51 protein-coding genes, 2 tRNA genes and 1 riboswitch (2 of these 54 only partly in view) are annotated in these 57,158 nt (G+C 57.4%); of the genes, 29 read left to right on the top strand and 24 right to left on the bottom strand.

The features are described from left to right. Positions 1-950, bottom strand: partial view of a pyridoxal phosphate-dependent aminotransferase gene (locus JM93_RS01650; RefSeq protein WP_145340328.1) — the 5' portion only. Its footprint begins 214 nt before the window's first position; only the first 950 of its 1,164 coding nucleotides appear in the window; its start codon is at positions 948-950; the stop codon falls past the left edge of the window. A 245-nt stretch (positions 951-1,195) separates the two neighbouring features. On the opposite strand from JM93_RS01650, the gene JM93_RS01645 reads away from it, so the two are divergent. The 5 genes from JM93_RS01645 to aat all read left to right on the top strand — a co-directional run bounded on the left by JM93_RS01645 (position 1,196) and on the right by aat (position 6,201). Further along, complete coding sequence (locus tag JM93_RS01645; RefSeq protein ID WP_244300737.1) at positions 1,196-2,548, top strand: M48 family metalloprotease; 1,353 nt, start codon at positions 1,196-1,198, stop codon at positions 2,546-2,548. Between the two features lie 29 nt (positions 2,549-2,577). Beyond that, positions 2,578-3,372 carry a DsbA family protein gene (locus JM93_RS01640; RefSeq protein ID WP_145340326.1) on the top strand — a complete coding sequence of 265 codons (795 nt, stop codon included), beginning with the start codon at positions 2,578-2,580 and terminating at the stop codon, positions 3,370-3,372. A 279-nt stretch (positions 3,373-3,651) separates the two neighbouring features. Beyond that, positions 3,652-4,125 (top strand): acetyl-CoA carboxylase biotin carboxyl carrier protein, encoded by a 474-nt coding sequence (gene accB / locus JM93_RS01635; protein ID WP_145340325.1) that lies wholly within the window; start codon positions 3,652-3,654, stop codon positions 4,123-4,125. An 11-nt stretch (positions 4,126-4,136) separates the two neighbouring features. Next, entirely contained in the window at positions 4,137-5,483 is a 1,347-nt protein-coding gene (gene accC / locus JM93_RS01630; RefSeq protein ID WP_145340324.1) for an acetyl-CoA carboxylase biotin carboxylase subunit, read from the top strand. 28 nt (positions 5,484-5,511) lie between these two features. Further along, positions 5,512-6,201, top strand: a complete 690-nt coding sequence (gene aat, locus JM93_RS01625; RefSeq protein ID WP_145340323.1) for a leucyl/phenylalanyl-tRNA--protein transferase — start codon at positions 5,512-5,514, stop codon at positions 6,199-6,201. A 53-nt stretch (positions 6,202-6,254) separates the two neighbouring features. Here aat and JM93_RS01620 read toward each other — a convergent pair whose 3' ends face one another. Together JM93_RS01620 and JM93_RS01615 are read right to left on the bottom strand one after the other, a co-directional pair. Continuing rightward, positions 6,255-6,827 carry a DUF2155 domain-containing protein gene (locus JM93_RS01620; protein WP_145340322.1) on the bottom strand — a complete coding sequence of 191 codons (573 nt, stop codon included), beginning with the start codon at positions 6,825-6,827 and terminating at the stop codon, positions 6,255-6,257. A gap of 139 nt (positions 6,828-6,966) precedes the next feature. Next, a complete protein-coding gene (locus JM93_RS01615) occupies positions 6,967-10,071 on the bottom strand; it encodes a valine--tRNA ligase (protein WP_145340321.1) in 3,105 nt (1,034 codons plus the stop codon). A gap of 154 nt (positions 10,072-10,225) precedes the next feature. On the opposite strand from JM93_RS01615, the gene JM93_RS01610 reads away from it, so the two are divergent. Beyond that, complete coding sequence (locus tag JM93_RS01610) at positions 10,226-10,672, top strand: DUF1284 domain-containing protein (protein WP_145340320.1); 447 nt, start codon at positions 10,226-10,228, stop codon at positions 10,670-10,672. 58 nt (positions 10,673-10,730) lie between these two features. On the opposite strand, the gene JM93_RS01605 is transcribed toward JM93_RS01610, so the two are convergent. The 3 genes from JM93_RS01605 to JM93_RS01595 all read right to left on the bottom strand — a co-directional run bounded on the left by JM93_RS01605 (position 10,731) and on the right by JM93_RS01595 (position 14,062). Further along, the gene (locus tag JM93_RS01605) at positions 10,731-11,501 is read right to left on the bottom strand and encodes a PopZ family protein (protein ID WP_145340319.1); all 771 of its coding nucleotides are present in this window, start codon (positions 11,499-11,501) and stop codon (positions 10,731-10,733) included. Between the two features lie 269 nt (positions 11,502-11,770). Beyond that, positions 11,771-13,159: a TolC family outer membrane protein gene (locus JM93_RS01600; protein ID WP_341873614.1), complete on the bottom strand. Its 1,389-nt coding sequence runs from the start codon at positions 13,157-13,159 to the stop codon at positions 11,771-11,773. A gap of 240 nt (positions 13,160-13,399) precedes the next feature. After that, the gene (locus JM93_RS01595; protein ID WP_145340318.1) at positions 13,400-14,062 is read right to left on the bottom strand and encodes a protein-L-isoaspartate O-methyltransferase family protein; all 663 of its coding nucleotides are present in this window, start codon (positions 14,060-14,062) and stop codon (positions 13,400-13,402) included. A gap of 398 nt (positions 14,063-14,460) precedes the next feature. Between JM93_RS01595 and JM93_RS01590 the strand changes: the two genes are divergently transcribed. Both JM93_RS01590 and JM93_RS01585 read left to right on the top strand, forming a co-directional pair. Then, positions 14,461-15,276, top strand: coding sequence for a hypothetical protein (locus JM93_RS01590; RefSeq protein WP_145340317.1), 816 nt, complete (start codon positions 14,461-14,463; stop codon positions 15,274-15,276). Between the two features lie 309 nt (positions 15,277-15,585). Next, positions 15,586-15,659: transfer RNA gene (locus tag JM93_RS01585), tRNA-Cys, on the top strand. A 117-nt stretch (positions 15,660-15,776) separates the two neighbouring features. On the opposite strand, the gene JM93_RS01580 is transcribed toward JM93_RS01585, so the two are convergent. Beyond that, the gene (locus JM93_RS01580; RefSeq protein ID WP_145340316.1) at positions 15,777-16,049 is read right to left on the bottom strand and encodes a hypothetical protein; all 273 of its coding nucleotides are present in this window, start codon (positions 16,047-16,049) and stop codon (positions 15,777-15,779) included. A 163-nt stretch (positions 16,050-16,212) separates the two neighbouring features. Then, the gene (locus JM93_RS01575) at positions 16,213-17,613 is read right to left on the bottom strand and encodes a M10 family metallopeptidase C-terminal domain-containing protein (protein WP_145340315.1); all 1,401 of its coding nucleotides are present in this window, start codon (positions 17,611-17,613) and stop codon (positions 16,213-16,215) included. A 252-nt stretch (positions 17,614-17,865) separates the two neighbouring features. Here JM93_RS01575 and cobD point away from each other — a divergent pair, with 252 nt between their 5' ends. From cobD to JM93_RS01560, 3 genes are read left to right on the top strand one after another with little or no spacing between them, the layout of a single operon-like run. Further along, positions 17,866-18,867 (top strand): threonine-phosphate decarboxylase CobD, encoded by a 1,002-nt coding sequence (cobD, locus tag JM93_RS01570; protein ID WP_145340314.1) that lies wholly within the window; start codon positions 17,866-17,868, stop codon positions 18,865-18,867. A 9-nt stretch (positions 18,868-18,876) separates the two neighbouring features. Beyond that, positions 18,877-19,857 carry an adenosylcobinamide-phosphate synthase CbiB gene (gene cbiB, locus JM93_RS01565; protein WP_145340313.1) on the top strand — a complete coding sequence of 327 codons (981 nt, stop codon included), beginning with the start codon at positions 18,877-18,879 and terminating at the stop codon, positions 19,855-19,857. Between the two features lie 24 nt (positions 19,858-19,881). Continuing rightward, a complete protein-coding gene (locus JM93_RS01560) occupies positions 19,882-20,496 on the top strand; it encodes a DUF938 domain-containing protein (RefSeq protein ID WP_145340312.1) in 615 nt (204 codons plus the stop codon). A gap of 17 nt (positions 20,497-20,513) precedes the next feature. Here JM93_RS01560 and JM93_RS01555 read toward each other — a convergent pair whose 3' ends face one another. The 8 genes from JM93_RS01555 to cobU form a co-directional block, all read right to left on the bottom strand. Next, positions 20,514-21,506, bottom strand: coding sequence for a DMT family transporter (locus JM93_RS01555; protein WP_145340311.1), 993 nt, complete (start codon positions 21,504-21,506; stop codon positions 20,514-20,516). A 61-nt stretch (positions 21,507-21,567) separates the two neighbouring features. Continuing rightward, positions 21,568-23,016, bottom strand: coding sequence for a cobyric acid synthase (locus JM93_RS01550; RefSeq protein ID WP_196220763.1), 1,449 nt, complete (start codon positions 23,014-23,016; stop codon positions 21,568-21,570). A 26-nt stretch (positions 23,017-23,042) separates the two neighbouring features. Next, the gene (locus tag JM93_RS01545; protein WP_145340309.1) at positions 23,043-23,351 is read right to left on the bottom strand and encodes a YrhK family protein; all 309 of its coding nucleotides are present in this window, start codon (positions 23,349-23,351) and stop codon (positions 23,043-23,045) included. Continuing rightward, the gene (locus tag JM93_RS01540) at positions 23,335-23,829 is read right to left on the bottom strand and encodes a GNAT family N-acetyltransferase (protein ID WP_145340308.1); all 495 of its coding nucleotides are present in this window, start codon (positions 23,827-23,829) and stop codon (positions 23,335-23,337) included. The genes JM93_RS01545 and JM93_RS01540 overlap by 17 nt, the downstream gene beginning before the upstream one ends. 53 nt (positions 23,830-23,882) lie before the next feature. Then, the gene (gene cobO / locus JM93_RS01535; protein WP_145340307.1) at positions 23,883-24,518 is read right to left on the bottom strand and encodes a cob(I)yrinic acid a,c-diamide adenosyltransferase; all 636 of its coding nucleotides are present in this window, start codon (positions 24,516-24,518) and stop codon (positions 23,883-23,885) included. Further along, a complete protein-coding gene (gene cobN, locus JM93_RS01530; RefSeq protein WP_145340306.1) occupies positions 24,515-28,270 on the bottom strand; it encodes a cobaltochelatase subunit CobN in 3,756 nt (1,251 codons plus the stop codon). Before cobN ends, cobO begins: the two co-directional genes overlap by 4 nt. A 71-nt stretch (positions 28,271-28,341) precedes the next feature. Further along, the gene (gene cobW, locus JM93_RS01525; RefSeq protein ID WP_145340305.1) at positions 28,342-29,436 is read right to left on the bottom strand and encodes a cobalamin biosynthesis protein CobW; all 1,095 of its coding nucleotides are present in this window, start codon (positions 29,434-29,436) and stop codon (positions 28,342-28,344) included. Beyond that, positions 29,433-29,975 carry a bifunctional adenosylcobinamide kinase/adenosylcobinamide-phosphate guanylyltransferase gene (gene cobU / locus JM93_RS01520; RefSeq protein WP_145340304.1) on the bottom strand — a complete coding sequence of 181 codons (543 nt, stop codon included), beginning with the start codon at positions 29,973-29,975 and terminating at the stop codon, positions 29,433-29,435. The genes cobW and cobU overlap by 4 nt, the downstream gene beginning before the upstream one ends. Positions 29,976-30,076: 101 nt before the next feature. Next, positions 30,077-30,290, bottom strand: a riboswitch (cobalamin riboswitch). 294 nt (positions 30,291-30,584) lie between these two features. Between cobU and JM93_RS01515 the strand changes: the two genes are divergently transcribed. Beyond that, a tRNA-Asn gene (locus JM93_RS01515) sits at positions 30,585-30,660 on the top strand. A 201-nt stretch (positions 30,661-30,861) separates the two neighbouring features. On the opposite strand, the gene JM93_RS01510 is transcribed toward JM93_RS01515, so the two are convergent. Continuing rightward, complete coding sequence (locus tag JM93_RS01510) at positions 30,862-32,613, bottom strand: M10 family metallopeptidase C-terminal domain-containing protein (protein WP_196220764.1); 1,752 nt, start codon at positions 32,611-32,613, stop codon at positions 30,862-30,864. A gap of 461 nt (positions 32,614-33,074) precedes the next feature. On the opposite strand from JM93_RS01510, the gene JM93_RS01505 reads away from it, so the two are divergent. Further along, positions 33,075-33,992, top strand: a complete 918-nt coding sequence (locus JM93_RS01505; protein ID WP_145340302.1) for a hypothetical protein — start codon at positions 33,075-33,077, stop codon at positions 33,990-33,992. Positions 33,993-34,067: 75 nt separating this feature from the next. Here the strand turns inward: JM93_RS01505 and JM93_RS01500 are convergent, their stop codons facing one another. Next, positions 34,068-34,832 (bottom strand): substrate-binding periplasmic protein, encoded by a 765-nt coding sequence (locus JM93_RS01500; RefSeq protein WP_170230469.1) that lies wholly within the window; start codon positions 34,830-34,832, stop codon positions 34,068-34,070. An 850-nt stretch (positions 34,833-35,682) separates the two neighbouring features. On the opposite strand from JM93_RS01500, the gene JM93_RS01495 reads away from it, so the two are divergent. The 10 genes from JM93_RS01495 (at position 35,683) to JM93_RS01450 (ending at position 46,559) form a co-directional block, all read left to right on the top strand. Continuing rightward, a complete protein-coding gene (locus JM93_RS01495) occupies positions 35,683-36,276 on the top strand; it encodes a hypothetical protein (protein ID WP_208994861.1) in 594 nt (197 codons plus the stop codon). Between the two features lie 211 nt (positions 36,277-36,487). After that, on the top strand, positions 36,488-37,783 hold the full coding sequence (locus JM93_RS01490) for an NAD(P)/FAD-dependent oxidoreductase (protein WP_145340300.1): 1,296 nt from the start codon (positions 36,488-36,490) through the stop codon (positions 37,781-37,783). Continuing rightward, positions 37,780-38,643: a DUF1365 domain-containing protein gene (locus JM93_RS01485; RefSeq protein ID WP_145340299.1), complete on the top strand. Its 864-nt coding sequence runs from the start codon at positions 37,780-37,782 to the stop codon at positions 38,641-38,643. Before JM93_RS01490 ends, JM93_RS01485 begins: the two co-directional genes overlap by 4 nt. Before the next feature lie 9 nt (positions 38,644-38,652). After that, positions 38,653-39,882 carry an SAM-dependent methyltransferase gene (locus tag JM93_RS01480; RefSeq protein WP_145340298.1) on the top strand — a complete coding sequence of 410 codons (1,230 nt, stop codon included), beginning with the start codon at positions 38,653-38,655 and terminating at the stop codon, positions 39,880-39,882. A 785-nt stretch (positions 39,883-40,667) separates the two neighbouring features. Then, positions 40,668-42,674, top strand: coding sequence for a CTQ-dependent glycine oxidase GoxA (gene goxA, locus JM93_RS01475; protein WP_145340297.1), 2,007 nt, complete (start codon positions 40,668-40,670; stop codon positions 42,672-42,674). Next, positions 42,674-43,771, top strand: a complete 1,098-nt coding sequence (goxB, locus tag JM93_RS01470) for a glycine oxidase maturase GoxB (RefSeq protein ID WP_145340296.1) — start codon at positions 42,674-42,676, stop codon at positions 43,769-43,771. Before goxA ends, goxB begins: the two co-directional genes overlap by 1 nt. Before the next feature lie 46 nt (positions 43,772-43,817). Next, positions 43,818-44,282, top strand: a complete 465-nt coding sequence (locus tag JM93_RS01465) for a RidA family protein (protein WP_145340295.1) — start codon at positions 43,818-43,820, stop codon at positions 44,280-44,282. 458 nt (positions 44,283-44,740) lie between these two features. Continuing rightward, on the top strand, positions 44,741-45,052 hold the full coding sequence (locus JM93_RS01460) for a hypothetical protein (protein ID WP_145340294.1): 312 nt from the start codon (positions 44,741-44,743) through the stop codon (positions 45,050-45,052). Between the two features lie 97 nt (positions 45,053-45,149). Next, positions 45,150-45,740, top strand: a complete 591-nt coding sequence (locus JM93_RS01455) for a BRCT domain-containing protein (RefSeq protein ID WP_145340293.1) — start codon at positions 45,150-45,152, stop codon at positions 45,738-45,740. Positions 45,741-45,974: 234 nt separating this feature from the next. After that, a complete protein-coding gene (locus JM93_RS01450; RefSeq protein ID WP_145340292.1) occupies positions 45,975-46,559 on the top strand; it encodes a hypothetical protein in 585 nt (194 codons plus the stop codon). Between the two features lie 101 nt (positions 46,560-46,660). Here JM93_RS01450 and JM93_RS01445 read toward each other — a convergent pair whose 3' ends face one another. Beyond that, positions 46,661-47,461, bottom strand: coding sequence for an SDR family NAD(P)-dependent oxidoreductase (locus tag JM93_RS01445; protein ID WP_145340291.1), 801 nt, complete (start codon positions 47,459-47,461; stop codon positions 46,661-46,663). A gap of 54 nt (positions 47,462-47,515) precedes the next feature. Continuing rightward, positions 47,516-48,166: a ChrR family anti-sigma-E factor gene (locus JM93_RS01440; protein ID WP_145340290.1), complete on the bottom strand. Its 651-nt coding sequence runs from the start codon at positions 48,164-48,166 to the stop codon at positions 47,516-47,518. Positions 48,167-48,415: 249 nt separating this feature from the next. On the opposite strand from JM93_RS01440, the gene JM93_RS01435 reads away from it, so the two are divergent. From JM93_RS01435 to sseA, 6 genes are all read left to right on the top strand, one after another. Next, positions 48,416-49,450, top strand: coding sequence for a cysteine synthase A (locus tag JM93_RS01435; protein WP_145340289.1), 1,035 nt, complete (start codon positions 48,416-48,418; stop codon positions 49,448-49,450). Between the two features lie 29 nt (positions 49,451-49,479). Continuing rightward, complete coding sequence (gene cls, locus JM93_RS01430; protein WP_145340288.1) at positions 49,480-50,991, top strand: cardiolipin synthase; 1,512 nt, start codon at positions 49,480-49,482, stop codon at positions 50,989-50,991. A gap of 73 nt (positions 50,992-51,064) precedes the next feature. Beyond that, the gene (locus tag JM93_RS01425) at positions 51,065-51,718 is read left to right on the top strand and encodes a LysE family translocator (RefSeq protein ID WP_145340287.1); all 654 of its coding nucleotides are present in this window, start codon (positions 51,065-51,067) and stop codon (positions 51,716-51,718) included. 133 nt (positions 51,719-51,851) lie between these two features. After that, complete coding sequence (locus tag JM93_RS01420) at positions 51,852-52,568, top strand: alanyl-tRNA editing protein (protein WP_145340286.1); 717 nt, start codon at positions 51,852-51,854, stop codon at positions 52,566-52,568. Positions 52,569-52,581: 13 nt separating this feature from the next. Then, entirely contained in the window at positions 52,582-53,061 is a 480-nt protein-coding gene (locus JM93_RS01415; RefSeq protein ID WP_145340285.1) for a GFA family protein, read from the top strand. A gap of 5 nt (positions 53,062-53,066) precedes the next feature. Then, positions 53,067-53,912, top strand: a complete 846-nt coding sequence (gene sseA / locus JM93_RS01410; protein WP_145340284.1) for a 3-mercaptopyruvate sulfurtransferase — start codon at positions 53,067-53,069, stop codon at positions 53,910-53,912. A 30-nt stretch (positions 53,913-53,942) separates the two neighbouring features. Here sseA and JM93_RS01405 read toward each other — a convergent pair whose 3' ends face one another. The 4 genes from JM93_RS01405 to JM93_RS01390 all read right to left on the bottom strand — a co-directional run. Then, positions 53,943-54,404: an META domain-containing protein gene (locus JM93_RS01405; protein ID WP_145340283.1), complete on the bottom strand. Its 462-nt coding sequence runs from the start codon at positions 54,402-54,404 to the stop codon at positions 53,943-53,945. Between the two features lie 210 nt (positions 54,405-54,614). Then, entirely contained in the window at positions 54,615-55,415 is an 801-nt protein-coding gene (locus JM93_RS01400; RefSeq protein ID WP_145340282.1) for an amino acid ABC transporter ATP-binding protein, read from the bottom strand. A 66-nt stretch (positions 55,416-55,481) separates the two neighbouring features. Beyond that, positions 55,482-56,633: an amino acid ABC transporter permease gene (locus tag JM93_RS01395; RefSeq protein WP_145340281.1), complete on the bottom strand. Its 1,152-nt coding sequence runs from the start codon at positions 56,631-56,633 to the stop codon at positions 55,482-55,484. Positions 56,634-56,646: 13 nt separating this feature from the next. Beyond that, positions 56,647-57,158, bottom strand: the 3' portion of a protein-coding gene (locus JM93_RS01390) for an amino acid ABC transporter permease (RefSeq protein WP_145340280.1). 706 nt of this gene lie beyond the right edge of the window; 512 of the gene's 1,218 nt are visible here — the last part of the coding sequence; the start codon falls outside the window, past its right edge; it ends in the stop codon at positions 56,647-56,649.

The following is a 57,158-nucleotide window of genomic DNA, read 5'->3' as shown; positions in this document are numbered from 1 at the left end:
ACCGGCAGAAGGTCATCAAAGCCGATCTGTGGCAAGGCCTCCAGCAAAAATGCCCGGTTTTCAGCATATCCCGCGCGCACCAGATCCAGTTCCTCATGGGCGTCGAGCGCCGCCGCCGCCGCAATCTGCGAGATTTCGGGCGGTGAAATATAGAGGCTTTGCGCTATGCGTTCCGCCGGGCGAACGAGGCACTCCGGCAGCACCATCCAGCCAATCCGCCATCCGGTCATACAATAGTATTTTGAAAAGCTGTTGATGATAATCGCGTTGTGCGACGTCGAAAGCGCCGTTGCCTGGGTCCCGGAAAACACCAGGCCGTGATAGATCTCGTCCGATATGAACCAGATGCCGTTGGATTCGCAGAAAGTGACCAGCTCCGCCAGCGCCTCAGGCGTCATCATGGTTCCGGTCGGATTGGCCGGACTTGCAACCAGCACACCCGCGACCGGCCCCTCCTTTTCGGCCTTCCGGATCAACTCCGGTGTCAGGCTCCACCGGGTCTCGGCGCTCACTTCGACCTCGACCGGAACAAGCCCGAGCGCCTTGATGATGTTGCGATACGCCGGGTAGCCGGGAGCAGTTAGAACGATCCGGTCGCCCGGATCGAACGCGGCCAGAAACGCGAGATTGAAACCGGCTGAAGAACCGGTTGTCGCCATTACCCGGTTTTCCGGCACACGAACCCCATAGGTATCGTGATAGTGGGTGACCAGCCGGTGGCGCAACGCAGAAATGCCGCGCGCTTCGGTATATCCGAGCTTGCCGTCAACCAGAGCCGCAGCTGCTGCGGCGCGGGCCGCTTTTGGCGCCGGAGCCGCTGGCTGGCCAACTTCCATGTGAATGATCCGACGGCCTTGTTTCTCCAATTCGGCTGCCCGCGCCAAAACGTCCATGGCCAAAAACGGCGCGACATCGCTTCGTTTGGATGGAAAAAGGCGGTGACCGGTCATAAAGCGCTCCAAATCGACATGCAAATTCGGGTAAGAAGTCTTGGTACTTACAGGATGCTGGCAGAAAAGTAATCCGCCCTGTGCTTGACCCGTTTCAACCGCGAACCTACGGTCTTGCGCAACTGGACCGGGCCGGTATTGACCGCCCGAGGAAAACAAAAAACACCGATCCGAGCGATATGACAGGTTTTCTTACGTCTCATAAACAGAACCGGCCACATGGGCTGCTTCGGAAGGGCCTCTCGATGCTGCTGGCGGCAGCACTTCTTGTGCCGCTGGCCCCTGCCCCGGCATCCGCGCAGCGCGGCAAAATCTCGCTGGTCCGCGATGCGGAAACGGAAGAACTGCTGCGCGACTACGCCAAACCGATCTTCCGGGCGGCCGGCATAGCAAGCAGCGAGCCGCAGATCATTCTCGTCAACGACAAAGCCTTCAATGCCTTTGTTCCAGATTCCCGGCGGATGTTCATCAATGTCGGTGTTTTGATGGAAGCAGAAACACCCGGCGAGGTCATCGGAGTGATCGCCCACGAAAGCGGGCACATCGCAGGCCGCCATCTTGTGCGCGTTCGCGCAGCCGCTTCAAACGCCGCCGTTATGTCGGTCATCGGCATGTTGTTGGGCGCTGGGGCTGTGGCCGCGGGCGCCGCAGCCGGTTCCGGCGGTGTGACCCAGGGCGGCGTGGCCGCCACACTCGGCGCAGGGTCGATCGGACAGCGTTCCTTGCTGGCCTATCAGCGCGGCGAGGAATCGGCGGCGGACCGAGCTGCGTTGAAATATCTCGAAGCAACCGGCCAGAGCGCACGGGGCATGCTGAAGACTTTCGAGCGGATGGCCGAGCAGCAATTGTTCAGTTCACGCTATGCAGACCCTTATGCCCAGAGCCACCCGATGGCCCGCGAGCGTTTTTCAGCGCTGGAGAACGAGGCCCAAAAAAGCAAATTTTTCAATAAGGCGGAAGATCCGGTCTTTCAGTACAGACACGATATGGTGCGGGCGAAACTGCGCGCTTACACCAGTCACCCCAAGGCCGTTGCACGGGCATACCCACGCTCGGACAAGAGCTTGCCTGCGCAATACGCCCGCGCGATTGCAGCCATGAAAAGCCGCGGCAAGGGCGCTGTGCCGGACATTGACAAATTGATCCGGCAACATCCAAACAATGCCTATTTCCATGAACTCAAGGGCCAGGCGCTTCTGGAGGGCGGAAACCCGAAAGCGGCCATTGCGCCGTTTCGCCGGGCGCTTTCGATCAAACCAAATGAACCGCAGTTCATGGTTTGGCTGGGATATGCCCTGGTCGGCGCAAACAATCCGGCCAACCTGCCAGAAGCCGAACGCGTTCTCAAACAGGCCATTCAGCGTGACCCGAACTCAGGCGTGGCCTATAGCCAGCTTGCCATTGCCCACTCCCGCCAAGGCGAGCGCGCCGAGGCCGATTTGGCCACTGCAAAAGGCCTTATGGTGCGGGGCGATTTTGCAGGAGCAAAACGCTATGCCGCACGCGCTCAACAGAATTTGAAGCGCGGCTCACCGTCATGGCTTCAGGCCGATGATATTGTGTCGTATCAACCACCGCAATTGGATCGGGGCCGTTGACATTGCCCCCTGCCCCGAAGGAGCACTTGATGAGCCTGATTTCGCGCGCTTGCAGCGCATTCCGCCGCTTTGGTCTCAAAACAGCCGGCACCGTTCTGGGAACGGTTCTGATCGCCTCGGCTGCCGCAATACCGGCCAGCGCTCAAGATCTTGACCGCTCAGAAGTCGAAACCATCGTCCGGGAATATCTTCTCCAGAACCCTGAGGTGATTGCCGATGCGCTCAACGAGCTGGACCGGCGCCAGCAAGAGGCAGAACAAGCCGCACGCCAGCAAGCCTTGAGCGACGCATCCGATGTTTTGTTCAATTCAAGCCGTCAGGCCGTGCTGGGCAACCCGGAAGGCTCGATCACGCTGGTCGAGTTCTTCGATTACAATTGCGGCTATTGCAAGCGCGCCCATGGCGACATGGTCAAACTGATTGAGGAAAACCCGGACCTGCGCATCGTGCTCAAGGAGTTTCCGGTTCTTGGCCAAGGTTCGGTTGAGGCGGCCCAGGTGGCTGTTGCCGTCAATTCGGTTGCCCCGGAAAAATACGGCGAATTCCATGAAGGCCTGCTGATGCAACGCGGGCAGGCAAACCGGGCTTCGGCCATGAAAGTCGCGCTTGATGTCGGCCTGGACGAAGCCGAGCTGCAGCAAGCGATGGCCAGCGATGAAGCCGGTCAAACCATTGAGGAGGTCTATAGCCTGGCCAACCGTCTGGGGCTGACCGGAACACCGTCATATGTCATCGGCGACGAGGTTGTCATGGGGGCCGTCGGTTACGAGCAGTTGCAATCCAAGGTGACTGCCCTGTCGAATTGCGGTGAGACGAGCTGCTGACTCACAGCTGCAGTTAACGTCACCTAAGATCGGGGCTTTTCCTCGCTCAAATCAATCCCTATAAGGTGCATGGCCCGCACGTGTATTGCCGGGCCATGTTTTTATGCGTCTGGCCCTTCAATTAAAAAACAAAGGGCCACGCCGAGCGTGTGTATGAGTGGAAACAGCGCCGCGTGGCAGGCAGATCGGTCCGCCACAACGAGCCATGGCCCGTCCCGGGCCGCGCTGCAAAACCACCGATGCAAGTGTCATGCGGCCCGAACACGAAAGCCATGTAACATGTCCAAAGATAACAAGAAATTTGACACGGCCCTGATCCGCGATCTGGCCGTCCTGCTGGACGAGACCAATCTCAGCGAGATTGAGCTGGAACAAGACGATTTCCGCATTCGCGTGGCGCGGCAATTGCACATCGACGCACCGGTCTCCTTTGCACAGCCGGCTGCCGCTCCGGCGCCGCAACCCGCAGCAGCACCTGCCTCCGACGCGCCTGCGCAACCGGCCGCCAGCGGACCGCATCCGGGCACAATTACATCGCCGATGGTCGGCACCGCCTATCTGGCACCCGAGCCCGGCGCCCGCCGCTTTGTCGAGATCGGCGACACGGTGTCGGAAGGCCAGACGATCCTGATCGTGGAAGCCATGAAAACCATGAACCATATCCCGGCCACCAAGTCCGGCACAGTCAAAGAGATTTTCGTTGAAGATGCGCAGCCGGTTGAGTTCGGCGAACCCCTGATCATCGTCGAATAAGGGTGCGGCCCATGTTCTCCAAAATTCTGATTGCCAACCGGGGCGAGATTGCGCTTCGCATTCTGCGCGCCTGTAAAGAGCTCGGCATTTCCACAGTTGCTGTGCATTCAACGGCCGATGCCAACGCCATGCACGTTCGGCTTGCTGACGAAAGCGTGTGCATTGGTCCTCCTTCGGCGACTGACAGTTATCTGAACATTCCGCAGCTGCTCGCCGCCTGTGAGATAACCGGTGCGGCCGCCGTTCACCCGGGATACGGTTTCTTGTCAGAAAACGCGCGGTTTGCCGAGATCCTTGAAGCGCATAACATCGAATTTATCGGGCCGACCGCAGAACACATCCGGATCATGGGCGACAAGATCCAGGCGAAGAAAACCGCGATCGAACTCGGCATCCCGGTTGTGCCAGGCTCCGACGGCGCGGTGACTTTGCAAGATGACGCGCACGCGATTGCCCGAGAAATCGGCTATCCGGTTCTGGTCAAAGCCGCGGCAGGCGGCGGTGGGCGCGGCATGAAGGTCGCCCGCACGGAGAGCGAACTGGACAGCGCCCTGTCCACTGCACGCGCTGAAGCCAAGGCGGCTTTTGGCGACGATGCGCTATATATGGAAAAGTACCTCGCCAAACCCCGGCACATCGAAATTCAGGTCCTGGGTGATGGCAAGGGCAACGCGGTGCATCTCGGCGAGCGCGACTGCTCGCTCCAGCGGCGCCACCAGAAAGTTCTTGAAGAAGCTCCGTCACCGAGCCTGAATGTTGAACAACGAAACAAGATCGGTGAAATTGTCGCAAATGCCATGCGCAAGCTCAAATACCGCGGCGTTGGGACGGTGGAATTCCTCTACGAGGATGGCGAGTTCTATTTCATCGAAATGAACACGCGCTTGCAGGTCGAACACCCAGTCACCGAGATGATCACCGGCATCGATCTCGTCAACGAACAGATCCGGATCGCCGCAGGCGGCAGCCTGGACATCAAGCAGGATGATATCCGCTTTGAAGGGCATGCCATCGAATGCCGGATCAATGCCGAAGATCCGCGCACCTTCATGCCTTCGCCCGGCACGATCACCTATTACCATCCGCCGGGCGGATTGGGCGTTCGGGTCGATTCAGCCGTTTATCAGGGCTACAAAATTCCGCCATACTATGACAGTCTGATCGGGAAGCTTATCGTCCACGGGCGGAACCGGGTTGAGTGCATGATGCGTTTGCGCCGCTGCCTGGACGAGTTTGTGGTTGATGAGATCAAGTCTACCATTCCGCTGTTTCGCGATCTGGTAGACAATCAGGATATCGCTAACGGTCAATACGACATTCATTGGCTGGAAAAACACTTGGCCGAAAAGTCGGACTGACCGCCTAGGAACGGGTCGGCACACGTCTATGGCAGGCTACAAAGACGACATCGTTATGGAAATCACGCCGCAGGTGCTTTTGAAAGCCTATGCCTGCGGCCTGTTTCCCATGGCTGAATCGGCGGACGACCCGGGACTGTTCTGGCTGGAGCCTGAGCGCCGGGGGATCCTGCCGCTAGATGGGTTCCACCTGCCCCGCCGCCTGCGCCGTACGATCCGCAACGACATTTATGAAGTGCGCGTCAGCACCGATTTTCAAGGCGTGATCGACGGCTGCTCCGCGCCCATGCCCGACCGGCCGAAAACCTGGATCAACACCGAGATCCGCCGTCTTTACGGCGAGTTGTTCGATATGGGCCATTGCCACACCATTGAGGCTTGGCAAGACGACCAGCTTGTCGGTGGCCTTTATGGCGTCAGTCTGAACGGCGCCTTTTTCGGCGAAAGCATGTTCACATTCCGGACAGACGCCTCGAAGGTCTGCCTTGCCCATCTCGTGGCACGGTTGATCGTTGGGGGGTATTCGCTGCTCGACACGCAATTCGTCACCGACCATCTCAGCCGGTTCGGAACACTTGAAATCACACAATCCGATTATAACAAGCGGCTGAACACAGCCTTACAGCTGGAGACGGACTTCTTCGCCTTCCCGGCAAATACCTGCGGCGCCGAAGTGCTGAACGTCCTCGATAATTGGACCGACGGCTACCGACGGTAGGCTGCTCAACCAAGCCCGAAGTCCGGCTATATCTGATCGTTTGACCGGACCGATCAGCCTTGAAACGGCTTTGAACGCGGAACCCCGATGCTTTCGAGGCCGTCATCCGGCCCCCCGAGCGGGTCTTCGCCGTCAGCCACGGTTTCCGAGATCGGCGGGCCCGAATAGTTCTCCGGTGGCGGCACACTTGAACTCAAGCGGCAGTCGGTCAGCCACACGTCATAGACCGCATGCTCAACAGCATGAAGACCGGGGCTTGCCGCGTACATCCAGCCCGAGAAAATCCGCCGCACCTCATTGTTCAACGTGATCTCATCAACCTGGACAAACCCGGTCGTCATCGGCGATTCCGTCTGCGGCCGGGTGTGGCACACACGCGGCGTAACCTGCAATGCGCCGAACTGCACCGTCTCGCCAATGTAGACATCGAAAGAAATGATGCGACCGGTAATCTTGTCGAGGCCGGAAAACACGGCGACCGGGTTCTCGATCTTGTCTGGTTGAGGCTGGCCTTGAGCGTCCGGTGTTTGATCGAACTGATCCTGCGCGGTTGCGGGCAACACATATGCTGCCGCCGTCAGGATAGCTGCAAAAGCAACCGATTTTCTTTTCTGCCCTTTGGCCATCAACTGCGCCGTTTTTCTCGTTTTTAAGTCCGTTGAATGGATCAGATTCGCACTCAAATTTCATTGCCTGCGCGGCACCTATCACCCGATTGCGGCCCGGAAAAGACAGTTTCCGGGCCGAGCCGGGCCGATTTCAAGATCAGCCGATCTCACCAAGCCGGCCGAGCGCCACGCTTATCTTGCCAAGCTTTTCCTTGGCTTCGCTTACTTTTTCCCGCTCACCGGCAACCACCTCATCCGGCGCTTTTTCAACAAACTTCGGATTGGAGAGTTTTTTCTCGATTTTCGAGATTTCGGCTTCCAGTTTGCCGGCATCCTTGGACAGCCGCGCTTTTTCAGCGCCAAGGTCGATCACACCTGCAAGCGGCAGGCAGATCGTTGCTTCGCCAATGATGATCTGGGCGGCTCCAGCCGGAGCTGCATCGGCCATCGAAATGTCGTCTGCACGCGCCAGCCGCAAGATGGCAGATTCGTGCGTTGCAAAACGTGACTTGGATTGCGCGTTGGCCCCAACGACAACCAACTGGACCTTTGCGCCGGCAGGAATGTTCATTTCTGCGCGGACCGAACGAATTTCGGAGATCAGATCGACCAGCCAGTTGATTTCACCGGCAGCAGACTCGTCGCTGACGACCGGCTTGGGCCATTCGCTCAGCATCAACAGCGTGTCAGCCTTTTGCCCTTCATCGCCAAGACGCTCCCAGAGTTCCTCGGTCAAGAATGGCATGAACGGATGCAGAACCTTCAGGATCTCGTCGATTGCCCAAGCGGCTGTTGCCCGTGTCTCGGCTTTGGCCGCTTCGTCGTCGCCGTTGAAAATGGGCTTGGCGAGTTCCAGGTACCAGTCGCAGAACGTGTTCCAGGTGAACCGGTAGATCCCGCCGGAGGCATCGTTGAAGCGGTAGTCTTCAAGCGCTTTGGTGACCTCGATGATGCACTTGCCCATCTCGGTCGCAATCCAGCGATTGAGCGTGTGCTTCGTGGCGGCAGGATCAAAGCCCTCAACCCGGCCACAGCCGTTCATTTCAGCAAAACGGGCCGCGTTCCAGAGCTTGGTCGCGAAGCGCTGGCCGCCTTCGGCGGCCTGATCCGACATGCGCAGTGTCCGGCGGCCCTGAACTTCCTGGCTTGCCAGAGCGTAGCGGGTTGCATCCGCACCATAAGACGCGATGAGATCCAATGGGTCGAGAACATTGCCCAGGGACTTGGACATCTTCTTCCCGTTCTTATCGACCACGATCGAGTTGATGTAGACCGTGTGAAACGGCACTTCCTTCATGAAGTGGATGCCCTGCATCATCATCCGGGCGACCCAGAAGAAGATGATGTCGAAGCCGGTGATCAGAACGTCCGTCTTGTAATAGCGCTCCAGTTCCGCCGTCTGATGCGGCCAGCCGAGCGTCGAGAACGGCCACAGCGCAGAGGAAAACCACGTGTCGAGCACGTCAGGGTCGCGGCACAGCTCGACACTCGTGACTTGCCCTCCGCCGCCTTCAAGAGCAGCCGTGGTACCGTAAGACACTACGTTGTGAATACCAGTTCCAGATCCGTACGATTCTGAAGCAACCGAGACTGTGACATGTTCCCCGTAATGCTGTCTCGCCTGTTCAATCGCGTCTTCTTCAGAGGAAGCACAGAACATTTTAAGTCCGGAACCAACTTCGTCAGGCGATCGAAGATAAGATCCCTTTGGGAGATCTGGCCCATACCAGACCGGAATCTGATGGCCCCACCAGAGTTGGCGCGAAATACACCAGGGCTGAATGTCGTTCAGCCAGTTGTAGTAGGTCTTGTCCCAGTTGCCCGGAACGAACTTGGTCTCGCCATCCTGAACCGCCTTGAGTGCCGGTCCGGCCAGAGTCTTGGCGTCGACAAACCACTGGTCGGTGAGCATCGGCTCGATCACGACCTTGGAGCGGTCGCCGAACGGCTGCATGATCTTTTTGGATTCGACCATCGGCAACTCGGCCGGGCCTTCCTCGTCTTCGCCGAGCTTTTGAACTTTTGCCCTGCCTTGTTCGTCCCACTCCGGCGCCGGCCCCTTCATCCAGGCAACGTCCGGATGATCGCTAGGGACCATGACAGCGAGGCCTTCCGCTGTGATTTGGTCGATAACCCGCTTGCGGGCCGCAAACCGGTCCAGACCGCGAAGCTCGTCGGGAACGATGTTGATCTCGTCGATCTCGTTGATCGTCATCTCGGCCCCGTCGATGATCGACTGGGCTTTTTTGGCCTCCTCGGAATATGGCGCTCCGTCGGCGCGCATATGACCTTTCGTGTCCATAAGGCGGTACATCGGGATCTTGTTCCGAAGCGCGACCTGATAGTCGTTGAAGTCATGCGCGCCGGTGATCTTGACCGCACCGGAGCCGAAATCCGGATCCGGATACTCGTCGGTGATGATCGGAATAAGGCGGCGATGTTCCTTTGGGCCGACCGGGATTTCGCAAAGTTTTCCGATAATTGGCTTGTAGCGCTCATCATCTGGATGAACCGCAACAGCGCCGTCGCCCAGCATGGTCTCCGGACGGGTCGTGGCAATGGAGATGTAATCCCGCGTCTCGCGCAGGGTGACATTACCGTCCTCGTCCTTCTCGACATACTCGTAGGTTTCGCCACCCGCCAGCGGATACTTGAAGTGCCACATATGGCCGTCGGTTTCGATATTTTCGACTTCCAGATCGGAAATCGCTGTCTCGAACTTCGGATCCCAGTTCACCAGCCGCTTGGAGCGGTAGATTAGGCCTTCCTTGTAGAGATCGACGAAGACCTTCAGGACCGCATCCGACAGGTTCGGCGACATGGTGAACTCGGTCCGGCTCCAGTCACAGGACGCGCCAAGACGCTTCAGCTGGCCAAGGATCGTGCCTTCGGACTTTTGCTTTTGTTCCCAAACACGTTCAATGAAAGCTTCCCGGCCCATGTCCCGGCGTCCGGGCTTGTTTTCGGCAGCAAGCTCGCGCTCGACAACCATCTGGGTCGCAATGCCCGCGTGGTCGGTGCCCGGCTGCCACAGAACGTTATAGCCTTGCATCCGCTTCCAGCGGACGAGAACGTCCTGAAGCGTGTTGTTGAGCGCATGCCCCATATGCAAAGAGCCGGTCACGTTGGGCGGCGGAATTACGATGGTAAAGGCGTCGGCACCGTCTTTTGCACCGGCTCCGGCCTTGAAAGCCTCTGCCTTTTCCCAGGTTTCGTAAATCCGCGGCTCAACACTGGCCGCATCGTATGTTTTTTCAAGCATTGGGGTACTCAGGTGTGGGTTTTTTACCGTTTTTTTGAATTCACGTGTAAATCGGATGGCAGCGCGCAAGTCAACCGCTGACCGGCCTGTTTACGCCTCTACACTTGATCCGATGATGCGGCGCAGCACCAGTTCAAACATCAGGAGCTCGTTCGTGAGCATTCAAATCCGTGGCCACCATCTCTTGTGCATGCTTACCTATGCCGGCAAGGGATACACGCCGCGTTTCACTGCCAACTATGATGAAACCGTGGCCCGCCTGAATGCCGGCGAAGTTATTGAGATTGTTACCGGCCCGGATACCATTTGCCAGCCCATGCTTGCCGCACCAGACTGCCACTGCTTCAACGAGAGCGTCACTTGGCGCGACGCAACGGCGCTGGCGGATGCAGCCATCGTGCTCGGTCGCCCCCTTGCGCCTGGAACGCGTTTGAAACTGACCCGAAATGACATTTCTGCCCTGCGCATCGCCTTTTCATCCGGTGCGATCCGCAATGCCTGCCACAAGTGCGAGTGGTTTGACTTGTGTTCTGACCTCGCAGCCGATGGGTATTCAAGCTGCAGGCTGGCACCACCATCTCCGAAAGGCTCCGCCGGATGACGAGTAGGGAAAGCGTTTTGGCCAGCCGGCCTCAATCCGCGAAGCGCAACGCCTGCCGTCAGCGGCGGCGGATGACGCGCTGGATTTCCTTCTTGACCATTTCTTCCACCATGGGTGGCAGGTTTTGGTCGAGCCATGCCTTCAGCATCGGGCGCAGCATCTCGCGGACGAGCTCTTCGATGGTTTGCGCCTGGCTGGAAATCAGCATATCGGAGAAGCTGTCCAGCGCAGCGTGCACGGCATGGCCGGTTTCGTCAGATGTAAGCGGCGCGTCCTTCTCCATCGGGGCGAAGTCCGTGTCCGGGATCGGCTTGGCATAACTCGGCGGCGGCGGTGCGGTCAGTTCCGGAGCAGGTTCCGGCTCCGGCTCGTCTTCCTTTTCCTCGACAAAGGCGATGTCCGCATCATCGCCCTCAAGGTCTTCGGCCATGCCGCCGACCATTTCGATCTCGTCATCATCCTCGCCGACTTCAAGATCCTCGGTCAGCTCAAGTATATCGTCGTCGCCGGCGTCGTCAGGCAGCTCGTCCTCGGCCGCGTCGGCCGCCATTGCAGCTGCCATGTCGTCGGCATCATCCCCGGTATCCGCAGCATCGTCATCACCGTCCATATCGAACAGCTTGTCCAGATCGTCCTGGGACATTTCTGTGCTGTCGCCCATATCGTCCGATGCCTCAGCTTTTTGTGTGTCGTTGCTTGGTTCAGCGGGTTTTTTGTCCGCGGCTGCACTTTCGCCGCTCTCGGGGGCTTCTTCATCCGAGATGATGCGGCGGATCGATGCGAGGATTTCCTCCATCGACGGCTCTTCGGCCCGACTCGCCTTTGCCATATATTCCCCCAGTCACTGTACCCGGCAACGCTGCGACTCACTCAGAACACCTGAACGATTCGTTAACGGCGAGTATAGGGGACGGTTCGAAAAACCGGAAAGCGGCGGAAACACGTCCGTCGCCCTTTTCCCCTTTTAATCAATGCACCACGGGGAAAGCGCCTCATAAAGGCGTGATGTTATGGCCTAAAAGCTGACATGGTTAATCAGGAACTGCGCGACACCGGCGAAGTCGGCGCCTTGTTCGCCCTGCCCAAAGCCACAATGGCTCACCGTCCGTCAGGTGTCCGCAGGCCAAACCACTTGTCCCGAACCGCTTCGTAATGCTCGGTCGGACGATATTGCGCAACCGCCAGATTAAGGGTGGTGGAGTCGAGCTTGCCGACCGCGGAGACCAACTGGTAACCGCCGACGATCCGGTTCCGCTGCGCCGTCACGAGGTTTGATTGCTGGTTGACCAGCTCACGCTGAGCGTCAAGAACGTCAAGGGTCGTACGCTGACCGACGCGCTGTTCTTCGATGACACCTTCAAGAGCAAGCTGTGAAGCTTCCACTGCAGCCCGCGCCGCGGTGATCGAGGCTTCCGCAGCCTGATAAACACCCCAGGCCGAAATCACATTCGCCCGCACCTGATCAAGCGTCACATCCAGCTGCAACTGGGTTTGGCCAAGCTCTTCTTTTGCCTGCCGAACCCGCGACGTCACACTGCCAGCCTGGTAGATCGGGATGCTGACTGTTCCGAAGATCTGCGCGTTGTTCTGGTCGCGGATGGTCGTTGACGGGTTTACGCTGCGCGACAGGCTGCCTTCGAGCGACACAGTCGGCAACAACTCGCCTTCAATTGCCTTTACACTGAAAATCGCCGCATCCACCTGATGCCGCGCCTGGCGGATCAATGGCTGATTTTCTTCTGAAAGGCGCAGGGCCTCTTCAAGCGATGGCGGAACAAGGCGGCTAATGGTGGTGTCGGCGGACAAGTTGCGCGCCTCAGTGCCGATCACCTGCTGGTAAATCGCGCGGCTGGTGTTCAAATTCGCCAGTGCCGTGTTGAGATTGGCCTGAGCTTCGGCGACGCGGGCTTCCGCTTGCGACACGTCTGTCCGGGCGCCTTCGCCCACTTCAAACCGGTCACGTGCTGCGCGCACCTGTTCGCGCAAGAATGTCAAGTCACTGCGCTGCAGCGATACAAGTGCCGTGTCGCGAATGACATCCACATAAGCTTGGGCGGCAGACAAAAGCGTGTCCTGCTCTGTCGACACCAGGGATTCCCGCTGCGCCCGGACCAGTGCTTCGGCCTGGCGGGTGGAATTGATGGTCCGGAACCCGCGGAACAGCGCCTGACTGATCGACAGCGAGATCGACGCATTGTTTCGGTAGCTGTCAAATCCGTTCGTTTCCGTTGCCACTCGCCCCGCTTGCGCAGCTGCCGAGATGGTCGGGCGCCAGCCTGCCAGCGCCTGCGGGACATTTTCATCGACGGCGCGCAATTCGGCGCGCGCTGCGTTCAATGTCGGATTGTTTGAATAGGCCAGCGCAAGAGCTTCGGAAATCGTTTCGGCCCGGGCCGCGTGTGATGGCGCGAACAGTGTAGCTGCCGTTAAAGCGGTGGCAGTCAACAAACCTGCCAAGCCCGATTTTTTCTTCAGACGCAAATACAATTTATGCTCCCTTGAGCGCACCCACCGCACGATAGCTGTTTTGAGTAAACTGAGCAGTGTTGAGGCGCAACCGACTCATGCAGAAGATTATGGAAAAAGACACCAGTGCGGCAGCTCGGCAACAGCACATCAGCAGACAAACGGACAACCAAATACCGGCTTGGCGGCCGGAAAGGTGCGGCAACCTCTGTGAAACCAGCGTTTGCAGCGGGGACCCCGCCACACGCCTTGAGGGCTCAATCAAAAAACGAATTCGGCTTCTTTTTTGAAACCGGGCAGCACACCGGCAGACGCATTGAAGCCGAACCGCGAGCTGACGACACCGTTCGAGTTGTAGTAAACGCGTGCCTGCCCGGCCCCGCCCTGACCTTCGATCACAACCAGCCGCCCGCCGTCTTTGAGTTGCTTCAGCAATGCGTCCGGCAGCACTTCGACCGCACCGTTGACGAAGATCACATCATATGGGCCTTCGCCCGGTAAGCCGTCGGTCAGCTTGCCTTCGACCACGACAGCATTTTCAATCCCGAGCTCCACCAGAACCTCACCGGCGGATTGTGCAAGGCCCGTATCCTCTTCCACCGCAACGATGGACGCGGCCAGCTTGGAAAGAACGGCCGCCGAATAGCCGGTGCCAGCCCCAACAACCAACACAACATCGTCCGCTGCAACGGCGGCCATCTGGATCAGCTTGCCCTGCACATGCGGCTTCATCAAAACACGGCCGGAGCCTTCCGGGCCGATGGGCAGGTCTTCGTCGATGTAGGCGACCACCCGTTTGGATGCCGGAACAAATTTCTCACGCGGAACAATTTCCATCGCATCGAGAATTCGATGATCCGTGACATCGTTGGTCCGAAGTTGCGTGTTCACCATTTTGATGCGGGACTGGGTGTAGTCCGTCATATCGGCCCTCTTCTGATCACCAGCCTGAACGTCTGCCGTTCCTTAGCGAGGCAAATCCTGCCTGACAAGCCATACCTGTGCCTTGCGCCCAGAAAGCGAAAACCTTGCGCCGGACGAAAGATGCGCATGGCAGCGCTAACGCTTCAAAACTACTACGGTCCGCCACAATTAGACAGGGGGTTGTTTTTTCAGCGGGGCCAACGCTCACCGGCTTCACACTCAGGACCCGGCTTCCGGCCAAGGCATCGAAGTGCTCCGTCACAAGAACCCGCACCTCCGGTTAAAGGCAGGAAACCATGCAAACACGCAAGATCTAATCAATTCATTTGAAAATTTTATTTCCATCAGAACGGGTTGCTTGCGAAATTCGCATCACCAAAACAAATTGAGAGAGAAAAATGTCCTCACCAAAAATCAACACCAATGCTCACATCACGAAAATGCCGAACGAAGTAATGCAGAACATTACTGACTTCTCATTGGAAACATCCACATCTAAACTTAGAACGACTTCAAAGTCGCTCCGCGGCCAAATTAAACACCTTCAGGTCTTTACTAAAAAACAGGCAGAAAAAAACGGTCACAATACGAACGCCTTGAAGAATGGGCTCACCAATACCAACGCCCTTCGGCTCATGAGCAACCGGATGGAAACCGATGCCAAAAACAGCAAGTGGACTTTTGGCAACGCCTTGAGCGCAATGAAACGGCTGACGACCAACAACAACGTAAGCAAGCAGGAGCGCGATCTTGAGATCGCTGCGATGCGCAACGTGAAGTCCAAGCTGGTCAATACACTCATCACATGCATGGAAAATCCCAACAAAAATATAAGAACCATTCAGAACATGGCGATGAACTACCACACCGCCCCGGAGGCGTTGGAAGTTCTCTACCATCTGAGCAACAAGCTAGGTGATGGCAAAGAACATACACATGCGCTGCTGGCCAACCATCCGGCGACCCCGGACAATGTGCTGCGGGACATCGTCAACGGCGCAAAGAAGAACAGCACAGTCATGAAGGGTTTGCAGAGCGACAACATGCATAAGGCCATTCAGACACGCATTGCATTCGATGAAGATATTAAGGCGGAAGCCAAGCTGGCCTTTATCGCAAACGGCAATGCCGATTCCAAACTGATTGGATACATGGCAGAAAACGCGTCCGATCCGAATGTGCAAAAAGCTGCACAGGAAAAACTGAAGAACTGACCGCGAAAGCGTGGCTTGAATAGAACACGCATGATGCGCGAGGCAGAGTTGGTTTTCCCTGCCTTGCGCCTTTTCAGCATGTTGACATGTCCCATCAGGCGCACGGACTATCAAAGGCAGGGATAGGGCCTTTTTTCACCGCTGTCCTTCGGTTCCAAGCCCCTCGTGCACCGGCACGCCGGCGCAGTGGTGAAAAAGAATTTCCAGACTTGACGAACAGCCGGCGAACAAATAAGTGTCTATCGCATCGGACAACACTGTCTTGCACCACTTCAGACGCTCCGAATAAATAAATAATAACAACAGGTTGGCCCTGTGGCGGAGTGGTGACGCAGCGGATTGCAAATCCGTGTACACCGGTTCGATTCCGGTCGGGGCCTCCAACTCTTCCATGAGATCTTGAAGCGACGCTGTCTTGTCTGCCGCATCAGCAGCCTCAATAGTCGAGCTATGGTGCACTGTTGGCTGCCCAAGATCCGGATCATGGCCTGTAAGCGCCGCTAATTCTCTTGATTGTTTTCGCTTCCGCCGGGGTGTTTGTTTCCCGATAGCGCTGCATGCGGGCGGGCGTGGAAAAAAGTTCGATCGCCGGTGAGCACCAGCGCAAATTCATCGATTTCCGCAATCACCCCATCGGCGGCCCGGGCCAGTCCCGACTTGGGCCGCATGACGCGGCGTGCCTCGATCAGGGTCCGCCGGGCCGCGCCGAGCTGGGTCAAAACCGCGTCCTTGTCGAAATCCAAAGGTGTGCGCGTCCGCCGCGTGGATGTCATGGCTCAGAATCCTGCACAGTTCCAAATGTTCTTATTTTGTTCTTATCATAAATTCACCGTGCCGTGGTCAACATTGCGCCGGTTGCAGGCAAACCAAAAAACACCTGCAACCGGCGCGTCAAACTGACAACAGCAGCGCCCGAAGGCGCTGCTGCGGACGGTGTTAGGCTGCGAAAATAAAGTCGCTTGCAGCAAGATTGCTGTAACCGGAGAACCAGCCTTTTTCCAAGGACAGGATGTCCTGGTCATACAGGATATCAAAGTTGCCAAACCAGCCCTTGTCGTCGAAGCTGAGTTCATCAAAGGCGGACACTCCGGCGTAGCTGAGATCGATCTTGTCCTCGCCGCGCTTGAAGTCGGTGATCGTGTCTTTGGTGCCGTCATTGACGAAAATAAAGATGTCGGCTCCCTTGCCGCCGGTCAGCACATCGGAACCGGTGCCATCGCAAATCCGGTCATTGCCCTTACCCGCCGTGATGTGATCATCGCCGCCAAATCCCTCAATCGTGTCGTTGCCACGGTTGCCACGCAGCCAATCGCCGCCTTCCGAGCCGAGAATAAAGGCTGCGTCCCCCAAATGGCCGGTATTGTCGAACGGGATGAACTCGTCCTCTACCCAGCGGTCGTCACGCTTGTCTTCCGACAGTCCCGAGACGATGACGAGGCTGTCCCGGCTCATCTCGTCATAGAATTTCGAAGACAGGACGACATTCACCGCCTTGGCGTAGTTTGCAGACGAATGCGCAGACCAGGCAAACGGATTGATGACATTGCCACCGTCCCAATAAAGCGGCGTGCCATAATAATCATTGTAAAAAATCAGGTTGCTGGTGTCGTAGCCATAGTCGGTGTCATTGCCGAGCACGTTGATGCGGCCGTCGGAAATCACCGAGGGAACCGGGTCGTTTTCGAAGTCCATGCTGAACAACTCGGCGCCGGACGACAATACGGAGCTGCCGTCCTCCGGCGTGTAGTGGGATGCAAAGCCGATGTAATTTGCATCGACGAAATAGCCATCGAGAATGTCATCGCTGCGCTCGGCCATGTTTGTCACCGCACCGCCGCCAAGCGAATGCCCGGTCACGATCAAATCGCTCGCCGTCAGTCCGTTCGCGGTCAGGAAATCCCGGATAGCGACCAGCAGATTGCCAAAGGCGTTTTCGACATACTGCGGCTCGGACTTCAGGAATTCCAGATAGTCGATGACATCGCCGATCGTGTCGATCACCTGGTCTTCTTCGGGACCTCCCGTGCCGCGGATGGCAAGCCCAACGCCCGTCACCTCTCCCGAAGCGTCATAGCGCGCGAACACTTCGGCCTGCGCGTCTTTGAATTGGTTGGTTTCGCCATTGTAAGTGCCGTTGCCATCTACAATGCCGTCATAGCCCAGAACATCCGGCGCAAGCACGGTCCATCCTCCCTCGGACCGTCCACGGCTCACATCTATAGAAATGTCACCGGCTTGTACTGAGCTGGCGTAGGTCTGGTTTGCGTAAGCCGACAGTGCAATTGCGTTGCTGACCAAGCTGGATGCATCGCCGTTCTTGTAAGTGAAAAGTGGCATCTATTCCTCCCATAGTTGCATTTTTATAAATACACACTTTTAAGAGGCGTCAAACTCTATTTTACGTAAAGGTCAGGATTTAACCCTTGTCATTATTGCGGGGTAGACAACGGTCTTTTTCCGGTTTCTCTGTCGGAATCGACGCATTCCGCGCCGGTGTTCCGGTCGTGGTTTTGCGTAAATTTCTCATAGAATAACAAGATGTTGGCAAAGGCCGCACCGGGAATCGGGCGGACAGGGGAGAGCACATACATGCTTCATGGCGGAGACCTTTCTGCGGCCTGCGAGACCTATGGCGGCACATCCGACGGCTGGCTTGACCTGTCAACCGGCATAAACCCGCACGCTTATGAGCCTAGAAGGGCCGTTCCGCCCCTAAATTGGACGCGATTGCCGGATCGGGCGTCCAACGACAAACTGCTGAGCGCTGCGCGCCGCGCCTACCAGGTTCCAGATCATCTGGGTCTGGCCGCGGCACCGGGCACACAAGCGCTGATCTCACTTCTTCCCGGGCTGATGCCGGAGGGCGAAGTTGCCATCGCCGTCCCGACTTATACCTCACACAAAAGCGCGTTTGTCCGCGCCGGGCACCGGACGACCGAACTGTCCAGTGTCTATGCGCTTCCGGCCAGCGCCCAAACGGCTGTGATCGTCAATCCGAACAATCCGGATGGCCGTCTGGTCGATGTCAAAAGCCTTTTGGAAATTGCACGTACGCTTGGTGATCGCGGCGGATACCTCATCCTCGACGAAGCGTTTGCCGATGTTATTCCGGGCGCAAGCATCCTGCCGCATGTCAAGGACGAGCCGGTCCTGGTCCTGCGCTCTTTCGGCAAGTTCTTCGGGCTTGCCGGATTGCGCTTGGGATTTCTTGCCGGACCCAAGGACGTTGTCGGACGAGCCGCCGCCATGCTCGACAGCTGGGCGGTCAGCGGCCCTGCCCTGCATATCGGCACTGAAGCGCTGAACGATCTCGATTGGCAACAAAAGATCCAGCGTCAGGTGTCCGATGAAATGGGTGACCTGACCCTCGCCCTGTCAGAGGCCGGACTGGGTGTTTTTGGCGGCACGCCACTTTATGCTCTGGCCGCGGCCCGCAATGCCGCCGGCCTGCATCACGCATTGGCACGCCGCCACATCTGGACACGGGTGTTCGACTATGCCCCGACCTGGATCCGGATCGGGCTGCCGGGCTCACACGCAAATCTCACCCGCCTGACGGCAGCGCTTGCCGAAGCGATGAAAGAGCTCTAACCAGCTCTCATGCTGCTCTATGACACCACCCTCTGGCTGCTCTTGGCTGCCCTTCTCGTCGATGCCGTTGTCGGCGATCCAGATTGGCTGTGGCGCCGCCTGCCGCACCCGGTCGCACTGATCGGCAAGGTGATTTCAACCTTTGACCACGGCTTCAACCGCTCGCATTCAACTGCACAAAAGCGCCGGTTTGCAGGAGTTTTGCTGCTTGTAATTCTTGTGTTTGGCGGGCTCCTTGTCGGCGCCGTTCTTCAGTTGATCGCAAGCCTTTTGCCCCATGGCGGCGTGCTCACCGTGATCATCGGCGCCGTATTTATTGCCCAAAACAGCCTTTTTGCGCATGTCGCCGCCGTACGCCGGGGCCTTCTGCAGGACGGCCTCGCCGGCGGCCGTCAGGCGGTTGCGATGATCGTCGGCCGTGACCCAAAACAGCTGGACGAAGCCGGCGTGTCGCGGGCGGCCATAGAATCTTGCGCTGAAAACTTTTCCGACGGGGTTGTCGCCCCGGTGTTCTGGTTTGCCCTTTTGGGTCTTCCCGGCCTGATCGCCTACAAGGCTGTCAACACTGCCGACAGCATGATCGGCCACAAAAACGAGAAATATGCCGAGTTCGGCTGGGCCAGTGCACGGTTTGATGACCTGATCAATCTGCCTGCATCCCGGCTGTCCGCAATATTCATCGCGCTTGCCGCACCATTCGCAGGCGGCTCGCCCTTCAAAAGCCTTTGGACGGTGGCCAGGGACGCTCGAAAACACCGCTCGCCAAATGCCGGCTGGCCGGAGGCAGCAACCGCAGGGGCACTTAATCTGGCGCTTGCCGGACCCCGGATTTACTCCGGCTACACGGTTGACGATCCCTACATGAACGAAAACGGCCGCCGCGACGCGACCGCGCGGGACATCTCACGCAGTCTCACATTGCTGTGCGGGGCTTGCGTCTTCCAGGCGCTTGCCGTTCTTTGGGCGGCCTATACTTTTCAGCCCTTGTAATTGATCAAGCCAGGGACCTTATTTGTGCTGCCTTTTTCCGCTGCTGCCGACCGCAACAAGGATGCGATCCTCACAACCCTGAAGCCAATCCTTGAAGGTCACCGGAAACTGCTGGAGATCGGCAGCGGCAACGGTCAGCATGCGGTCCATATGACAGCAGCAATCCCGGGTCTTGTCTGGCAATGCAGTGATCTGGACGAGAACATTGAAGGTATCGCCATCCGGCTGGAACTGGAGGGCGACGAACGCACTCCGCCTCCCCTCGCGCTTGATGTGTCGGTCAGCCAATGGCCGCTGCCCGCACGAGATGATGCCGACGCCTTCGATGTCATGTACACCGCGAACACCCTGCACATCATGTCGTTCAACCACGTGGAACATTTCTTTGCGCGGGCCACTGAAACCCTGCATGGCCAGGACGGTATATTATGCGTCTACGGGCCGCTGAAATACGGGGGCAAGTACACCACGCCCAGCAATGAGGCATTCGACGCGCAATTGAAGTCGTGGGACCCGGTCAGCGGCATCCGGGATTTCGAGGCGCTGGACACGCTGGCCCGGAAAGCCGGGCTGGTCTTCGATGCCGACCATGCAATGCCGGCCAACAACCAGCTCGTTATCTGGAAAAGGCCGGGCTGACCGCACACCCGCCGGACCTATCTGCGGATCGCACGGCGGGAGATTGCAAGGCGTTTTTGTTTTTGCCGCTCTCGCAGGAAAACCACCAGTCCGCCGCCCAGGATCAGCACGATGCCGGCCAGAACAACCGGTGCCGGCCACTCGCCGAACATGATCCATCCCCAGAAGACGGCAAATGGCATTCCGACATATTCAAACGGCGCAACTGTAGCCGCATCGGCCGTCCGGTAAGCTTGCGACAGGGAATAACCAACCACCGCGGCGCACAGGCCAAGAGCGATGAAATAGTAGATGTCCTGGCCCTGTGGCCAGATCCATTCGCGCAGCAAAAACTTCATGCTTGCATTGTCAAACCCGTCAGCAAACCGGCCATCTCCTGCCACGACGAAAAAACCGAGAGACACGAGTAGGAACGTTGTCTGAATATAGGCCGCCAGTGCGGACGCCTTTGTGGTGCCGCCCAGTTTGCGCGTCAGGACTTGCATGAGCGCATAGCACAGTGCGCCGATCACCGGCAGCAACAGCACCAGCCGTCCGCCTTCGACATCAAGCTCACTTTCCCACGGCCGCAGCATCAACACCACTCCGACAAATCCGACCGCCACCGCACCAAGCCGGAAGGGGCCGACCTTTTCGCCCAAAATCGGGATAGACAGCAGGGTGATGAGAAGCGGAGCCACGAAAAACAGCGCCGTCGCGTCGGCCAGAGGCACCACGGCAAGGGCAGTGAAAAAACTCATATTGGCCAACACGATCAAGAGCCCGCGCAACAGATGCAGGCCCGGTGTTTTCGTCTTCAGGATCGCAAAGCCGCCCTCCAGCTGCACCAAAACCAACGTGAAGACCAAACCGATCGCGGAACGTGTGAATATCATCTGGTGCAAGGGGTAGGCACCCGACAAATGCTTGATCAGCATGTCGTTTATTGAAATGGCAGCCATACCGACGAGAACGAAGCCTATGGCAACGGCAGGGCGCGAAAGGGGCGCTGAGGCAGCAAGCTGGGTCATGCTTCTCGCCTACACCCTTTGCATCCGCCCGCCTAGGCCGTAAATGCGCATCGGTGTCCTTCTATCGCGCATACGCGATTTTCAGAAGAAGGTCGATATCCAGCGCCGCCTCAAGATGACCTGCCAGATCATCGAGCACGGCATCAATCCGGTTCTGATAGGCCAAATCCGAGGCGGCACCAAAGCCGGCCAGAAATGCCCGTCGGAATGCATCATCGGTGAAAAGACCATGCAGGTATGTGCCAGACACCCGGCCATCTGACGAAACCGCTCCGTCCGGCCGGTGGGCGGAGATATCGTTCAAACGCATCATGGGGACGCCGCAATCCGGTCCGTCCGTCCGGCCGATATGGATCTCATAACCGGAGACAGATGCCCCTGTGGCAACATGAATGCCACTTGCCTCGACCAGTGACTTGTCCGGTGTCAGGACCGTGTCGACATTCAAAAAGCCCAGTCCGTCCACCTGTCCGGGCGCTCCCTCAATACCCTGCGGGTCGGATATTGTTTTGCCGAGCATCTGGTAGCCGCCGCACACGCCGAGGATATGCCCGCCGCGGCGGTGATGCGCGGCAAGGTCGATGTCCCAGCCCTGTTTCCGGAAAAATGCCAGATCTCCGACCGTCGATTTGGAGCCGGGCAGCAAGACCAGATCCGCGTCGCCCGGGAGCGGCGTGCCCGGACCGATCAGCTCAAGTGTGACATCGGGTTCCATCCGCAAGGGATCAAGATCATCGAAATTCGCGATCCGGGAGATCACCGGGACGACGATCTTCACGGCTCCCGTGCCCTGTCCTCTTGCAAGGTCCAGTGCATCTTCGGCAGGCAGTTTGCTGGCATCGGCAAACCAGGGCACGACACCAAGTCCGCTCCAGCCCGTGCGCTGCTCAATTTCCCGCATCCCATCGTCGAACAGGGACACATCGCCCCTAAACCGATTGATAAAAAACGCCTTTATCCGGTCCTGTTCGGCGGGTTCCAAGACGGCATGTGTGCCCACCACGGAAGCGATTACGCCGCCGCGGTCGATGTCGCCGCACAAGATCACGGGCAGATCGGCCGCTTCCGCGAACCCCATATTGGCGATATCTCCGGCGCGCAGATTAATTTCTGCCGGGCTGCCCGCACCTTCGACCAGAATGATATCGGCGTCGGATTCAAGCTTTGAAAAACTCTCCAGAACCTTCGGAAGCAGTTGAGCTTTTTGCTTTCCGTACTCGCGGGCCCGCATCGCTCCAAACCGCTTGCCCTGCACAATGATCTGCGCACCGGTGTCCGTTTCAGGTTTGAGCAGGACAGGATTCATGTGCACGGACAAAGGCACCCTGCACCCCAGGGCCTGCAGGGCCTGCGCACGGCCGATTTCGCCGCTATCGGCGGTCACGGCCGCATTGTTGGACATGTTTTGAGGTTTGAAGGGCCGAACACTCAAACCACGGTTCGCGAGAAGGCGGCACAGACCGGCAACAATCACGCTCTTGCCGACATTGGAGCCTGTACCTTGCACCATCAATGCAGGTTTTCTGACCAAATGCGTCATGCCTTGGAGTTGGATGCGACGGGTTCGGCACCATAAGGCCGGAACTCCTTGGGGACCGGCAGGTGCGCCAAATGCAACTCGAGCAGCAACCGGATGGTTGGCCGGACCGCGAAAAGGATCGAGCCGATCAAAAAGAACCAGGTCCCGGCGTAAATCAGACTGTCGTAGAAGAAGAACACGCTGCCAATCACAAATGTCAGGGCTGCGAGAAACTCAACGATTGTCCGGTAAAGCTCATACCGCCGGACAAGCTCCGCATGATCCTGCGAGGCTACTCTGAGTGTTCCGTCAAACAGCTTGGGCATGCGAAATCCTCTTCCTAAACCTGCGGAAAGTCATGTTTTTGCGGATAACGGCTTCGCCGTAAACGGTATATCCAAGCGACCTGTAGAACCGCTCCGCTGTCCGGGAGCTTGTCAAGTAGACATGCCCGGCACCGCAGCTGGCTCTGAGATAGCCTTCCAATTCCGCCATCAGGGCACGGCTCACCCCGCGAAAACGGGCCTCCGGCAGCACATAGTTCAGCAGCACTTCTCCTGCCTGGCTGGCCATCGCGACACCCAAAACAGTCCCCTGTGAAGTTTCGGCGGTCAAAAAGGCACCCTCTTTTGCGATCCAAGCCTTTACGTTTTCAGGTGTCTTGTTTTGCACCCATGGCAAATAGCTTTCGGCGTCGCCGCGATGATCACGCGTACACAATTCAATGATCGAACGGCGCAATAGCAAGGCGATTTCAGAAGCCTGCTGCTGGCGCGCCAGTTTGATTTCAAAGGGTTCCAACATTGCAGGCCTGAGATACAGAGGGCAGCGTTTCCGGTCACGTCACCAGGTTGCGGCTAAAATTCAACCCCTTCCTGCGGCTTTACGCCGGACCGGAACGGATGTTTGACCTGCGTCATGTCGGTGACCAGATCCGCGACCTCGATCAGCTCGTCCTTGGCGTTGCGCCCGGTGATGACGACGTGAACGTCCTCGGGTTTTTCATTTTTCAAAAAGTCGACCACTTCCTCGATCGGCAGGTAATCATAGCGCAAGACGATGTTCAGCTCGTCGCACAGGACCATCCGGCACTCGCCCGAGGTGATCATTTCCTTGGCAGCGTCCCAGGCCTGACGCGCTGCGTCAATGTCGCGCTGCCGGTCCTGCGTTTCCCATGTAAAGCCCTCACCCATGCGCTTGATGGTGACGAGATCGTCAAACCTTTGCAGCGCCAAGCGCTCGCCAGTGTCGATCCGTCCCTTGACAAACTGTACAACGCCGACCTTGTGGCCATGCCCGAGCGAGCGGAAGATGATGCCAAAGCCCGCGGTCGACTTGCCCTTCCCCTTCCCGGTGTTGACGATGATCAGGCCCTTTTCGATGGTTTTGGTGGCCATGATCTTGTCGCGTGCGGCCTTCTTCTTGCGCATTTTCTCCGCATGACGCTCGTTCAGCTCGTCTTCGCTCAGGCTGTCCGTTTTTTTGTCATTCATTTGCGTGTTTCCTCGGTCAAGACTGTCTTGAAGTCGGCCAGTTGCGCGTGGGTCGAGTTGCGTCTCGGGGTCCACAAGTCCCGCCGGATGGCCTCGTTGAATCGCGCCAGTATCTCACCGTAGGCTGCAGGATTGGCGTCTAACAGGAAATCCCGCACCTCGGCGTTTTCGATATAAGCTTCAAACAACTGATCGAAGTGATGGTCACCAACCGCCCGCGTCGTTGCAGCAAAGGCAAACAGATAGTCCAGCGTTGCGGCAATCTCGAACGCGCCTTTATAACCGTGGCGCATCACGCCTTTGATCCACTTCGGATTGGCGGCACGCCCGCGCACCACACGGCCGATTTCTTCTGAAAGACTGCGCACAACCGGGCGCTCGGGACGCGAATGGTCGTTGTGATAGACTTTCGGCGCCGCACCCTTCAGCGCTTCGACGCTGGCTGCCAGCCCCCCTTCGAACTGATAGTAATCGTCACTGTCGAGAAGATCGTGTTCCCGGTTGTCCTGATTGTGCAGCACCGCATCGACACCGGACAGGCGGGTTTTCAGATCACTCTTCGCCGCCTTTCCAGCCGCCCCTCCACCATAGGCGTAGCCTCCCCATTCGACAAAGGCATCTGCGAAATCGCTGCGCTCGCTCCAGATGCCTTCATCAATCAGCGCCTGCAGACCGGCACCGTAGGCGCCTGGCTTGGAACCGAACACCCGGAACCCGGCCCGAAAGGCTGACTCATCGGCATCAAGCCCTTCCGCTTCGAAGCTCATCCGGTCTTTCAGCACCCGGGCCGCAATCGGGTTGGCCTCCGCCCGCTCATCGAGCTTGGCGACCGCCCGCACAGCACTGTCGAACAGATCAATCTGATGGGGGAACGCATCGCGGAAGAACCCGGAAACCCGCAGAGTGACGTCAATCCGCGGGCGTTGCAGCTCCGAAAGGCTCATCACCTCAAATCCGGTTACGCGGCCAGATCCCGCCTCCCAGACCGGACGTACACCAATCATGGCCAGCGCCTGCGCAATATCATCGCCGCCGGTGCGCATGTTCGCCGTGCCCCAACAGGTGAGCACAAGTGCGGAGGGCCACTCGCCCTCCTCCTGAAAATAGCGCTCCGCGACCAGCGCAGCCGATTGCTGGCCGAGCCTCCACGCGGTTTCAGTGGGCACGGCGCGCACATCCACTGAGTAAAAGTTCCGCCCGGTCGGCAAGACGTCAGGTCGTCCGCGCGACGGCGCCCCGGACGGCCCCGGCGGCACAAAAGCTCCGGAAAGGGCATTCAGCACGGCCCGGATTTCAGCATCCCCGGAGCCGGTGACACTTGGCTCGATCCGTGTCCGGATCTCGTGCAGCACCGCGTGTGTCGCTTCAAAATCGTCCGGAAGCGTTTCTTGGTCCAGGAGCTGCTGTGCAAACAGTTCCAAGCGCTCCACCGTGTCGCCGCAGGACCGCCATGGAGCCTCCGATATCTCATGCAATGCCGGAGGACGCGGCCCGGCCCAGGCAGCGGCAAAATCGCAAGTCAGCGGGTCGAAGCAGTCAAGTCCAAAATCCCGCGCAAGGGCCCGCAAAAGGCTTTCATCCTCTGCTTGCTTGCCCCGTGGCACCCGCGTCAAGGCGATCACCAGGTCGCGCAACAGGCCGCCGGACGGGCTTTCACCCAAAATGTGCAGCCCGTCACGGATTTGCAGCTCTTTCAAATCGCACAGATGCGCATCGAGCCGGGCAAGGCGCGTCTCCTCGTCCATGTCATCCGTGATGCCAATGTCCCTGTCGAGACCATGGCGCGCGGCAACATCCAGGATATCGCGGGTCAAGGCTTTCAGGCGCCGGGGATCGACCCCGCTGGCGAGGTAATATTCATCGAGCAGCGTCTCAAGCTCTTCCGCCACCCCATGGCTTTCAGCTCTTGTCAAAGGAGGCGTCAAATGATCCACAATCACGGCGGAGGTCCGGCGCTTCGCCTGAGCGCCCTCACCCGGATCGTTGACGATAAACGGGTAGATGTTGGGCACCGGCCCAAGCACCGCTTCCGGAAAACAGCCTTGGGAGAGCGCCAGTGCCTTGCCCGGCAGCCACTCCAGATTGCCGTGCTTGCCCATATGCACAACCGCGTGGGCCCCAAATTCCTGCCGGAGCCAGATATAAAACGCAAAATAATGATGCGGCGGAACCAGATCCGGATCGTGATAGGTCTCTTTCGGATCGATGTTGTAGCCGCGGGCGGGCTGTATTCCGATGACCTGATTGCCGAACCGGTGCAGCGCCAAACGGAAATGACCGTCCACCACATGCGGATCGTCTTCCGGCATGCCCCACCGGTCTTGGACAGCTGCGCGCACCCGCACCGGCAGCCTATTGAAAGCAGTGTGGTAAGTCTCAAGCGCAAGCGATTCAAACGACTCGCGGTTTTCTCTCCCGCTCAGCGCATTGGTGACCCCCGCGCCCAACAGTTCCATAAGCGCGCGGGACGAGGCTGGAGCATGTCCGGTGCCGTAGCCCGCCTCTGCCATCGATGCCAACACCTTGACCGCCGACGCCGGAGTGTCGAGACCAACACCATTGGCCAACCTCCCGTCCTTGTTCGGATAATTTGCCAGGATCAGCGCAATTCTTTTGTCCCGCGCAGCTGTTCGTCCGAGCCGCGCCCAGTTTGCCGCCAGCTGTGCGACAAAGGCAATTCGGTCGCGCTCCGGCACAAAGCGCACCGGGGTTGACTGGGTCGCCGCGTCAAAGGTGCCTTCTTCCTTGAAGGACACGGCCCGTGTCAGCAACCGTCCGTCGATTTCAGGCAGCACCACATGCATGGCGAGATCGCGGATGGAAAGACCCTGATCGCTCTCTTCCCAGCCCTCCCTGGAGGAGGAGGAAAACACGACTTGCAGCACGGGCTTTCCAGGGGCATCCAGCGGGGTCGTCTGGTGCTCAGCACCGACCTTTGAAACGGCAAAAGCAGTTGCGTTGATCACGACGTCAGGATCGGCGCCCTCAAATAAACCCGCAAGAATCTCTGAAGACTCCGACTCTTTCAGGCTGGAGACAAAGACCGGCAGCGCATTGACCCCGGCATCGTCCAGTGCACGGACCAGCGCATCGACAGGCGGCGTCTGCGCGCCCTGAACCAGAGCGCGGTAAAAGGTGATGGCCGCCACCGGACGGGCCGGATCTGTCCAGGACGCTCTCAGGGTCTCAAGATCGGGAGCCACGGCGCCGGGCATGTAAATTCCGGCACGCGGCAGCGGCACCGGATGCGCAGGGTCTTCTGTCTTACCGAGCAGGAATCCGGCGAACTCCAGAAAATTGCGACAGTTCTGAGCCCCACCCTCAACAAGATACCGCCAGAGCCGGTGCACCTCGGCTTCGGGCAGATTGGACCGGCTTGCCAGTTCCTTGTCCCATTTGTCATCTCCCGGAATGACGGCCAGCTTGACACCGGATGCCCGCGCTTCTTCCTCCAGCCGCTCCAACCCGTAGTGCCAGTATTCAGCGCCGCCCAATAGCCTGATGATCACCAGTTTCGAGCCGGCGATCGTCTGTTCTGCATACAGATCAACGGAATACGGGTGCTGCAGCGCCATGATCGAAGCAAGGCGCAGACTTACCGATGCCGGTTCAATGCTGCCTTGCGCGCTTGCGAGACTGCCCAGTTCCGTGTCGGCGGCCGACAGAAAAACGATGTCGGCCGGCGCCTGCCCCAGGTCGACGGCGTCGCCCCCGTCATCAATCCGGCGGGCCTGGCTGGCGAGAATATGCATCGGCTGCGGGTCCTTTTGTTATGATTTTTGGATCCGGCCCTGCAAAAACACAGGGCGAGCGGTGCCGAGGGTTATTCTGCCGCCTCGCCGATCAGTCCGAGCTGGCTGGACACCGCGTCCAGGTCAAGTCCCTTCAGGCCAATGACCACCAGCCGGCCCGCACGTTCTGCGCCCGCGGCAAACCAGGTCTCGACCCGTGGCCCCACCGCCTGAACCATGGCCGGCGCGGCCTTGCCCGAAATCGCGACGGCGCCCTTGATCCGCAACACGCCTTTTTGCCCCATGGCCTCAAGCACCCGTGCCTCCGCATCCTTGAGGCTGGAAAACGCCGGAACTGTCATGACATGGCTTTCGAAGTCGTCATGGTGGTGGTGATCATGGTGGTGATGCTCGTCATCATCCTCTTCATGATGGTCGTCGTGTTCGTCATGATGGTGATGATGGTGCTCGTGGCGCGCGGCCATATCATCTTCGGCTGCGGCTCCCCGGCCCAGAAGGACCGCAATTGGCAGGCTGCCCTTTTCCGATGAGACGATATGAACGTTGGCCCGCAGGTCTTTGGCGATCCGGGCCTGCACTTCGGCCAACGCATCTGCGGACACAAGGTCCGCCTTGTTGAGCACCACCAGATCGGCGCATTTCAGCTGGTCGTGAAACAGTTCCTCCACGGGGCTTTCGTGATCCAGCGCTTCGTCTGCGGCCCGCTGCGCTTCAAGCGCGGCCTCATCCAGCGCGACACGGCCTTCGGCAAGCGCGGCAGCGTCCAGCACGGTCACCACACCGTCAACCGTGACTTTCGGTTTTACGCTCGGCCATGAAAACGCCCGAACCAGGGGTTGCGGCAGGGCAAGCCCCGATGTTTCGATGACGATATGCTCCGGCGGCGCTTCCCGCGCCAGCAGCATCTCCATAGTCGGCAGGAAGTCATCGGCGACAGTGCAGCAGATGCAACCATTTGTCAGCTCCACCACTTCCTCAGCGGCGCATCCCGGATCGACGCAGCCGTTGACGAGCGATCCGTCAAATCCCATGTCGCCGAACTCATTGACGATCAGGGCAATCCGCTTGCCGTCTGCATTTTGCAGCAAGTTCCGGATCAGGGTTGTTTTGCCCGCACCAAGAAATCCGGTGATGATAGTCGCTGGGATTTTTTGTCCTGTTTTCATAATGTTATTTCCGGTTCTTGACGTGGCTTGAGAAGCATAGGCTGACCCGCGGCAACAAAGACGACCTTGCCGCAAGCCTCGCCGATATCCTGGTTGAGACGGCCTTGCGCATCCCGGAACGACCGGGACAGGCGGTTTTCCGGCACAATGCCCAGCCCCACCTCATTCGACACAAAAACGCAAGGTCCCCTGAGATCCTTTACAAGCTCGCACAGGCGGAGCGTTTCGGCCGCGATATCCTTTTCATAAAAGATCAGATTGTTGAGCCACAGCGTCAGGCAATCGACCAAAACGGCTTTTTCCGGCCCCGTTTCGCGGAAAATCACGGATGCAATATCGAGGGGCTCTTCGATTGTGGCCCACCAGCGGCCGCGTTCCCGGCGGTGCTTGGCGATGCGCGCCGTCATCTCGTCGTCAAATGGCGTGCTGGTGGCGATGTAGGTGCGCGGCAAGCCGGAACTGACAATCAGGTGTTCAGCAAACCGGCTTTTTCCGGAACGGGCGCCGCCAATCACCAATGTGCCGGGGTTCTTCAACATGGCATCCCGCCGGGATTGCCCGGTTGGGCGAATGGCGGCGGATTGCCGGAACAGAATGCGCTCATATCCTCACCTAGTGCCGTCCACCCGACAGCTTTGGCAGTTTCAAATCCATCACGGCCGGTCTCCTGGCTCGCGGGTTATTGCGGACACGCTCCTTCCCGGGAAGATCCCAGTGGACGCGCGTGCCAGCTCGCCGCTCACAGTTGCGGGGGCAGCTTCGGCATAGGGGCGCAATACACTTTGCCCCGCACCGAATTCCCGTTTGATCCCAAGCCTGCAGCGGTCTTGGAAACCGTGATGTCACAAGTCCTATCGGGTCTTCTTCAAGGGCACAAGCGGCGATCGCAACCAAGCGGGCGGCCGAAGCCGTGGGAAGAACTCGACAAATTTTGCATTCATACCTGCAAAAGCTGCCCAAACCCGCTCAAAACACAAAGCCGTCTACAGCCTAGATTACTGAAACTTCGACGGTTTTCCACATGCCGATGGGTCATGAACGAAGCTGAACAAAAAAACACAATTTGGGACTTGGCAAACCGGCAAAGCGTTTGATATACGCATCCTCACCAACGGGGCGGACGACTTGCCCACCCCGCGATGTGCTGATCCCTGATAGCTCAGTTGGTAGAGCAAGCGACTGTTAATCGCTGGGTCGCAGGTTCGAGTCCTGCTCAGGGAGCCATCTTTTTATACCTTAAAAGTTCTTGCATGCGATTACGGTGCAACCTGTGTGACCCGTTTGGCCGCCACAGGCTCGGCGGCCCTCGCGGCAATGCCAGAGCAAAACTGGCGCATCATCCTCTACTCCAATTCCTGAACATTTCGCACCGGCCGAGGTGGCAGATGCGATATGCATTTGTCATGGAACTATCGCAGTTCAGGCTTAGACGAACACGAAATCATCGCTGCCGATCGAGGCAAGACTGGTTCCCTGAATAACGATCTGACTTCCCGCGTATTCGACAAGCACATCGCTACCCGTTTCGCTGAGGCTGAGGTCCGCAAACCCAGTCGCCCCAAAGCCATTTGAGCCGGACAGGATCTGAATAATATCGAGTGTGTCCTCGAAATCGGCGATGACGTCGATATCGCCCGCGTTGGAGAAGTCGAACCGGTCGCTTCCCGCCCCGCCGAGCAGCAGGTCGTTGCCCAGCCCGCCATTCAAAATGTCGTTGCCGCCGGAACCGTCGAGGACATTTGCAAGTGCATTGCCTTGCAGAATATCAAACCCGGAACCGCCGGTGGCGTTTTCGATTTCGACGCCGTTGGCAATAGTGAATCCGCCCCGAATGCCGTTTGCATAGGACAGGACACCGCCGCCGGTGCTGCTATAGTCGAGGGTGGCCGCAACCAGCGAAATATTTGCACTGCCGGTTCCGTTATAGGCGATCGTGTCGGTTCCGCCGGTGTCCCAAATGGCGGAATAGAAAGTGCCCGCACCATTGCTGTCAGGAAGCACATAGACGTCGTTGCCTGTGTTGGCGGCCTTCGCCCCATATTTTTCCTGAAGCAGTGCGATATCGAACGCCATCGGACCAGCGGTCGCCCCGAATGTGTCGGGCCAGACCGGGTACAGCTCGGCATGCCCGACATTGTAGCTCATCATTGTGTAGATGCCCTGGTTTAGGTTGAAATCTCCCAAATCACCCCGTGGGCTGGACACACCTTCCATTACGTTCGAGCCGCCACCCCGGTCATGCGGATGCGACATGCCAAGGCCGTGACCGACCTCGTGCTGGAATACGAAATACTCCAGGGAACCCTTGCCAAGATTACTGAGGTCCATGTTGTTTGTGTTGAACACAGCGACACCGGGATTGCCGGTGTTCGGCGGGTTCATGTAGGCATACGCCCCCCCGGCAAGAGTACTCGTGACAAACTTGAATTCCGCAGAGCTGGCGTTGTTCGTCACGGAAAATGTCAGGTTGGTGCTCTCGGACAAGTCGTTCAGAGACGCCATGGCGCCATCGATCTGAGCCTGCGTCCAGCCTTGCGAAGTCTGGCCGTCGAACCGCTCGCCGGCACGGGCAAAGTAAACCTCGATATTTGTGGTGGCGACACGGGACCCGCCCCAGTCCAGCGCATCCAGAGGGGATGAACCCGGAGGCGGTGTTGGACCGGACGCCTCCTGCAGGGCGATGGTGTAATCACCCGTCTGCAATGAACGGTAGGCAGATGCGTTGATGTAGTAGGTCCCGCCGGTGTTCACCGTGAATTCAAGCCTGGAATTTAAACCGCTGCCGCCATCATCATTGAAGGCAACCAGGTCTCCCGAATTGTTGTGAAGACGCAAAACCGTGTCCGCAACGCCGTTTGATCCGCTCCCGAACAGATCCAGCGTGTAACTTGTCCCAGCGGTTAACTCCACACGGACCCAGTCCGAATCGCCAAAGCTGAGACTGCCTTCGAAAGTATCTCCCGCACTCATGGAGTAGATGGTCCCGGTGCTGGCAGCAGCATCGGTCGTTTCCGAGTAGGCGATCGCCTGATCAGACAACGGCAATTGGACTGCCGGAAAATCGAGAACACCAACGCCATTTCCCGAAGCGCCTGTCAGATCGCCTCCGGACTTGTCCGGCGACGCATTCGGCTCGTAAGAGACCGAAAGCTGATTGCTCAAACATAACTTGCACATATTTAACCTCTGGATTTTTATAGGTTGCGCGCTCATGTTGTAACAACCATTGCTTGTATTCAAGCGGCTCGCATGCAAAATTTTCCGTAACGTATATTTCGCTCAGGATTGGCCACAACAGTCGCCTCCGAAACGGTTCAAAAAAATGTTCTATGCCGGGCAAAGCGGTACAAAACGGAGCACTGACAGAGCCGTGAGACGGCCGTCAATCCAGCGGCCTTTTCCCCCGTACTGGCACCGATGGTTGTCAAAGGCCGCCGACCGCTCAGCAGTTAGCAGCCCAGAGTTGCGCCGTCCGGATATACGCATGTCAGTTTTTCAAAGAGGCGCCATCCAATTTCTTCCGTTACGGCATTTGTCACTTGCGAGCCTTGGCGATAGGCGCCAGAGTGCGTCGGCGCGCAACGTCTTTTCTTTGGCTGGATGCCCGGAGCCGCTCATCCTTGGCGCAGGAGCCCCTTATGACAGAATCCAAGAGCCTCCGGCCAAGCTGGCACCTCAGGCTTTGCTTGTTTTCAAGCATTCTTTGTTTTGTTCTTGGTGTTCTAGTCCCTGCCCAAGCGGCGGAAATCGCAGTTGTGGAGGACGTTTTGGCAGACTTTCGCGCCTTCATGAACGAAGGCGGGGATACCGCTGAGCAAGACACGGAAACATTCACCGTCTTTGAGCGTCCGTCTGCGCGGCGCGATGTGGTTGAAGTGGGCCTCGTCATCAAGGCCCTGCGCCGGGGCGGCTACGACGAAGCGATAAACCTTGTACCGATGCCATCCTATGCGCGGATGATCCAACAAGTTGAACAAGGTCAGGTCACGCTGACCGGAAGTTCAACGTGGAAAAACGACTTCGAAGCCAAGGAGGCTGTTGCCGCCAGTTTTCCGCTTATTCCGAATGGCAAATTTCTGGTTGGCCTATACACCCGCCCGAACCATCCGGATGTTTTTCCCAATATGACAGCCGACGAAATAAAGACCCTTCATTTCGTCTCCAGCAAATCCTGGCGGCCCGACTGGAGCGCCCTTACGGCGCTTGCCCCGAAACATCTGTCAAACATCCGGCCGTGGGAGTCGATGGTCCGCATGGTGAGCTCGGGGCGTGCCGACGTGTTGCTCGCCCCCTTCCAATCGGGACAAGGCATGGAACTCAGGGCGTTCGGTCAGACGCTTGTGCCTCTGATGGGTGTGAGACTGTCCTTGAATGGCGAAAGGGTCATCGCGATCTCTCTGGCAAATCCTGCGGGTGCGAAAGCACACAAAGCGCTCGACCGCGGGCTCATGCTGCTGGCCGAAGATGGCACCATCGAGCGCGCCTACAATGCGGCAGGGGTGTACCCGGAGCGGACACGGACGTGGCATGTCATCAATCTGCCGGACAATACATGACGCTTCTTGAGAAAAGCACGAAGGGCAGCATCCGAGAACGCTGCCCTGCTGCTGCTTTTGGAAACTGCAAACCGTTCAGTCGAGCGCGACGTTGTACTCGGCCTTCAGCGCATCGACCTTGTCCTGATTGGCCGCCATCCAGCCGTTAAAATCCTCAATCAAGCCTGGCTTGGTCGTGGAGCTCATATAGTAGAAGTCACGGGTATGCTTGAGATCCGGGTCAAACACCAGGGCGCCATCTTGACCGGTTTCACTCAGATGATGCTGGATCACGGCCACATTGGCGTAGGCTGCGTCGATCCGGTCGCTCACCGCCTGCTTGACCAGCCCATCCAGCTCGTTGACCTCTGAAAGCTTTACCTGCCCGGACTTGGTCTCATCAAGCCACGACCATGGCGTGAAGCCGCGCACGGTGCCGAGGGTTTCAACGGCCCCCATGCCAGCACCAATCTTTTCCGGTTTCACGGACACGCCATCGATATATTCAACGATCTGTTCGGAGTAGATGACGTTCTTGTCCTGTTTCATGTCTGCGGACCAATAGGCATTGTCCGGGTATTTCAGATCGACCTCGCCATTGACCAGCATGCTCATCAGCCGGGTGATCGGGAATGGCTTGTAGGTCAAATTGTGACCCTGATCCGCAGCCCATGCATCAAGCAGGGCGCGGGCGAACCCGCCATACTCGCCGCCGTCCATGGTATAGTGCGGATAGTAGGACAGGTTCTCGACACCAACGACGATGTCTTCGGCTTGGGCGCTGATCGGTGCCAACAGCGCGGCAGAAAGACCAGCAGCGGCAATGCTGTAGCGAACCGTAGGCTTGAGTTTCAAAAGCATGATTGAGCATCTCCAACAAGCATGTGATTTAAAGCCGTCTCGGCTTGCGCGTACCATATGCGTCATTCAGGAACCCGATTATGAACGGGCACCTGAATTTCCCACTCATCCTTTACAAAGACTTGAAACAAATCTTTCCAATACGCGGCGCTTTGGACAACAGCCGTCCTGAAATCAAACGTCACGGCGGCGGGGGATGCGCCCCCTCCCCCGAACCTTGCCCCGAACCCGTGTGCTTTGGATGATCGCCTGACTGCTTTTGTCTAGAGGACGGCTGCTCTCACCGGAAGCTCGGCGCTGCCTCGTGCGTCTCCGCACAGCACGTTCTCGGACCGAACCCTAGTGATTGTCAAAAATGCGAATCCCGCTTCGCAGAATGAAGCAGCAAGGCCGGATTATGACCGCAATTGTGGCGCAACGTCAGCTTTGCGCAAGCTTGTGACGTTAATACTTGTCTCTGTAAATCGCCTCCCAGGCCTCTTTAGACTGTACAATCGGTCATTTCGATACGGGTTTGTCCTTCGATATTTGAACAAACCAGCACGTCGGCATTGCCCGCATGCGTCGATATAGTAAAAAATAAAAACCCAAACATAGGCAGTAATGACCATGCTACTTACTGCCCCGACCGTGAATCTTAAGGTAAATTCCGGCCTTAGCTCCAAAAATGAATCAAAAATGAACGGATTCACGTGAATTTGTGACTTAAGTTACACCCGGTCCGGCCGCTTTGGTGCAATAATGGCGAAATCGTGACCGATGACGCTAGGGCACAAACGCCAAGAGAGCAAAAATACGCCTGGCACATCGCTTGCTTAAACACAGTTGTGTTGGCCTTGGGAGGCGTAAAATGCAACAGGTATTGAGACTAGCAGGAATGGCTGGGCTCGTTGCCATGATGATGGCAACCGGCGCATCCGCGAAGACCGTAGCGCAGGAAACCTATACAATCCCGGAAGATCAGCTTGCCGTGACCGTGGCTTCGGCCACGCCGCAACAAGCGGATCCGCTTAATAGCGATTTGACAATCTGGGTTGGCGAAATCGAATTGCAGGGTCGTAACACCATCTGGGTCGAGCTTATCGACGGGTATGGCGAAGTCATCTACAATTCAGAAGTTCTCAGCAACGAAACCCATCTGCTTCCAGACGGGCGGGCGGTTGTTGTGAGATCAATCGACCCGGCGACCAAAATTGCAAAAACTGATGAATCCCGTGTCCCGACCGAAGGCAATCTGGTCGTGACCCGGCGCGTGGTTCAAGAAGGTAACGCGGCAACATCTGTCGAATTCATTGAAGCAACAGAAGAGCGGGAAAAATCGACCCTGCTTCACGTTGCCGAGTTTGGCCAGAGCGTATGGACAAAAACCATGGCGTTTTTCCAGGCCGCGGCAGACCGCATTCAAATCGCCTGGAACTGGCTGGTGGACACGCTTCACGCGTAACCGCGCCTGCAATTTGAAAGCATAAAAATACGGCCCGCACGTCGCGGGCCTTTTTTTTCAACAGAATCAAAGTTTAATTGAAACCCTTTGCTGATCTGAGTCGTATCAAGAGGCGTAGGCCAAATCGGGATGCGAAAGATGATCTCCGCCAACGGTGTCTTCCGAACGCACCCCGCCCGCCGTAGAATGAAATGCATCAAAAGGATTTGCCATGCGGATTGCCGTCATCGGCTCCGGTATTGCCGGGAACAGTGCAGCTTGGGCCCTTTGCGACAAGCATGAAGTGGTTCTTTACGAAAAAAGACTTCGGCCCGGCGGGCACAGTGCAACGGTAGATATCGACTATGATGGCACACCGATGTCTGTCGACACCGGGTTTATCGTTTTCAATGACCTGAACTACCCGAATTTCTCCGCTCTGCTCGACCATCTCGGTGTCAAAACCGAAGAGAGCGACATGAGTTTTGCCCTGTCAGCGCGGAGCGGCAAGAAAGAATGGTGCGGCGACAACCTCAACACGATTTTTGCACAGCGGCGGAATATCGCCTCCCCCAGCTTTTTGATGATGCTGCGCGAGATTTTTAAGTTCAACAAGCAGTGCGTTATCGACCTGCGGGCCGGAAAGCTAGAGGGTGTGACCCTTGGCGAATATCTGACCGCCAACCGGTATTCCAGCGCTTTCATCAACGATTACCTTCTGCCTATGGGTGCTGCAATTTGGTCGACACCGATCAAAGACATGCACGGATACCCGGCAGAGAGTTTCGTGTCGTTTTTCGATAATCACCGGCTCATCCATTTTGACCGCCCGATCTGGAGGACCGTGTCCGGAGGAAGCCGCAACTATGTCAACCGCCTGGTCGCCCCGCTCGCCGGGCGCATCAGGCTTGGGACCCCGGTGACACAGATCCTGCGCGAGGCAGACCACGTAGCAATCACCGATTCAACGGGCAATACCGATTATTTCGACCAGGTGGTCCTCGCCAGCCATACAGATCAAAGCCTTGCCTTGCTTGGAGATGCAACCGGCCCTGAACGTGAAATTCTTGGCAACATCCGGTACCGGCCCAACACGGTGTATCTGCACCGGGATCCGGCCTTGATGCCAAAGCGCAAGCGGGTTTGGGCATCCTGGAACTATATGTCGACGCTGGAAACCGAAGCTGGCGGCGACGTCATGGTGAGTTACTGGATGAACCGGCTGCAGAACATCGACAAATCAAAACCTGTTTTCGTAACACTCAACCCGCCGGCAGCACCGGAAGACGACAAGACCTTCGCGCGCTTCGTGTATGACCACCCACAGTTTGACGCTGGTGCGCTGGCGGCGAAAAAGCGTCTGGACGAAATCCAGGGGCAAAACCGAACGTGGTTCTGCGGGGCGTGGGCCGGTCACGGCTTCCACGAAGACGGAATGGCGTCCGGATTGAATGTCGCCCGCGCACTGGGCGCGAGTCTGCCGTGGGACACCGCCGGCCAGACCCCGGTTCTGGAAGCTGCCGAATGACGAAGATTGCGGCATCCACATGTGCCGAAAATGGCCCGCCGCCGGATGCCGCCGCAGCATTCTATGCCGGGAAGGTGATGCACCATCGGATGAAGCCGAAGGAGCACCGGTTCACATATGACGTTTTCAACCTGCTGATCGATATTGACCGGCTGGTTGAGGCAGAGCGCATGAGCCCGTTTTTCTCGGTCAACGGTTTCAATCTTCTGTCCTTCAACCCGGCGGATCATGGGCCAAGGGATGGCTCCGACCTCAGATACTATGTCAATGCGCGCTTTCAGGAGAAAGGCGTTGTCAAACCTGACCGGGTGCTGCTGCTGTGCTATCCCCGCGTCCTCGGCTACGTGTTCAATCCGCTGAGCGTTTATTACGGCTATGATGCACAGGGCACATTGACCGGCGTGATTTATGAGGTGCGCAACACATTCGGTGATCTGCACAGCTACGTTCACAAGGTTGAGCCCGGCCACGTAAGCGAAGCCGGGATACGGCAGGATCAGCGCAAAGTATTCTACGTGTCGCCTTTCATCGACATGGAGCAACACTACCACTTCCGGCTGTTGCCGCCTGGCAAATCGACCCGGGTCAGGATCCTGGAAACCGACCCGCAAGGTCCTTTGTTATCGGCAACCTTCACCGGAAACTTGCAAGATTTCGCGACACCGAACATTCTAAGGCTGTGTCTGCGCATGCCGCTACTGACGTTTAAGGTTATCGCGGCGATTCACTGGGAGGCATTCAAGATTTGGCGCAAACGCATTCGCTTTCATCCAAGGTCAAACTACGGACCGAACGGAACAATAGAAGAACCCAATTCCTGCCAGACGTTTTCGACGGGGCACGGTGCATCTTCCTCATGAGGCTGAACCATGACTGATGTCGTTGTATTGAATTCCTCAAACGCCCGCGAACACTTGCGGGGGCTTCCACGCTGGACCCGGCTGGGCCTCACCATGCTCTTGTCGCTCCGCTACGGATCCTTGCTTGTCCATTTGCCGGATGGGCAAGCCTTCATGCTGAAAGGTGCTGAACCCGGTCCCGACGCCATTCTGCATGTTCATGACTGGCGATTTGCAGGCATGGTCGTGAAAGGCGGCAATGTCGGCGTTGGCGAGGCTTACATGCTTGGCTACTGGTCGTCGCCTGACGTTACGGGATTCCTGGAGCTTTTCTGCATCAACCGGGATGCCACATTCGAGGCTCTGCATGGGCGGCCGCTGATGCGCGCGCTGCTTTCGGTGCGCCATTGGCTGAATATGAACACAAAGCGCGGTTCAAAACGCAACATTTCCGCCCACTACGACCTTGGCAACGCCTTCTACAAGGAATGGCTTGATCCGTCGATGACCTACTCTTCGGCGATCTTTGACGACAAGACCACCGATCTGGAAGCCGCACAGGCCTTGAAATATGCCTCGCTCGTGCGGGAAACCCAAATCGGGCCGAATGACAAAGTGCTCGAAATCGGCTGCGGATGGGGTGGTTTTGCCGAATTCGTGGGCAAGGAAGTTGGTGCCCATATCCGCGGACTGACCATCTCCCGCGAGCAGTATGATTTCGCCCGGGAGCGCATTTTCAAGGCGGGCCTGAACGAAAAGGTGGAAATCTGCTTTCAGGACTATCGGGACGAACGCGGCACCTATGACCGCATCGCCTCGATCGAAATGTTCGAGGCCGTCGGTGAACGCTATTGGCCGACCTATTTCAAACAACTGTCAAACTGCTTGAAACCCGGTGGCCGGGCAGGACTTCAGATCATTACCATCCAAGACCGGATGTTCGACGATTACCGTCGGAGTGCCGACTTCATTCAGCGGCACATCTTTCCGGGTGGTATGCTCCCGCCGCCGTCAAAGCTCACCGAGATCGGCAAGTCTCTTGGCCTTGACCTCAAGGATCAAAAGATATTCGGACAGGATTATGCACGCACACTTGCCGAATGGCGAACACGCTTCTGGGACGCCTGGCCGCGCATCCGGCCGCTCGGATTTGATGAGCGGTTCAAGCGGCTTTGGGAGTTTTATCTGCACTATTGTGAGGCGGGATTCCGGGCCGGCAATATTGATGTGCGGCAGATGGTTTATGTGAAAAACACCTGATCGGCAGACACACGATCACAAAACGCTAAAAACGGGCGACTCCAGCCCTTAAGTAACCGTAGTTGCACGTATATCTGCTCTCGCTTTGTTTCACAAAGCGAGAGCTTTTTTCCAGTGCTGTCATTTTTGCCGTTCAGATTCCGAGCCCGGCGCAGAGCAAAACAGTTATGCGCGCCCTGCAGGCCCGCCGTCGCTTTCGGCCCTGAGCTGTCGTGCGTGATTTGTGCAACGAAGGTCCAGAACGAGCCCACAGCGGCCACTTGCAAAGACTTTTCAGGGTGTAATGTGCTGCGTGGTCGCGGATGGCCTAAACTCACGGCCATTTTTGGCAGGAAGTTCGTTTATGCTAGCCTCAGCGTGGATACTAAACCATTACCGGTTGATGCCAGTAGGATTATCGATGTGCTTCTCAAGGTACTGAAGTAAGACATCTTCAGTGATTGCACCGTTTGTGGTCGAAAAGTACCCGCGGCCCAGAAGTTGCAGCCCTAGTAGCGCTTCTTCAAGCGCGGTAACTCGCGAAAGAGTTTGTGGGCTGACCGGCCCCTGCCCCGTCGCATAAGTTCGCTGATTGTCAGCTTTAGCAGGACGGACAAAGAGATATGGAGTGATCGCTCGAAACAACACCCTTCAGGATTATAACGCCGTTTTCTGCGCAAACCTGGCGAAAAATTTCCCGCGTTCATGTTTGACCAAAATATTTTTGGATGCGCATTGTTCCAAGTTAATAACATCATTAGTCTTGGCGCTGGAACAGAAAATTATGTTTCCTGAGGTGAACAGATATGAAGCGGCGCGATTTTCTTTCGTCTGTAGGCGTTGGTTTGGGGCTTTCTGTTTCGGGCCTGCCATTCCTACCCAAAATTGCTTTGTCTTCAGAGCCGGAATTGGAGGCAGCTCCACCGGATGCGAAGATTGCCCGAGTGGGGATCTATCCCGCGATCGGCATTTGCCGGGTTGGTGGCAGCGCGAAATGGTTTTTTGCGCCTGAACTGCCTGGCGTGCCGGCGAATCCGGACGGCGGATTTAAAGACGGGTCGAGCAAGATCAAGAAACAAGTCCAGCGGTTTCGAGTGTATGCCTTTGATAGCGAAGGCCGTGTGATTTCAGAACTGACCGATGAGACTGCGAAAATTGAATGGCGTGTCCATGTCGCCAATACCAAGGCTGCCTGGTATGGATTCAACAATCCGCTCGACAACGGTGAAATAGCACCGGGTATCCCGAACCAAAGACGCAACCAGTTCCTGCAGACGCAAGAACAGCGAGAACGCATGCTGGTCATTGATCCAGGTCCGGTCTCCATTTCTGGCGCTGGAACGAATTGGGACGGTGGAAATCCTGACTACGGCATGACCGGCCGGTTCTGGGACAGTGTCGACGTTTCCCTCGGGGAGATTCGAACGGATGATGCCGGGCGACTTCTGGTGGTGCCGCCTGACGGAGTTGCCGCAAGTCCCCGGGGCGAGCCGATCACAAGTTTTGCAGATAACGATGGTTGGCATGACGATTGGTGCGACGGGCCCGTCGACGCCACCGTCACGCTTCCTGATGGCCAGGTTCTGACAGCAGATGGATCCTGGGTCGCCTGCGTTGGGCCCAACTTTGCCCCGGAGATCCCTCCAATAAGCTCTTTGTACGACGTGATCGCAAGTATGCACTGGCAGCAAGGCTGGATACCCGAGCCGGACAAGCCGTTGTCGTTCCGCCGGGATATATATCCGACCTTCCGCCGGACCGCCCTCATGGAGTGGGTTTCCACAGCGGCCAATTTGCGCAAGGGCTGGCTGGACATAGGCGATTTTTCAGATCCCGAGTACTTGAAGAAGTTGGCGGATCCCAGTGACGCCAACCTGGAATTTCGGCAATCGGTGTTCAAAAACTTCCGAGATCCATCGGATCTCTCGCCCACCGCCTTCATTGATCAGCACCTCAAAATACCGCTCATGCCAGGCGACGGCGTCAATCACAATGGAAGCCCTTTGACCTGGTTTCAGTTCCCCATGCTGCAATACGACATGTTGAAAAGCTGGGCGGACGGGGACTTCATCGACGACTTTGAAGATCCGGCGCTGGATCAGGTTGCAGACATAGACGATCTGCCGGTTGAAGCCCGACCGCACGCGCTCACGGAAGCCGCGTTGGAACCGTGCTCGGGCGGTGCATTTCACCCGGGTGTCGAGCTCTCCTACTACCTGCGGCTCGCGCCACTTTATCAACGACATTTTGACAGCGAAGCAGAGCCGTTTCGAATTGCGCGCGGCAGCCGAACGACTTTGGTTCAGGACCTGGGCTTTTTGCTGGACTTTGAGGCCGCCACAAGGGGCGACTCGCCTGCAATCGGGCCTCAGATGCCCGGTGATCTGACCCGCTGGATGGGACTGCCCTGGCAGCCCGATGCGTTCAGTTGCCAGAGGGTCGCCATGCAGGATCATTTCCCAATACCCGTTTGGTGGCCCGCCTTGCTGCCGGTGGATGTGCTGTCAGAGCACAGTTACGAACAGATGATGCGAGAGGACCTGTCTGCGGAAGACCGTGTGAAGTTTTTCAACAATCGCGACTGGTGGGCACGCGGGGTTCCCGGAATTGGATATCACGCCAATGCGAGTTACTGGGACGGGATCCGGAATATGATCTCTATCTGGCAAGAGATGGGTTTTGTGGTCTCTCGACCGGGGCCATCCGAGGACAGTGAAGTCCCGGGTATTCCAGGAAAGGTCTTTGTGGAGGTCGGTCGAGGCAGTGTTGAAAGCCGGTACGATTGGGACCCGGCGCACGGCCAATTGCCCTGATGGCACCTGAGAACCTCCGTAGGAATGACGCTCCCGTCATTGTTTTGGGGGGAGGGATCAGCGCCATGGCGGCGTGCATGATGCTCGCCGAAAAGAACGTGCCGGTGATTTGGATTGCGCCTGAGGGATCTTCCAAACCAAAACCGGGGGAAAGCCTTGCGTCCTCAGCCGTGCCGCTGCTCAAGACACTTGGTCTTGCCTGCATTTTAGAGGCGCCCGGGCACCGGAAAGTTGAGGTTTTGTTTTCGAGCTGGGGAACGGATCAACTCGTTGAGCAAAACCGGACCGGCCTCGCTGGTGATTTGGGCTATGTGATCGACCGGTCGGTATTTGAAAATCACATCTATTGCGCCGCAGTTCGCAGACCTGAGATATCGCGGTGCTTCGACACGGCCGTTTCTCTTGAAAGATCTCATGACAGTTGGACAGTCACGACCAACTCCGGTTCTCAGTTTGAGGGGGCTTTCGTCATTGACGGAACGGGGCGTCATTCGGCCGTCGGCCGTAAATATACGACGCTCAACCGAAGCGATAAGCTGGCGGCGGCGTATGATTTTCTTATCCAAGTTGACCAGGACATCGAGCCAACACCTGCAACACTGATCGAAGCCGTTGCTGATGGATGGTGGTATGCAACGCTGCTTCAGGATCGGCGCCTTGCGGTCAACTATTATTCGGATCCGGACCTCATGCCAAAGGGGTTGGGCCATGACGTTGAGACCTGGAAACGCATCATCGGACAAAGCCGATACATCAGCCGCTGGATTGACACTGGGGGCTTTGGCGTGAGCCGCCCACCGTCTCTTGCCAGTGCTGGAACGACTTATCTATCGACCGCAGCCGGCCCGGGATGGGCGGCAGTCGGTGATGCAGCTGCCGCGTTCGATCCACTGTCATCCCACGGCATGACGTCGGCGTTGTGGACCGGAATAGAGGGCGCAAAAGCTGCCGCACTGTGGCTGGACGGAACTTCTGATCCGCTGATGCAATACCAGAACCGGGTGGCCGAAGGCGTCTCCCAATACATTACAGGCAGGGCACAGATCTACGGCCGGGAACACCGTTTTCCCGGCAGTGCCTTCTGGCAGCGGCGCTAGGGCGTCGCAGGTCGATTAGGACATTTTACAGAATGGGAAAAAGCACATGCGAATTCAACGGATTAGGACGGTATTTCTACTTTTGGCATCCACACTTTTGGTATGTGGCTATGTTGCGGATACACAAGCGCGCGATATCACAACATACCCATCGACTGCTGTCGATGGCTTGCCATACTCTGGTGTCGTAAAGGCACAGGGCATGGTCTATGTCGGAGGCGTTTTGGGAACGGCGCCCGGCACGGCCGAGCTAGTGTCCGGCGGTGTTGAAGACGAAACGCGGCAGGCTCTGAACCACGTTAAGGACATGATGGAGTTGGCAGGGACGTCGCTCGATCAGACGGTAAAGTGCATCGTTCTGTTGTCGAATATCGATTACTTTCCAAAAATGAACGATGTGTTCCGGGAGTTTTTCCCCACGAACCCGCCAACCCGATCAACCATCATTGTGCCTGAAATTCCGATGGGAGCAGCCATGGAAATCGACTGCACGGCGGTTGCGAAGGACTAGGGCGCGGCTTTGATCTGATGATATGGAGGCGCGTTGGCGTGCCAGAAACACCCTGCGTGCAGACCACCGGTTCGTGCCGCCCTTCATGCCAGTTCATCCACCCAAACTAGAGCGTCGGGCGGATAGTCAGAATCCTTTTCGGGATTCCCTATTTGGTTTGATTTGTGATTCACCGTGACAGGCGGTGGATCATGGGTAAATCTTGATCGGCAGATTTACGTAAACGCATTGTCGCGAACGTGAATGGTGGCAATACGCGGCGTGGGGCAGCCTCGCGGTTTCGGGGTTCCGGCCTCGACGACAATCAGGCATCAGGGCCGTTTTGAGGAGACGGGGGCAGTAGCGCCGTCCCGTATCGGCATCTAGTTATTCCTGCATACCGCAGCGAACTTTTGCTTCCCGCCCATCCCGCTCATTCGCTGCTGTGCGAGGAACGGCGGCATTCGGGATAAAGCCGCGTGCTGGCCAAGGACCAAATTGCGGGCGCAGAGCGGACGCATTTCGTTCATACAGCCGCTGAGCCAGGAACGTCGCCGTCTCCTGCCTGGCTACTTCTTGCCTGGCACCGGTTTTTGAAGCTTGTCCGACCACCGAAAGCCCCGCTGGACCAGAAAGTTCGGCTGGACCAGAAAGTTCGGCTGGACCGGGGTGTTCAGCTCAGCCTTTTGCCAGACGCCCGCATTCAGGTCAGGCGCCAGGGGCTCCAGCCAGCCGTTTTTCGTTTATGGCCGGAAGGCGAACCTTACACTTTTATGACAGTTTTGTCATAAACAGCGCTTCATAAGCGATAAACACAATCAATTACAATTTATGGGTGCATATTGATATTCAGCGCCAGCTAACAAAACCAAATCAATGGAATGAACCATGGCGACCTTAAAACTGAACGGCCCGCTCAACGGCAATCCGTCTGCGGCGCAGACTTCTACATCGACAACGCACCAGAGTTTCGAGGCAAGCACCACAACACGCAGTTGTCCGTCGGCACCAAAAAAGCTCAACCCTTTTGCGCGAACGCCGCGGGTCAACATTGATCAGATTGCTCAATTTCTGCCACCTAAGGACACCGTGCGTTTTGCGCTGACCAATTCCGATATTGCGTCGAGCATCGGCCGGAACACTGTCCTTACCGGTATGAGCAGGTCAGAAGCCGCACGCCTGATCCAGCAGCGGGGTGGAATAGCCAAACTCAGCGCTTTGGAAAAACAGACAGTCATGAACATCAGGTCAAACTCGCTCCGGGCCTACATTGCAAGCCTGCGAACCACTCCGCCCGAAGTCCTCCTGGAGATCGCTCATTTGCCGCGTCTCAACGACAAGGTCCTGAACGCCCTTGCCAATAACGAGCGCTCGACCGATGAAATTTTGCACAAGGTGACCGGGCACAAGCGTTCATCCAAAGAAACCGTTTCTGCGGCGATTTGGCAGGTCATGCTGAACAACATGAAGACCGACTAGCCTCTTTTGGGGAAGCGGGCACTATCTTCCAAATCAGCATCAGCTTTTTGCCATCTCACACAGAGCGGACGCATTTGCCTGCTTGTGCCTGTGTCTATCCGTCCTTCTAACCGCCAACATGACAAATTCGTCATGAGCAGCGCGCGATGGACACCAAAAACAATCGTTTGCAATTTATTGGTACGCACCAAACTCCAGTGCTGCCAGATAAAAACAAAAACAATGGACTATACAATGACTTCTCCAAAACCTGCCGGTTTCTCAAAAGCGAAACAGCGTTCAAATGCGTGCGAGGCCCCATCCGCTGAAACGCCCTGCACCGTGGGCAGATCACAACACGGACGGCAGGTCACGACAGGACTGAAAACACTTGCGCCTGCGCAAAAGGTGACCATCCAACCAATCGCTGAGTTTTTTCCCCCGAAAGGCAAGGCAAGCTGTGCACAGGACAACACCGTCGCCTCCAGCATTCGCCCTGAAGCTCTTCTCATTGGCATGAACAAGCATCATGCGCGCCGCATGATTCAGCAAAAAGGCGGAGTGGCGAACCTGACAGCGCGCGAGAAAACTGCCGTCCTGCACATCCCGTCAAATTCGCTACGTGCCTTTATAGCCCGCAAACCGGACACCCCCGTGGACGTGCTGATGGACATTGCCCAGCTTCCCGGGCTCAACGACACTGTTTTGAATGCGCTTGCCGAAAACGAACGCTCGACCAACGAAATCCTGAACCTGGTAATACGCCATCCACAAGCATCAGATGATACGCGGACTGCGGCCCGGTTCCAAAAACTGGTCAACGATACCGAGACTGCCTGACCGGACCGTCTCCGGAGAACCTGGCGATACACTCCGGATATCGGGCTGTATCGCAAAGGCTCTGTGACAAATCCGGGGCCGATTGCTTAAACCGCTCCCGGCTAGGCCTGCTTTTTCGACCAGCCAGTCGATTTGCGCACCAGCTTGAAATACAGGCCGTAGGGGAGTGTTTGAAGCAGTTTGAGTTGGCGCACGAAAGCGGCGGGAAAAGCGATTTCGAATTTGTTCGGATGTTTGAGCCCTGTGCGGATTTCCGCCACAGCCTCTTCCGGGCTGAGCAAATGGGGCATGGGAAAGGGGTTGGACTTGGTGGCCGGCGTATCCACGAAGCCCGGGTTGATGACTTGGATCCGTATCCCGGCAAGGTCGAGGTCGAACTTCAAGGCCTCGGCCATATTGATCAAGGCGGCTTTGGTCGCCCCATAAGCAGCAGACGTTGGCAGTCCGCGATAGCCTGCAACAGAGGACACGATGGCGATTTGACCACGGCGCCGCGCTTTCATCGTGTCAATGACCGGCAGAATGGTGTTCACCGTCCCGGTCAGGTTGATGTCGATGGTTTTTTGCCACTCGTCAGCGTTGTTGTTGAGACCATCCTGCGGATAATACACACCGGCATTGGCGACGAGCAGCGCAATCGGACCAGCCTCATTTTCGACGCGTTCGCAAGCGCTGCGCATCTCGTCCCGGCTGGACACATCGCCCGGCACGGCAATGATCTTGCCGCTGAGTTTCGCGCTTTCGCCCGCAAGTGCGTCCAATTTGTCTTGAGAACGGGCTGTCGCCGCGACTGTCCAGCCGTCTGAGGCGAAAGAAAGAGCCAACTGGCGACCGATCCCGGAACTTGCTCCGGTTATCCAAACACAGCCGTCTGCGGACTGGGCAACATATTTGTCAGACACTTACGCCTCCTGGGTTATGCCCTATACGAGCCAACCCAGGTGCTTGGATGAACGTTACCCGACAAAGGGCGCAAAAAAGCGGCCGACCGGGCCCGTCAGGCGCAAGCGCCCTTCTGTCACGGCGAAACAAATGCAGTCTTCACCTTCATCAGCGATTGGCTTGTGATCAACACTGTCATCTGCAAACGCAATATCGCCGCGGACATAGTGACCGTCGCTGTCCTTGAAGCCGCCCTGAATGACGAGGGTCAATTCGGTCCCGTGGTGGGTGTGCGAAGGCATCGCTTTTCCGCCGCGCACCCAAAGAAGGCTGGCGTTGCATCCATCGATTTCGCCAAGTTTGACTTCGCGCACACCCGGAATAAGCGTCCGCCACGGCAGGTCGTCGATCGACCCGTCGATGATCGCGCGGAGACTTTTCGGAATTCTCTGATCCGGATTTTCGCGTTCAGTCAATGTTGATTTGCTCACAATCGGCTCGTCGTCCGCAAAAATTGCGGCAAGTGCGGCGTCCCGGTCGCTCAGTTCCGCTGGGGCGGTGTCTTCCAGTCCAGCGCCAGCAAGCGCTTCGAGCGAACCAACGTAAGCACGGCTCTGATTCGACAGCTCGAGATGCGCGTCCACAAGCGCCTGGGCAGGCGAGGCAAGCGTCCCAGCGGCATAGCTTGCGAGCAATTCATCAAGGCCTGTTACATTCTTTTCCATGACAGTTCTCAATTTGTGCCGCGATGCGCGGCATTTGGTTTGGTTAGATTACGCCATCCACACTTCGCCGGATCATAGAATACACAAAGAAAATACATAGAACCGCCGTGTTTTTCCATCGATTGCACAGATAAACTCATTCTGTATTTTCAATGAGGGCCACGACCGACTTTGCCAAGTGGTTGATTGCGCGCGTGACAGGCTTTAGCGTCTCCCCACTTTTACTTCTCCCGTATCAGGACAGTTTTCATGACCGCGTTTTCGTCCGTTGTCGACGCCATTGGCAACACTCCCCTCATCCGTCTCAACGCGATTTCAGATGAAACCGGCTGCGAGATTTACGGCAAGGCCGAGTTCATGAATCCCGGCCAGTCGGTCAAGGACCGCGCCGGGCGGCAGATGATTCTGGAGGCGGAGGCGCGCGGTGATCTGAAGCCCGGCGGTTTGATCGTTGAAGGCACAGCTGGCAACACCGGGATCGGCTTGGCTTTGGTGGCCAGCGCACGCGGTTACCGGACAGTGATTGTGATTCCAGAAACGCAGAGCCAGGAAAAAAAGGACATGTTGCGCTTGTGCGGCGCCGAACTGGTTCAGGTCCCGGCGAAACCCTTCAAGGATCCGAACAACTATCAGCATGTCGCCCGGCGGCTTGCCGAACAATTTGCTGAAAATGAACCGAACGGTGTGCTGTTCGCCGACCAATGGAATAACCTCGACAACCGTAAGGCGCATTATCTGACCACGGGCCCCGAAATGATGCGCGACACCGATGGCAAAATTGACGCGTTTATTTGCGCTGTGGGAACCGGTGGAACGCTGGCAGGCGTGTCCACATATTTGCGCGAGCAAAAACCGGGCATCGTCATCGGATGTGCGGATCCTCTGGGTGCGGCCATGTTCAAACTTTTCACGACCGGCGAAGCCAAGGCGACAGACGGCGGCTCGATTTCTGAGGGGATCGGGCTCGGCCGGGTGACCCCAATCATCGAAGACCTTAAAACCGACCACGCCTTCGCCATTCCAGACGAAGAAGCGTTGCCGCTGATTTACGACCTGGCTGAAAATGAAGGTCTGTTGCTGGGCGGGTCCTCGGCAATCAACATTGCAGGCGCCCGGCGGCTGGCAAAGGAGATGGGCCCGGGGCATACGATCGTCACCATCTTGTGCGACCATGGCACGCGTTATCAATCAAAGCTCTACAATCTGGATTTCCTAAGATCCAAAAACCTTCCCGTACCGTCATGGCTGGAACCGCGTGAGGCTATACAAGCTCCGCTCGTTTGAGCACAACAGCTTTTACCGGGTGACGGCTCATGAGCATTCCCGCACTTGGAAACGATGCGTCGCAGACTGCGAAAGACGTTGTTCGTGACGCGGTTTCCGACGTAACCGTCGTCGATACGGTGGCAAACAATCTCGGGATTGTTGCCGCCCTTCTCGTTGTTCTGTATGCGCTGGCGTTTGTTTGCGCGATCCGGGAAATCATGAGCAGCCGTACCGCCCAGGGCTCCATCGCCTGGCTCCTGTCTCTGGCCTTCCTTCCGTATGTCACCGTGCCGCTGTACTTCATCTTCGGCTGGCGATCCTTCACCGACTACGCAATCGTTCAAACCAAGCTCGGACGCTCTGAACGGGCCCGGCGGGCCAAGGAACTGCGCATCTCTGACGAGGCTGAAACACGGGATTGGCCGGTTCTGGCCAAGGTGTCAAATATGCCGTTTTTGGCCGGAAACGCGTGCGATCTTCTGGTTGACGGTGACGCTGCATTCCGGTCGATGCTGGACGGCATCAGAGCGGCCAACCACACCGTTTTCTTCCAGTTCTTCACGATCGCTGATGACCAGATCGGAACGGAGGCGGCCGACGCTCTGATCGAGCGGGCAGAGGCCGGGGTCGAGGTCTACGTTTTATATGACGAAATCGGCTGCAAGAGCCTGCCGCACTCCTATCTCAACAGATTGAGACAGGCCGCCGTCCATGTTAGCGGGTTCAACGAGACCCACCGGTTTTTGCGAATGATGGGGCCGATGCGGCTCAACTACAGAAACCATCGCAAGCTCGTGGTGGTTGACTACGAGCATGCGTGGGTGGGCGGGCACAACGTGGCCGATCAGTATTTGGGACGGTCCGAACGGTTTGGCCATTGGCGTGATACCCATGTCAAAGTATCCGGTCCGGTTGCGGTCGCTTGCGCCGTTTCGTTTTCTGAAGACTGGCTATGGGCATCGGGCAAGGAAATCGATCTGCCCGAGGTCACCCGGATCGCCAAGCCCGGCGATGAGCCAGTCCTTGTCATGCCGACCGGTCCTGCAGATGTGCTGGAAGAGTGTGCCATCGCGTTTGCCGAGGCGGCGGGGCGGGCACGCAAGCGCCTTTGGATTACATCTCCTTATTTCGTGCCCTCGATCGACATTCAAACAGCGCTGTTTGCCGCCGCCATGCGCGGTGTTGATGTGCGTATCTTGCTCCCGGAAAAGGCAGATCATTTGACGGTCTGGCTGGCAAGCCATGCTCATGCGGATGTCATGGTCGACCGCGGGGTCAAAGTCTACCGGTATCAAAAAGGGTTCCTGCACCAGAAGGTGACGCTGGTCGATGATGAACTTGCATCGATTGGAACCGTCAATTTCGACAATCGGTCCTTCCGGATCAATTTCGAAATCACCTTGTGGTTCACCCATGAGCGGATGATCTCGAAGGTCGCTGAAATGCTGGAACAGGACTTTGTGAACGCGCGGCAAACCCAGCCGGATGATCTCGACAAACGCAGCTACGGCTTCCGGGTACTCGCCCAAGGCGCCCAGCTGCTGTCCCCGATCCTTTGAGGTTACGATTTATATCTTCCAAGGCCCGGAATTTCCGTGTTAGGAACGCTTTTGATCACCGGGGTCCAACACAATGACTTTTGCTTTTTTGCCTGACTTGGCCGTTGTTGCAACGTTCACCGCCGCTGCTGCTGTGTTGACCATTACCCCCGGTCCGGACATGACACTGTTCATGAGCAAGACCCTGACTCAGGGCCGCAAGGCCGGCGCAGCCGCGGTATTCGGTGCGGCCTCCGGCATTGTGGTGCATTCCCTATTTGCAGCGCTCGGTATCTCCGCCCTACTGGCTACGTCGGCAACGGCGTTTGCAGTCTTGAAATATGCCGGGGCAGCCTATCTCGTTTTTCTGGCGGTACAAGCCGTGCGCAACGGATCAGCGCTGTCGCTTGAACAAGCTGCAACTCAGAAAGAAAAGCTGTCGCGCGTCTGGCTGCAGGGCCTGACTATAAATCTGCTCAATCCCAAGATCGTCTTGTTTTTCGTGACCTTCCTGCCGCAGTTCGTGTCTGCAAGTGACCCGTTCGCAGCTCAAAAGCTATTGTTCTTAGGTTTCTACTTCATCGTGCTAGCGGTGCCGTCCTGCCTTTTGATGGTGTTTTTTGCCAGTGCCTTTGCCCGGTTCCTGAAAAACTCCCCCCGGGCCATGCGGGCCTTTGATTGGACCTTCGCAGGTATAATGGGCGGATTTGCGCTGAAGCTGCTGGCAGCTCAAGCCGCCACCCGGTAGGCCTTGGCTCCACTGGTCCATGCGTCATGAATTTGGAGTGGCGGAGCGCGTCTTTAGCATTGACCCGAGCTTATCTGCCGGGGCACCTTTCAAGGCGTTTCCTGTCAGATACCTGCCCGCTCCGGAGTTTCCAATGACCGTACCCCTGTTCCGCGACGACGCCTATTTGCGGACCTGCGAAGCAAAGGTGATCGGTGTGAATGATCGCGGCGGGATCCTTCTGGACCGCTCGGTGTTCTACGCTTCCGCGGGTGGCCAGCCAGGCGACACCGGATTTCTCGAGCTTGATGACGGCACACACATCAAGATCGAAACGACGGTCTATGACCAAGACCGCAACACAATCGTTCACGTGCCCGCAGACACCCAGCCGGTCCCCATTGCCGGTATGTCGGTCGTTGTCCATTTAGATTGGGCAAGACGTTACCGCATGATGCGCATGCACACAGCGCTTCACCTTCTTTCCGTCGCCCTACCCTTCCCTGTGACCGGCGGTCAGATCGGGGATGGTGAAGGCAGGCTTGACTTCGACATGTGCGATGCGGCTCTCGACAAGGATGCCCTCATTGAAACGGTGAACACACTCGCGGCCGCCGATCATGAGGTGACATCGGAATGGATTACAGACGCGGAACTTGATGCCAATCCCGGTCTTGTGAAAACGATGTCTGTCAAACCGCCGCGCGGCTCTGGCCAAGTGCGTTTGGTCAGAATAGGCGGTGATGTTGATCTTCAGCCTTGCGGCGGCACGCATGTCAGCCGCACATCCGAAATCGGACCGCTGAGCCTCGGCAAAGTCGAAAACAAGGGCAAACAGAACCGGCGCGTGCGCCTTCGACTGGACGATTGAGGAGGCGGACGCGATGGAACTGGAAGGCAGCTGTCATTGCGGGGCGATCCATTTCACCGTCCAGAGCAAGACACCTTATCCCTACATGCGCTGTTACTGTTCGGTGTGCCGCAAGACCACCGGAGGCGGCGGATACGCGATCAATCTGATGGGTGATGCACGCACGCTGAACATTCACGATCCGCACAAGGCACGCAAAATCTACCAGGCCGAATTCGAGACCGGGCTGAGCCCCGCGGAACGCTCCTTTTGCGGAACATGCGGCAGTCATTTGTGGCTTTGGGATCCGCGCTGGCCGGACCTCGTTCACCCCCTTGCCGCTGCAATCGACACTCCTCTGCCCAGAACGCCTGAAACCGTGCATATCCTGTTGGAGAGCAAGCCCGAATGGGTTGAGGTGGCCGTTGGCTCTACGGAGAGCCACTATCAAGAATATCCGGACCTTTCGATTGAAAACTGGCACAAACAAAAGAACCTTTACGAGGGAGACTGATCCAGATGACGACATCGCCGCTTGTCTCGACGCAATGGCTGGAAGACCACCTCAACTCCCCTGACATCGTCGTGCTCGACGGATCCCTTTACCTGCCACAAATGGGCCGCGATGCGGATGCCGAATTTAATGAGGGTCATATTCCGGGCGCGATCCGCTTCGACATCGACGATGTCAGCAATTCGGCCTCCGGCCTGCCGCACACCCTGCCCGAACCCCATGTATTCGCTTCGAAAATGCGCAAACTCGGTATCGGTGACGGCCAAACGATTGTCGTTTATGACGGAATCGGTCTTTGGTCAGCCGCTCGGGTTTGGTGGATGTTCAAGGTCATGGGGGTGAAGGATGTTTATGTCCTGGACGGCGGCTTGCCCAAGTGGACCGAAGAAGGCCGCCCCTTGGAGGACGGGCCCGTTCAGGTCCGTGAGCGGCATTTCACCGCTCGTCTCGACCGCGGCGCGGTCTCAAACCTGGATGACGTGAAAAAAATCATCGAAACCAAATCCCGCCAGATTATCGATGCGCGCGCCGCGGAACGGTTTTCTGGCGAAGCGCCAGAACCGCGCGCGGGCATGCGCTCGGGCCACATGCCCGGTGCCCTCAACGTGCCGGTAATGAGCCTGACCCGTGAGGACGGCACGCTGAAGGACGCTGCAGAACTCCGTGTTCTTTTTGAAGAGGCGGGCGTCGATATCACCAAACCGGCAACAACCACCTGCGGTTCCGGCGTGACAGCCGCCGCGCTTACGCTGGCGCTCACAACCCTGGGCGCGACGGATCTAACACTCTATGACGGCTCCTGGAGCGAATGGGGCGGCCGGGAGGACACGGACGTCGTCAGCGGCGCATAGCTCTGCGCCGGACCTTCATCAGGCCGCTTCCTAGTTTGAAGCGGCCAACCGGATGATTTCTTCGCCCTGGCCATTTAAAAGCACCAGAACTTGTTGACCTTCTTCACTGCGAAAATCGCGGACGGTGCCAATGGCTTTCAGGAAATTCTTTTCCTGATCCATGATCTCCGGCTCACAGGCTTTTCGGGTCGCAGCCAGCGGCCCAATAAGAATGCCTCGACCTTCGAACCTGAGCGGGCCGAAAACGGTATTGCAGCCGCCGCTGCCATCGATCGTGCCGGCTTCCTCAAACTCAAGAATGACCGTGGCGGCATCGGTGACGGCTGTCCCCTCTATTGAGACCACCTGCCATTTGCCCAGAAGATCGAGCGGAACTTCCTCCTGAGCCCACACCGCGCCCGGTGCGAAGGCAACTGCCCATGCCGTGAATCCGCCGACCCCGGCAGCGCGCGCGCGGCGCAAACCCCTTGAAATCCATTTTCCCAACGACATCACGATCAAGTCCTCCCAAACCTTTGCGTGTTGTGCAGGCCGAGCTGCGGTGCGTTGCCGTCACGACAATTGCAGAACCCGGCAACGCTTGCCAGCCTTTTCCGCTCTCTTTTGGCACAGGTCCCGGACAGCGGCCGCACGGCCAAGCCTTGGGCATAAAAAACCGCCGGAATGCGCCCGGCGGTTTTCGAAGTCGCAATTGAGTCGGGATCAGTGATGCAGGATCTGGCTCAGGAACAGCTTGGTCCGCTCGTGTTGCGGATTGGTGAAGAATGGCTCCGGCTCGTTCTGTTCGACGATCTGGCCGGCATCCATGAAGATCACGCGGTTGGCCACCTTGCGGGCAAAACCCATTTCGTGGGTCACACACAGCATGGTCATGCCTTCCTCGGCCAGCCCCACCATGACGTCGAGCACTTCCTTGATCATCTCAGGGTCAAGCGCGGATGTCGGCTCGTCAAACAGCATGATTTTCGGGTTCATGCACAAGGAACGGGCGATCGCAACGCGCTGTTGCTGACCACCAGACAGCTGTCCTGGATATTTTAATGCCTGCTCGGGAATTTTCACCCGCTCCAGGTAGTGCATTGCAACTTCTTCGGCTTCCTTTTTCGGCATCTTGCGCACCCAGATCGGCGCAAGCGTGCAGTTTTCAAGGATCGTCAGATGCGGGAACAGGTTGAAGTGCTGGAAACACATGCCAACCTCACGGCGGATCTCGTCGATCTTTTTCAAATCGTCGGTCAGTTCAATACCGTCAACAACGATATTGCCCTTTTGGTGCTCCTCCAGACGGTTGATACAGCGGATCATTGTGGACTTGCCGGAACCCGACGGTCCACAGATCACGATGCGTTCGCCGCGCATCACCTTCAGATTGATGTCCCGCAGCACGTGGAAGTCCCCGTACCACTTGTTCATGTTGGTGATTTCCACGGCCACGTCAGTCTCGGAAATCTGCATTCTCGAGCGGTCGGCTGCCAAGTCGTCGCGTACAGCGTTTTCAGTCATTTCGTTCTCCAGAATTGGGGTGGCTCCGGGGCGCTGCGCTTTCAACCCGCGCGCCCCGGAGGGTCGTTATCGTTTGTGTCCGGTATGCAGCTTGTGTTCCATGAAGATGGAATAACGCGACATGCCGAAACAGAAGACGAAGAACACAATCGCGGCAAACAGATAGCCGGTGTGCCCCTGGCTTGGTGTAGACCATGTCGGGTCCGTGAAGGACGACTGGATCTGGCCGAGAAGGTCGAACATGCCGACAATCAGAACCAGGGTCGTATCCTTGAACAGACCGATGAAGGTGTTCACGATACCCGGGATGACCAGCTTGAGCGCCTGCGGCAGGATGATGAGATACATCATCGGCCAAAACCGCAGCCCAAGCGCCATCGCGCCTTCATACTGGCCTTTCGGGATGGCCTGAAGGCCGCCGCGAACCACCTCGGCCATGTATGCTGCCGAGAACAGCGTCACACCGATGAGCACGCGCAGGAGCTTGTCGAAGGTCACGCCCTCCGGCAGGAACAGCGGTAGCATCACGGACGACATGAACAGCACCGTGATCAGCGGTACACCGCGCCAGAACTCGATGAAGATCACTGACACCAGCTTGATAATCGGCATCTTCGAACGGCGCCCGAGCGCCAGCGCAATGCCAAGCGGGAGCGACGCCACGATGCCGGTAACGGCGATGACGAGTGTCACGAGCAATCCACCCCATTGTGCCGTTTCGACGACCGGCAGGATCACATTGCCCCCAATGACCAGACCGGTCAGCAGGAAATAGGCAATGATCGGGAAGACAACCAGGAACAAGAGCGCATTCGTCCGTTTAAACGGTGCACTTGGCATCGCAAGCGGGATCAGAAGAGCTGCGAACAGGAAATAGACGATATTGACCCGCCAGACTTCCTCGGTCGGGTAGCGCCCGTAGATAAACTGCGGGAAATACGCTTTCACATAGGCCCAGCAGGCCCCGGCATGCTGTCCGTCTTTCGGAAGGCACGCCTCGCGGTTTTCCCCGGTCCAAACCGCGTCGATCAACGCGAACTGAATAAAAGGCGCGATCAGGGAGTATGCGATATAGATCCCGATCACTGTGAGAACGGTGTTGCCGATGGATGAGAACAGGTTCTGCCGCATCCATCCGATCACACCGGTGGTGGAGACCGGAGCGGGAAGCTTTGGCGCTTCCTCGGTTCGCACCTGAGCAATATCAAGATTTGCCATGAGTTCGCGCTCCTTATCTTTCCACGAGCGCCATGCGCTGGTTGTACCAGTTCATGAAGGCTGATGTGATCAGGCTGAGCGACAGGTAAACCGCCATCCAGATCGCAATGATCTCGATCGCCTGCCCCGTCTGGTTGAGCACCGTGCCACCGACGGACACAAGGTCCGGGAAAGCGATCGCAACAGCGAGCGACGAGTTTTTGGTGAGGTTCAGATACTGAGACGTCAGCGGCGGAATGATGACCCGCATGGCCTGAGGAATGATCACCAGGCGCAGCGTCGGACCGTTACGGATCCCCAGAGCGCGGGCGGCTTCCGTTTGACCGTGACTGACCGCCTGGATTCCTGCCCGGACGATCTCCGCGATGAAGGCAGCGGTGTAGATGGCGAGTGCCGCCGTCAGAGCGAGAAATTCAGGGATCAGTTTTGCGCCGACACCCAGTTCAAAGCCGCGGCGCAGAATCGGGCCTTTCTCGACGTAGTTCGGATGTTCCAGGTAAACCGGCATGCCTGTCACGAAATACG

Source organism: Roseibium hamelinense (genome assembly GCF_007830545.1).
Taxonomy (GTDB): Bacteria; Pseudomonadota; Alphaproteobacteria; order Rhizobiales; family Stappiaceae; genus Roseibium; species Roseibium hamelinense.
Note: the sequence above shows the minus strand (reverse complement) of the source record. Positions and strands in the feature narration are given on the sequence as shown.

Bases quoted from the DNA above. Each gene is read 5' to 3' on its own strand.
- aat (WP_145340323.1), top strand. From the start codon at position 5,512: ATGGCAGGCTACAAAGACGACATCGTTATGGAAATCACGCCGCAGGTG.
- JM93_RS01620 (WP_145340322.1), bottom strand. From the start codon at position 6,827: ATGGCCAAAGGGCAGAAAAGAAAATCGGTTGCTTTTGCAGCTATCCTG.
- JM93_RS01645 (WP_244300737.1), top strand. From the start codon at position 1,196: ATGCTGCTGGCGGCAGCACTTCTTGTGCCGCTGGCCCCTGCCCCGGCA.
- JM93_RS01545 (WP_145340309.1), bottom strand. From the start codon at position 23,351: ATGCCCAAGCTGTTTGACGGAACACTCAGAGTAGCCTCGCAGGATCAT.
- JM93_RS01555 (WP_145340311.1), bottom strand. From the start codon at position 21,506: ATGACCCAGCTTGCTGCCTCAGCGCCCCTTTCGCGCCCTGCCGTTGCC.
- JM93_RS01440 (WP_145340290.1), bottom strand. From the start codon at position 48,166: ATGGAAAAGAATGTAACAGGCCTTGATGAATTGCTCGCAAGCTATGCC.
- JM93_RS01590 (WP_145340317.1), top strand. From the start codon at position 14,461: ATGTCCTCACCAAAAATCAACACCAATGCTCACATCACGAAAATGCCG.
- accB (WP_145340325.1), top strand. From the start codon at position 3,652: ATGTCCAAAGATAACAAGAAATTTGACACGGCCCTGATCCGCGATCTG.
- JM93_RS01575 (WP_145340315.1), bottom strand. From the start codon at position 17,613: ATGCCACTTTTCACTTACAAGAACGGCGATGCATCCAGCTTGGTCAGC.
- JM93_RS01540 (WP_145340308.1), bottom strand. From the start codon at position 23,829: ATGTTGGAACCCTTTGAAATCAAACTGGCGCGCCAGCAGCAGGCTTCT.
- JM93_RS01400 (WP_145340282.1), bottom strand. From the start codon at position 55,415: ATGACTGAAAACGCTGTACGCGACGACTTGGCAGCCGACCGCTCGAGA.
- JM93_RS01580 (WP_145340316.1), bottom strand. From the start codon at position 16,049: ATGACATCCACGCGGCGGACGCGCACACCTTTGGATTTCGACAAGGAC.
- JM93_RS01605 (WP_145340319.1), bottom strand. From the start codon at position 11,501: ATGGCAAAGGCGAGTCGGGCCGAAGAGCCGTCGATGGAGGAAATCCTC.
- JM93_RS01435 (WP_145340289.1), top strand. From the start codon at position 48,416: ATGACCGCGTTTTCGTCCGTTGTCGACGCCATTGGCAACACTCCCCTC.
- JM93_RS01550 (WP_196220763.1), bottom strand. From the start codon at position 23,016: ATGGTGCAAGGTACAGGCTCCAATGTCGGCAAGAGCGTGATTGTTGCC.
- cobN (WP_145340306.1), bottom strand. From the start codon at position 28,270: ATGCATATTCTCGCCAGCCAGGCCCGCCGGATTGATGACGGGGGCGAC.
- JM93_RS01405 (WP_145340283.1), bottom strand. From the start codon at position 54,404: ATGTCGTTGGGAAAATGGATTTCAAGGGGTTTGCGCCGCGCGCGCGCT.
- JM93_RS01615 (WP_145340321.1), bottom strand. From the start codon at position 10,071: ATGCTTGAAAAAACATACGATGCGGCCAGTGTTGAGCCGCGGATTTAC.
- JM93_RS01510 (WP_196220764.1), bottom strand. From the start codon at position 32,613: ATGTGCAAGTTATGTTTGAGCAATCAGCTTTCGGTCTCTTACGAGCCG.
- accC (WP_145340324.1), top strand. From the start codon at position 4,137: ATGTTCTCCAAAATTCTGATTGCCAACCGGGGCGAGATTGCGCTTCGC.
- JM93_RS01505 (WP_145340302.1), top strand. From the start codon at position 33,075: ATGACAGAATCCAAGAGCCTCCGGCCAAGCTGGCACCTCAGGCTTTGC.
- JM93_RS01500 (WP_170230469.1), bottom strand. From the start codon at position 34,832: ATGCTTTTGAAACTCAAGCCTACGGTTCGCTACAGCATTGCCGCTGCT.
- JM93_RS01480 (WP_145340298.1), top strand. From the start codon at position 38,653: ATGACTGATGTCGTTGTATTGAATTCCTCAAACGCCCGCGAACACTTG.
- JM93_RS01455 (WP_145340293.1), top strand. From the start codon at position 45,150: ATGGCGACCTTAAAACTGAACGGCCCGCTCAACGGCAATCCGTCTGCG.
- JM93_RS01595 (WP_145340318.1), bottom strand. From the start codon at position 14,062: ATGACGGACTACACCCAGTCCCGCATCAAAATGGTGAACACGCAACTT.
- JM93_RS01490 (WP_145340300.1), top strand. From the start codon at position 36,488: ATGCGGATTGCCGTCATCGGCTCCGGTATTGCCGGGAACAGTGCAGCT.
- goxA (WP_145340297.1), top strand. From the start codon at position 40,668: ATGAAGCGGCGCGATTTTCTTTCGTCTGTAGGCGTTGGTTTGGGGCTT.
- cobD (WP_145340314.1), top strand. From the start codon at position 17,866: ATGCTTCATGGCGGAGACCTTTCTGCGGCCTGCGAGACCTATGGCGGC.
- JM93_RS01395 (WP_145340281.1), bottom strand. From the start codon at position 56,633: ATGGCAAATCTTGATATTGCTCAGGTGCGAACCGAGGAAGCGCCAAAG.
- JM93_RS01640 (WP_145340326.1), top strand. From the start codon at position 2,578: ATGAGCCTGATTTCGCGCGCTTGCAGCGCATTCCGCCGCTTTGGTCTC.
- cobO (WP_145340307.1), bottom strand. From the start codon at position 24,518: ATGAATGACAAAAAAACGGACAGCCTGAGCGAAGACGAGCTGAACGAG.
- JM93_RS01420 (WP_145340286.1), top strand. From the start codon at position 51,852: ATGACCGTACCCCTGTTCCGCGACGACGCCTATTTGCGGACCTGCGAA.
- JM93_RS01450 (WP_145340292.1), top strand. From the start codon at position 45,975: ATGACTTCTCCAAAACCTGCCGGTTTCTCAAAAGCGAAACAGCGTTCA.
- JM93_RS01485 (WP_145340299.1), top strand. From the start codon at position 37,780: ATGACGAAGATTGCGGCATCCACATGTGCCGAAAATGGCCCGCCGCCG.
- JM93_RS01425 (WP_145340287.1), top strand. From the start codon at position 51,065: ATGACTTTTGCTTTTTTGCCTGACTTGGCCGTTGTTGCAACGTTCACC.
- goxB (WP_145340296.1), top strand. From the start codon at position 42,674: ATGGCACCTGAGAACCTCCGTAGGAATGACGCTCCCGTCATTGTTTTG.
- cls (WP_145340288.1), top strand. From the start codon at position 49,480: ATGAGCATTCCCGCACTTGGAAACGATGCGTCGCAGACTGCGAAAGAC.
- cobU (WP_145340304.1), bottom strand. From the start codon at position 29,975: ATGTTGAAGAACCCCGGCACATTGGTGATTGGCGGCGCCCGTTCCGGA.
- cbiB (WP_145340313.1), top strand. From the start codon at position 18,877: ATGCTGCTCTATGACACCACCCTCTGGCTGCTCTTGGCTGCCCTTCTC.
- JM93_RS01415 (WP_145340285.1), top strand. From the start codon at position 52,582: ATGGAACTGGAAGGCAGCTGTCATTGCGGGGCGATCCATTTCACCGTC.
- sseA (WP_145340284.1), top strand. From the start codon at position 53,067: ATGACGACATCGCCGCTTGTCTCGACGCAATGGCTGGAAGACCACCTC.
- cobW (WP_145340305.1), bottom strand. From the start codon at position 29,436: ATGAAAACAGGACAAAAAATCCCAGCGACTATCATCACCGGATTTCTT.
- JM93_RS01495 (WP_208994861.1), top strand. From the start codon at position 35,683: ATGCAACAGGTATTGAGACTAGCAGGAATGGCTGGGCTCGTTGCCATG.
- JM93_RS01465 (WP_145340295.1), top strand. From the start codon at position 43,818: ATGCGAATTCAACGGATTAGGACGGTATTTCTACTTTTGGCATCCACA.